The 57,671-nt window shown below is 59.6% G+C and carries 43 protein-coding genes and 2 pseudogenes (1 of these 45 running past the window's edge); 28 read left to right on the forward strand and 17 right to left on the reverse strand.

Annotated elements, in window-relative coordinates:
* Window positions 1–156: the start of an OmpA family protein gene (locus tag ELQ88_RS28255; protein WP_128872625.1), read on the reverse strand. Its footprint begins 753 nt before the window's first position; 156 of the gene's 909 nt are visible here — the first part of the coding sequence; it begins with the start codon at window positions 154–156; its stop codon lies beyond the left edge, outside the window.
* Window positions 157–315: 159 nt separating this feature from the next.
* Between ELQ88_RS28255 and pyrC the strand changes: the two genes are divergently transcribed.
* Both pyrC and rnt read left to right on the forward strand, forming a co-directional pair.
* Window positions 316–1,362, forward strand: a complete 1,047-nt coding sequence (gene pyrC / locus ELQ88_RS28260) for a dihydroorotase (protein ID WP_138968976.1) — start codon at window positions 316–318, stop codon at window positions 1,360–1,362.
* Window positions 1,359–2,036 carry a ribonuclease T gene (rnt, locus tag ELQ88_RS28265; protein WP_064679478.1) on the forward strand — a complete coding sequence of 226 codons (678 nt, stop codon included), beginning with the start codon at window positions 1,359–1,361 and terminating at the stop codon, window positions 2,034–2,036. Before pyrC ends, rnt begins: the two co-directional genes overlap by 4 nt.
* Before the next feature lie 190 nt (window positions 2,037–2,226).
* On the opposite strand, the gene ELQ88_RS28275 is transcribed toward rnt, so the two are convergent.
* Complete coding sequence (locus tag ELQ88_RS28275; RefSeq protein ID WP_064679479.1) at window positions 2,227–2,829, reverse strand: peroxiredoxin; 603 nt, start codon at window positions 2,827–2,829, stop codon at window positions 2,227–2,229.
* Between the two features lie 314 nt (window positions 2,830–3,143).
* Here ELQ88_RS28275 and ELQ88_RS28280 point away from each other — a divergent pair, with 314 nt between their 5' ends.
* Together ELQ88_RS28280 and bfr are read left to right on the forward strand one after the other, a co-directional pair.
* Entirely contained in the window at window positions 3,144–3,362 is a 219-nt protein-coding gene (locus ELQ88_RS28280; RefSeq protein ID WP_064679480.1) for a bacterioferritin-associated ferredoxin, read from the forward strand.
* A 198-nt stretch (window positions 3,363–3,560) separates the two neighbouring features.
* Complete coding sequence (gene bfr, locus ELQ88_RS28285; protein ID WP_064679481.1) at window positions 3,561–4,034, forward strand: bacterioferritin; 474 nt, start codon at window positions 3,561–3,563, stop codon at window positions 4,032–4,034.
* Window positions 4,035–4,228: 194 nt separating this feature from the next.
* Here bfr and grxD read toward each other — a convergent pair whose 3' ends face one another.
* From grxD to ELQ88_RS28300, 3 genes are all read right to left on the reverse strand, one after another.
* On the reverse strand, window positions 4,229–4,570 hold the full coding sequence (grxD, locus tag ELQ88_RS28290; protein ID WP_007943565.1) for a Grx4 family monothiol glutaredoxin: 342 nt from the start codon (window positions 4,568–4,570) through the stop codon (window positions 4,229–4,231).
* Between the two features lie 96 nt (window positions 4,571–4,666).
* Entirely contained in the window at window positions 4,667–6,772 is a 2,106-nt protein-coding gene (locus ELQ88_RS28295; RefSeq protein WP_138968978.1) for a molybdopterin oxidoreductase family protein, read from the reverse strand.
* A 134-nt stretch (window positions 6,773–6,906) separates the two neighbouring features.
* Window positions 6,907–7,197 (reverse strand): hypothetical protein, encoded by a 291-nt coding sequence (locus ELQ88_RS28300; protein WP_138968979.1) that lies wholly within the window; start codon window positions 7,195–7,197, stop codon window positions 6,907–6,909.
* A 394-nt stretch (window positions 7,198–7,591) separates the two neighbouring features.
* Here ELQ88_RS28300 and argF point away from each other — a divergent pair, with 394 nt between their 5' ends.
* Entirely contained in the window at window positions 7,592–8,512 is a 921-nt protein-coding gene (argF, locus tag ELQ88_RS28305) for an ornithine carbamoyltransferase (protein ID WP_128872628.1), read from the forward strand.
* Window positions 8,509–9,618: an ABC transporter ATP-binding protein gene (locus ELQ88_RS28310; RefSeq protein WP_128872629.1), complete on the forward strand. Its 1,110-nt coding sequence runs from the start codon at window positions 8,509–8,511 to the stop codon at window positions 9,616–9,618. The genes argF and ELQ88_RS28310 overlap by 4 nt, the downstream gene beginning before the upstream one ends.
* Before the next feature lie 111 nt (window positions 9,619–9,729).
* On the opposite strand, the pseudogene ELQ88_RS28315 reads toward ELQ88_RS28310, so the two are convergent.
* A pseudogene (locus ELQ88_RS28315) lies at window positions 9,730–9,849 on the reverse strand (isomerase); the annotation flags it as partial.
* Complete coding sequence (ybaK, locus tag ELQ88_RS28320; protein ID WP_138968980.1) at window positions 9,846–10,316, reverse strand: Cys-tRNA(Pro) deacylase; 471 nt, start codon at window positions 10,314–10,316, stop codon at window positions 9,846–9,848. The pseudogene ELQ88_RS28315 and the gene ybaK, both read right to left, overlap by 4 nt.
* 362 nt (window positions 10,317–10,678) lie before the next feature.
* Here ybaK and ELQ88_RS28325 point away from each other — a divergent pair, with 362 nt between their 5' ends.
* The 14 genes from ELQ88_RS28325 to ELQ88_RS28390 all read left to right on the forward strand — a co-directional run bounded on the left by ELQ88_RS28325 (window position 10,679) and on the right by ELQ88_RS28390 (window position 26,527).
* Window positions 10,679–11,530: an MIP/aquaporin family protein gene (locus ELQ88_RS28325; RefSeq protein ID WP_138968981.1), complete on the forward strand. Its 852-nt coding sequence runs from the start codon at window positions 10,679–10,681 to the stop codon at window positions 11,528–11,530.
* Window positions 11,531–11,605: 75 nt separating this feature from the next.
* The gene (gene glpK, locus ELQ88_RS28330) at window positions 11,606–13,111 is read left to right on the forward strand and encodes a glycerol kinase GlpK (protein ID WP_128872632.1); all 1,506 of its coding nucleotides are present in this window, start codon (window positions 11,606–11,608) and stop codon (window positions 13,109–13,111) included.
* 95 nt (window positions 13,112–13,206) lie between these two features.
* Complete coding sequence (locus ELQ88_RS28335) at window positions 13,207–13,962, forward strand: DeoR/GlpR family transcriptional regulator (RefSeq protein ID WP_027922833.1); 756 nt, start codon at window positions 13,207–13,209, stop codon at window positions 13,960–13,962.
* Between the two features lie 275 nt (window positions 13,963–14,237).
* Complete coding sequence (gene glpD, locus ELQ88_RS28340) at window positions 14,238–15,776, forward strand: glycerol-3-phosphate dehydrogenase (protein ID WP_138968982.1); 1,539 nt, start codon at window positions 14,238–14,240, stop codon at window positions 15,774–15,776.
* A 450-nt stretch (window positions 15,777–16,226) separates the two neighbouring features.
* A complete protein-coding gene (locus ELQ88_RS28345; protein ID WP_128872634.1) occupies window positions 16,227–17,141 on the forward strand; it encodes a glutamate/aspartate ABC transporter substrate-binding protein in 915 nt (304 codons plus the stop codon).
* Window positions 17,142–17,329: 188 nt separating this feature from the next.
* The gene (locus ELQ88_RS28350) at window positions 17,330–18,076 is read left to right on the forward strand and encodes an amino acid ABC transporter permease (RefSeq protein WP_128872635.1); all 747 of its coding nucleotides are present in this window, start codon (window positions 17,330–17,332) and stop codon (window positions 18,074–18,076) included.
* The gene (locus ELQ88_RS28355; RefSeq protein WP_064679493.1) at window positions 18,076–18,747 is read left to right on the forward strand and encodes an ABC transporter permease subunit; all 672 of its coding nucleotides are present in this window, start codon (window positions 18,076–18,078) and stop codon (window positions 18,745–18,747) included. The genes ELQ88_RS28350 and ELQ88_RS28355 overlap by 1 nt, the downstream gene beginning before the upstream one ends.
* A complete protein-coding gene (locus ELQ88_RS28360) occupies window positions 18,744–19,478 on the forward strand; it encodes an amino acid ABC transporter ATP-binding protein (protein WP_128872636.1) in 735 nt (244 codons plus the stop codon). Before ELQ88_RS28355 ends, ELQ88_RS28360 begins: the two co-directional genes overlap by 4 nt.
* Window positions 19,479–19,703: 225 nt before the next feature.
* On the forward strand, window positions 19,704–21,605 hold the full coding sequence (locus ELQ88_RS28365) for a sensor histidine kinase (protein ID WP_138968983.1): 1,902 nt from the start codon (window positions 19,704–19,706) through the stop codon (window positions 21,603–21,605).
* Window positions 21,602–22,930, forward strand: a complete 1,329-nt coding sequence (locus ELQ88_RS28370; protein ID WP_128872638.1) for a sigma-54 dependent transcriptional regulator — start codon at window positions 21,602–21,604, stop codon at window positions 22,928–22,930. Before ELQ88_RS28365 ends, ELQ88_RS28370 begins: the two co-directional genes overlap by 4 nt.
* A gap of 662 nt (window positions 22,931–23,592) precedes the next feature.
* Window positions 23,593–23,925: a transposase gene (locus ELQ88_RS28375; RefSeq protein WP_228761573.1), complete on the forward strand. Its 333-nt coding sequence runs from the start codon at window positions 23,593–23,595 to the stop codon at window positions 23,923–23,925.
* Window positions 23,922–24,257 carry an IS66 family insertion sequence element accessory protein TnpB gene (tnpB, locus tag ELQ88_RS28380; RefSeq protein ID WP_138968985.1) on the forward strand — a complete coding sequence of 112 codons (336 nt, stop codon included), beginning with the start codon at window positions 23,922–23,924 and terminating at the stop codon, window positions 24,255–24,257. The genes ELQ88_RS28375 and tnpB overlap by 4 nt, the downstream gene beginning before the upstream one ends.
* Window positions 24,258–24,318: 61 nt before the next feature.
* Window positions 24,319–25,854: an IS66 family transposase gene (locus tag ELQ88_RS28385; protein ID WP_138968986.1), complete on the forward strand. Its 1,536-nt coding sequence runs from the start codon at window positions 24,319–24,321 to the stop codon at window positions 25,852–25,854.
* 55 nt (window positions 25,855–25,909) lie between these two features.
* The gene (locus ELQ88_RS28390; RefSeq protein WP_138968987.1) at window positions 25,910–26,527 is read left to right on the forward strand and encodes a hypothetical protein; all 618 of its coding nucleotides are present in this window, start codon (window positions 25,910–25,912) and stop codon (window positions 26,525–26,527) included.
* 202 nt (window positions 26,528–26,729) lie between these two features.
* Here ELQ88_RS28390 and ELQ88_RS28395 read toward each other — a convergent pair whose 3' ends face one another.
* Window positions 26,730–27,761 carry an alpha/beta hydrolase gene (locus tag ELQ88_RS28395; RefSeq protein ID WP_138968988.1) on the reverse strand — a complete coding sequence of 344 codons (1,032 nt, stop codon included), beginning with the start codon at window positions 27,759–27,761 and terminating at the stop codon, window positions 26,730–26,732.
* Between the two features lie 206 nt (window positions 27,762–27,967).
* Between ELQ88_RS28395 and ELQ88_RS28400 the strand changes: the two genes are divergently transcribed.
* The gene (locus ELQ88_RS28400; RefSeq protein ID WP_138968989.1) at window positions 27,968–33,652 is read left to right on the forward strand and encodes a DUF6543 domain-containing protein; all 5,685 of its coding nucleotides are present in this window, start codon (window positions 27,968–27,970) and stop codon (window positions 33,650–33,652) included.
* A gap of 116 nt (window positions 33,653–33,768) precedes the next feature.
* Here the strand turns inward: ELQ88_RS28400 and metE are convergent, their stop codons facing one another.
* The gene (metE, locus tag ELQ88_RS28405; RefSeq protein WP_128872640.1) at window positions 33,769–36,081 is read right to left on the reverse strand and encodes a 5-methyltetrahydropteroyltriglutamate--homocysteine S-methyltransferase; all 2,313 of its coding nucleotides are present in this window, start codon (window positions 36,079–36,081) and stop codon (window positions 33,769–33,771) included.
* A gap of 120 nt (window positions 36,082–36,201) precedes the next feature.
* Here metE and metR point away from each other — a divergent pair, with 120 nt between their 5' ends.
* A complete protein-coding gene (gene metR, locus ELQ88_RS28410; protein WP_138968990.1) occupies window positions 36,202–37,119 on the forward strand; it encodes a transcriptional regulator MetR in 918 nt (305 codons plus the stop codon).
* A 210-nt stretch (window positions 37,120–37,329) separates the two neighbouring features.
* On the opposite strand, the gene ELQ88_RS28415 is transcribed toward metR, so the two are convergent.
* The 3 genes from ELQ88_RS28415 to ELQ88_RS28425 all read right to left on the reverse strand — a co-directional run bounded on the left by ELQ88_RS28415 (window position 37,330) and on the right by ELQ88_RS28425 (window position 40,009).
* Window positions 37,330–37,968 carry a LysE family translocator gene (locus ELQ88_RS28415; RefSeq protein WP_138968991.1) on the reverse strand — a complete coding sequence of 213 codons (639 nt, stop codon included), beginning with the start codon at window positions 37,966–37,968 and terminating at the stop codon, window positions 37,330–37,332.
* A gap of 22 nt (window positions 37,969–37,990) precedes the next feature.
* Window positions 37,991–38,422, reverse strand: coding sequence for an NUDIX domain-containing protein (locus tag ELQ88_RS28420; protein WP_128872643.1), 432 nt, complete (start codon window positions 38,420–38,422; stop codon window positions 37,991–37,993).
* A gap of 207 nt (window positions 38,423–38,629) precedes the next feature.
* A complete protein-coding gene (locus ELQ88_RS28425; protein ID WP_128872644.1) occupies window positions 38,630–40,009 on the reverse strand; it encodes an HD domain-containing phosphohydrolase in 1,380 nt (459 codons plus the stop codon).
* A gap of 256 nt (window positions 40,010–40,265) precedes the next feature.
* Between ELQ88_RS28425 and ELQ88_RS28430 the strand changes: the two genes are divergently transcribed.
* From ELQ88_RS28430 to ELQ88_RS28450, 5 genes are read left to right on the forward strand one after another with little or no spacing between them, the layout of a single operon-like run.
* Window positions 40,266–42,572 (forward strand): EAL domain-containing protein, encoded by a 2,307-nt coding sequence (locus tag ELQ88_RS28430; protein ID WP_138968992.1) that lies wholly within the window; start codon window positions 40,266–40,268, stop codon window positions 42,570–42,572.
* The gene (locus ELQ88_RS28435; RefSeq protein WP_138968993.1) at window positions 42,569–44,443 is read left to right on the forward strand and encodes an EAL domain-containing protein; all 1,875 of its coding nucleotides are present in this window, start codon (window positions 42,569–42,571) and stop codon (window positions 44,441–44,443) included. Before ELQ88_RS28430 ends, ELQ88_RS28435 begins: the two co-directional genes overlap by 4 nt.
* A 44-nt stretch (window positions 44,444–44,487) precedes the next feature.
* Window positions 44,488–45,447: a cytochrome c peroxidase gene (locus tag ELQ88_RS28440; RefSeq protein ID WP_128872647.1), complete on the forward strand. Its 960-nt coding sequence runs from the start codon at window positions 44,488–44,490 to the stop codon at window positions 45,445–45,447.
* Complete coding sequence (locus tag ELQ88_RS28445; protein ID WP_138968994.1) at window positions 45,444–47,255, forward strand: DAHL domain-containing protein; 1,812 nt, start codon at window positions 45,444–45,446, stop codon at window positions 47,253–47,255. The genes ELQ88_RS28440 and ELQ88_RS28445 overlap by 4 nt, the downstream gene beginning before the upstream one ends.
* A complete protein-coding gene (locus ELQ88_RS28450; RefSeq protein WP_138968995.1) occupies window positions 47,252–48,658 on the forward strand; it encodes an ATP-binding protein in 1,407 nt (468 codons plus the stop codon). Before ELQ88_RS28445 ends, ELQ88_RS28450 begins: the two co-directional genes overlap by 4 nt.
* A gap of 204 nt (window positions 48,659–48,862) precedes the next feature.
* Here ELQ88_RS28450 and ELQ88_RS28455 read toward each other — a convergent pair.
* The 5 genes and pseudogenes from ELQ88_RS28455 to ELQ88_RS28475 all read right to left on the reverse strand — a co-directional run.
* Window positions 48,863–49,048 (reverse strand): annotated as a pseudogene (locus tag ELQ88_RS28455) (glycosyltransferase); the annotation flags it as partial.
* A 288-nt stretch (window positions 49,049–49,336) separates the two neighbouring features.
* Window positions 49,337–50,845 carry a glucosyltransferase domain-containing protein gene (locus ELQ88_RS28460; RefSeq protein WP_138968996.1) on the reverse strand — a complete coding sequence of 503 codons (1,509 nt, stop codon included), beginning with the start codon at window positions 50,843–50,845 and terminating at the stop codon, window positions 49,337–49,339.
* A gap of 1 nt (window position 50,846) precedes the next feature.
* Complete coding sequence (locus tag ELQ88_RS28465) at window positions 50,847–51,788, reverse strand: glycosyltransferase family 2 protein (protein ID WP_128872651.1); 942 nt, start codon at window positions 51,786–51,788, stop codon at window positions 50,847–50,849.
* A complete protein-coding gene (locus ELQ88_RS28470) occupies window positions 51,785–52,159 on the reverse strand; it encodes a GtrA family protein (RefSeq protein ID WP_128872652.1) in 375 nt (124 codons plus the stop codon). Before ELQ88_RS28470 ends, ELQ88_RS28465 begins: the two co-directional genes overlap by 4 nt.
* A 210-nt stretch (window positions 52,160–52,369) precedes the next feature.
* Complete coding sequence (locus tag ELQ88_RS28475) at window positions 52,370–53,791, reverse strand: amino acid permease (RefSeq protein WP_138968997.1); 1,422 nt, start codon at window positions 53,789–53,791, stop codon at window positions 52,370–52,372.
* Window positions 53,792–54,417: 626 nt separating this feature from the next.
* Here ELQ88_RS28475 and ELQ88_RS28480 point away from each other — a divergent pair.
* On the forward strand, window positions 54,418–57,555 hold the full coding sequence (locus ELQ88_RS28480; RefSeq protein WP_138968998.1) for a transglycosylase domain-containing protein: 3,138 nt from the start codon (window positions 54,418–54,420) through the stop codon (window positions 57,553–57,555).
* The last annotated feature ends 116 nt before the right edge of the window (window positions 57,556–57,671 follow it).

The raw sequence follows: 57,671 nt of genomic DNA on the forward strand, positions 1-57,671 counted from the left end.
ACCCGAGCCAAAATCGGTGATCGGCTGAGTCAGGCGGCATTCGAACTTGTCACCTTCGACCGTCCACTCGCTGCTCTCCAGGCGAGTCTGGAATGTGAGCGCCATCGCAGGAAGGCTGGCGAACACACTGAGCAAGACTAAATAACGCTGGCGCACGGGAGGCTCCACTGGCTTCTACAACAAAAAGACCGACACACAAATGTTCACGGCAGACCTGTTGGATATCGGAAGCTTCCCGCAAAACTTGATAGCGAGTGCCTGGAAGAGTCTTTTCCGGTAGCATTCCCCAGAGTTTGACCCGCCTGGAATCCCCTCATGTCCGACCGCCTGACCCTGCTGCGTCCCGACGACTGGCACATTCATCTTCGCGATGGTGCCGTGTTGACCAATACCGTTGCGGATGTCGCGCGCACCTTTGGTCGCGCCATCATCATGCCCAACCTGGTACCTCCGGTGCGCAACGCCGCTGAAGCCGACGGCTATCGCCAGCGGATTCTCGCTGCACGCCCGGCCGGCAGTCGTTTCGAACCGTTGATGGTGCTGTACCTGACCGACCGTACCCAGCCCGAAGAAATTCGCGAGGCCAAGGCCAGCGGTTTCATTCACGCCGCCAAACTGTATCCGGCCGGCGCGACCACCAATTCGGACTCTGGCGTCACCAGCATCGACAAGATTTTCCCTGCACTCGAGGCCATGGCCGAAGTCGGGATGCCCTTGCTGGTACACGGTGAAGTCACCCGTGGCGACGTCGACGTGTTCGATCGCGAAAAAATCTTCATCGACGAGCACATGCGTCGTGTGGTCGAGCGTTTCCCGACGCTCAAGGTGGTGTTCGAACACATCACCACCGCTGACGCCGTGCAGTTCGTCAATGAGGCCTCGGCCAACGTCGGCGCGACCATCACCGCCCATCACCTGCTGTACAACCGCAACCATATGTTGGTGGGCGGGATTCGGCCGCACTTCTACTGCCTGCCGATCCTCAAGCGCAACACGCACCAGGAAGCGCTGCTCGACGCCGCCACCAGCGGCAGCGACAAGTTCTTCCTCGGCACCGACTCGGCGCCCCATGCCCAGCACGCCAAGGAAGCCGCATGCGGCTGTGCCGGTTGCTACACCGCTTATGCCGCGATCGAGATGTACGCCGAAGCCTTCGAACAGCGTAACGCGCTGGACAAGCTCGAAGCGTTCGCCAGCCTCAACGGCCCGCGCTTCTACGGCCTGCCGGTGAACACCGATCGCATCACCCTGGTCCGCGAAGAGTGGACCGCCCCGACCAGCCTGCCATTTGGCGAGCTGACCGTTATCCCGCTGCGCGCCGGTGAAAAACTGCGCTGGCGCCTGCTGGAGGAACACGCGTGAGTGAAGACCATTTCGACGACGAACAGGACGGTCAAGGCGGCGGAGGTGGCTCGCGCCACCCGATGGCTGAGCGCTTCCGTGGATACCTGCCCGTTGTTGTCGACGTTGAAACCGGGGGTTTCAACTCTGCCACTGACGCCTTGCTGGAAATTGCCGCCACCACCATCGCCATGGATGAAAAAGGGTTTGTTTACCCCGATCACACCTACTTCTTTCGCGTCGAGCCGTTTGAAGGCGCGAACATCGAAGCCGCTGCGCTGGAATTCACCGGGATCAAACTCGATCACCCGCTGCGCATGGCCGTGAGTGAAGAAGCGGCGCTGACCGATATCTTCCGCGGTATCCGCAAGGCCCTGAAGGCCAACGGTTGCAAGCGGGCGATTCTGGTCGGGCACAACAGCAGCTTCGACCTGGGCTTCCTTAACGCAGCGGTTGCGCGCCTGGACATGAAGCGCAACCCGTTTCACCCGTTCTCCAGTTTCGATACCGCCACCCTCGCAGGCCTGGCTTACGGCCAAACCGTTCTGGCCAAGGCCTGCCAGGCCGCCGATATCGACTTCGACGGTCGCGAGGCTCATTCGGCTCGTTATGACACCGAGAAGACGGCCGAGCTGTTCTGCGGCATCGTCAATCGCTGGAAACAGATGGGCGGCTGGGAAGATTTCAACGACTGACCGCAACGCCTCCCCTGTAGGAGCTGGCTTGCCAGCGAAGGGTCCCTCCCATACACCGCAATTCATGGGTGAGGCGACAGACGCCTTCGCTGGCAAGCCAGCTCCTACAGGGGGTTGCGTTGGGCGGCAAATATCCCGCCCATAAAAAAACCGGCCTCCAGGGCCGGTTTTTTTATGCCTCGAACCTGCCTTACAGCGCAGCAGCGTTCTCGGTCAGGTAAGCCGCGACGCCTTCGGTCGAAGCGGTCATGCCTTTGTCGCCTTTTTTCCAGTTGGCAGGGCAGACTTCGCCGTGCTCTTCGTGGAATTGCAGAGCGTCGACCAGACGGATCAGCTCTTCAATGTTACGGCCCAGCGGCAGGTCGTTGATGATCTGCGAGCGGACAACGCCTTTGTCGTCGATCAGGAACGCGCCACGGAACGCCACGCCGCCTTCGGACTCAACGTCGTAGGCCTTGGCGATTTCGTGCTTCAGGTCGGCCGCCATGGTGTAACGGACTTCGCCGATGCCACCATTGTTGACCGGGGTGTTGCGCCAGGCGTTGTGGGTGAAGTGCGAGTCGATCGACACCGCGATCACTTCAACGTTGCGCGCCTTGAAATCGGACATGCGATTGTCCAGAGCGATCAGCTCTGACGGGCATACGAAGGTGAAGTCCAGTGGGTAGAAGAACACCAGGCCGTATTTGCCTTTGATGGCCGACGACAGGGTGAAGCTGTCTACGATTTCACCATTGCCGAGTACGGCCGGTACGGTGAAGTCAGGGGCTTGCTTGCCTACGAGTACGCTCATTGGATATCTCCTGGTGTAAAAACGTGAAGTTCCGGGTTTGTGCCAGCCTGCCACCTTCAGGCGACAGCCCTGTGACACGCACCCGCTTCATAAGGACCGGCCATCATACACTGCGTGTTTGAGCTGTCCTCAACGGTTTTTCGCAGACAGGTTAAAAAGGCTGGGTGGCGCTTGCTGGCACATTGCTTTGGAAAAAACCGTTCGTCGGCCGTGCCCGTTTATAACGCGAAGCTGTCAGAAACAACTTTGACAATCATTCTCGTTAACATTAAGATCCATCGCAATTGAGTCACAACCAGCGACGGTTTTCACTTATGTATGTCTGCCTCTGCACTGGCGTCACCGACGGCCAAATTCGCGATGCCATCTATGAAGGATGCTGCAGCTACAAGGAAGTCCGCCAGGCTACCGGCGTTGCCAGTCAATGCGGTAAATGCGCCTGCCTTGCCAAGGAAGTGGTCCGCGAAACCCTGACCAAAATACAATCGGCCCAGGCTGCGATACCCTATCCTGTAGAATTTACCGCTGCATAAATACCGTATTTCAAAGAACCGGACTGAAGTCCGGTTTTTTTATGCCTGAAAATCAATCGGTTACGCTCTAGACGCGGAACACAAACATTCTTATTCCTATTAATTTTCACTTAACTTTCAATAACTTAGGTTTGACACTCTTACTTGTGCGGCTCAAACTCTACCTTATAGACAGCTAATACAGGGCAGGACCCCATCATGAAAGGCGACATTACAGTCATCCAGCATCTCAACAAGATCCTTGCCAATGAGCTGGTCGCGATCAATCAATACTTTCTGCATGCGCGCATGTACGAAGATTGGGGTCTGAACAAGCTCGGCAAGCACGAATACCACGAATCCATCGACGAAATGAAACACGCGGACAAGCTGATCAAGCGCATCCTGTTCCTCGAAGGCCTGCCTAACGTCCAGGACCTGGGCAAGCTGCAGATCGGCGAACACACCCAGGAAATGCTCGAGTGCGACCTGCGTATCGAAAAAACCGGGCATGCCGATCTCAAGGTGGCGATCGCGCATTGCGAAACCGTTGGCGACTTCGGTAGCCGTGAATTGCTCGAAGACATCCTCGAATCCGAAGAAGAACATATCGACTGGCTGGAAACCCAACTGGGCCTGATCGATAAAGTCGGTCTTGAGAACTATCTGCAATCGCAGATGGGCGAAGAGTAAATCAGCGCCTGCTGAACTCGAGACAATAAAAAGCCCCGCGCTCTCTTACAGAGGCGGGGCTTTTTTTGTGCCCGGATTTCAGGCGCACCTGAAACCTTGTAGGAGCAAGCTTGCTCGCGATGCGGGCGACGCGGTCCTACAGGAAGACCGCATTATCGTTCATCGCGAGCAAGCTTGCTCCTGCAGGGATCGGATCAGGCTTCGGTCTTGTTCGCAGCAGCAGCTTCGACAGCAGCCTTGATGGTCGTTTGCAACGAACCGTCTGCAGCCATCTCGGTCATGATGTCGCTACCGCCGACCAGCTCACCACCGACCCACAGTTGCGGGAAAGTTGGCCAGTTGGCGTACTTTGGCAGGTTGGCGCGGATTTCCGGGTTCTGCAGGATGTCCACATAAGCAAATTTTTCACCACATGCCATCACGGCCTGCGCGGCTTTTGCGGAGAAGCCACACTGCGGGGCATTCGGCGAACCTTTCATGTAAAGCAGAATGGTGTTGTTGGCAATCTGCTCTTTAATCGTTTCGATGATATCCATGGAGCACCTCGGCTGAACTTTCCGACTCAAGGGTCGGCACGGTAGCGCATTGTAACGGAAACCCGAGCGCCATGCTCGGCCTCCCCACAGACTTGATCAAGCCGCCGCGACAGTGACCGGCACTCCGTTCAACGCCGCATTGCCCGACAACTCATCGAGCTGACATTCATCCGTCAGGTCGTTGGCACTGGCGCCCGGCTGGCCACTGGCAATCGTCATCTGCACACCCGGCCGCGCATGACCCCAACCGTGAGGCAGGCTGACCACGCCTTTCATCATGTCCAGGCTGCTCAGCACTTCAACTTCAATCACGCCGACCCGCGAACTGACGCGCACTCGCTGTCCATCGTGGAGCCCACGACTGGCCAGATCGTCCGGGTGCATCAGCAACTGATGGCGCGGCTTGCCCTTCACCAGGCGGTGATAGTTATGCATCCACGAGTTGTTGCTGCGGACATGACGGCGGCCGATCATCAGCAACTCATCCAGGGCCGGGGCTCGCAGGGCGGCGAAACGCGCCAGGTCGGCAAGGAGCGCCGCCGGTGCGGCCTGGACTCGCTGATTGGCGGTTTTCAAACGTGGCGCCAGGTTGGCTTTCAACGCCCCGAGATCGACACCATGCGAGTGATCGAACAACGTCGCCAGCGACAGCTTGTGTTGCGAAGCATCGCCATACAACCCCGCCCGCAAGCCGCGATCGATCATCTGCGCCGGCGGGACCGTCGGCTTCAGTTCCTTGCCGGTCTTCGCGGCAAAGGCCTTGGCCAGCCCCACAAAAATTTCCCAGTCATGCAACGCGCCTTCCGGTTTGGCCAGAATCGCGCGGTTGAAGCGCGTCACGTTACGTACCGCGAACATATTGAAAGTGGTGTCGTAGTGATCGTTTTCCAGCGCCGAGGTCGACGGCAGGATCAGGTCGGCATAACGCGTGGTTTCATTGATGTACAGGTCGACGCTGACCATGAACTCCAACCCGTCCAGCGCCTGTTCCAGCTGGCGGCCATTGGGGGTGGAGAGCACCGGATTGCCCGCCACGGTAATCAGCGCCCGGACCTGCCCTTCCCCTTCGGTGAGCATCTCTTCGGCCAGCGCCGACACCGGCAGTTCGCCCGCGTATTCGGGACGCCCGGACACCCGGCTCTGCCACAGATTGAAGTGCCCGCCCGACGTCGAGGCCACCAGGTCCACGGCAGGTTCGGTGCACAACGCCCCGCCCACGCGATCGAGGTTGCCGGTGACCAGATTGATCAGTTGCACCAGCCAATGGCACAAGGTGCCGAACGCCTGGGTCGAAACGCCCATGCGCCCGTAGCACACCGCGGCCTGCGCAGCCGCGAAGTCCCGCGCCAGTTGGCGGATCTGTTCGGCCGGCACGGCGCACAGCGGGCTCATGGCCTCGGCCGTGAAACTCGCGACGGCGGCACGCGCTTCATCCAGACCGTCCACCGGCAAATGACTGCCTGTGGTCAGCCCTTCAGCGAACAGGGTATTGAGCAGCCCGAACAACAAGGCCGCATCGCCACCCGGACGCACGAACAGATGCTGATCGGCCATCGCCGCCGTTTCGCTGCGGCGCGGATCGACCACCACCACTTTGCCGCCCCGGGCCTGAATGGCCTTCAACCGTTTTTCCACGTCCGGCACGGTCATGATGCTGCCATTGGAGGCCAGCGGATTGCCGCCCAGGATCAGCATGAAATCGGTGTGATCGATGTCCGGGATCGGCAATAGCAAACCGTGGCCGTACATCAGATGGCTGGTCAGGTGATGGGGCAACTGGTCGACCGACGTCGCGGAAAACCGGTTGCGGGTTTTCAGCAGGCCGAGAAAGTAATTGCTGTGGGTCATCAGCCCGTAGTTGTGCACGCTGGGATTGCCTTGATAGACCGCCACCGCGTTCTGGCCGTGACGTTCCTGAATCGCTGCCAGGCGTTCGGCGACCAGGCTGAAGGCCTCTTCCCACTCGATAGGCAGCCATTCGCTGCCGACCCGCCGCATCGGCTGGCGCAGGCGATCCGGATCATTCTGAATATCCTGCAGCGCAACGGCCTTGGGACAGATATGCCCGCGGCTGAAACTATCCTGGGCATCCCCCTTGATCGAGGTGATCTGCACGCGACCTTCGGCCTCGGTGGTTTCGATGGTCAAGCCGCAGATGGCTTCACACAGGTGGCACGCGCGGTGATGGAGAGTCTTGGTCATGGCCAGTCTCTGTCTTGTTCTGGGCGGGCAATGTCGGCCGCGGGAACAAAACTATGGCGCCTGACCCGGCGTCGCGCCAGCGAGGTTCGTCTTGTGAATCGGTGACCATCAGGCCAGCCGATGACCTTTGCGGTTCAGTTCGGCGGCAGGTTCACCGGCGCCTGCAACTGGATCTCCTGAATGGTTTCGATCTGTTCCTGGGCGAGATGCACGCCGGTGAGTTCGCCGATCAGTCGCCAGTGCTCGTCGAGACCGGTGCTGATGGTCGCCATGCGGTCGATCATCCGCCGGCCGGCCGCCTTGGTGACCTCGTCGTTACTGCGCATCAGCTCGAAAGACATCGAGGTCATGGACGCGGTGAGATGGGTCAGAGAGCGGGCCGTGAGGCTGAGTAATTCCATTAGCTGCTGTTCTTTCGATTCCATTCCAAAGGCTCCCTGCGTCGCTTGAATCTTAGTTATAACCCAGCCCCCTGCTTTATCAAATGTTTCAGTCCGCAAAAGCGGCCAATGGCCAGCAGAAAACCGACCATCGCCATGTCAACCCCACGCCGTTTTATTGCAAAGCCCTGCAAGCCCAGTGTACAAATGACCGGCTGCTGTCAGGAAACAGGCTTCAAATGCGCTACTGCGGTCACCCCGTAGCCCCTCTGGAACCCCCTAAAACCGTAGCCCCTATTGGTAAGACGCGACATTTAATTATAAGATCGCGCCTTCCCCTATTTCGTCGCCCCGTGCGGCTTACGCCGCAGGTCTCGCCCGTTTTTCAGTTAAACAAGGCTTTGAGTATCTGCGGTCTGTTGCAAAAAGGTAGTCAATGATGAGCGCAAGGCACTTCCTCTCCCTGATGGATTGCACGCCCGAAGAGCTGGTCAGCGTGATCCGTCGAGGCGTTGAGCTCAAAGACCTGCGTAACCGCGGCGTACTGTTCGAGCCCCTGAAAAACCGCGTGCTCGGGATGATTTTCGAGAAGTCCTCGACCCGCACCCGAATTTCCTTCGAAGCCGGCATGATCCAGCTCGGTGGCCAGGCGATCTTCCTGTCGCCGCGCGATACCCAGCTGGGCCGTGGCGAGCCGATCGGCGACTGCGCCATCGTGATGTCGAGCATGCTCGATGCAGTGATGATCCGTACCTTCGCCCACAGCACCCTGACCGAATTCGCCGCCAACTCCCGCGTGCCGGTGATCAACGGCCTGTCCGATGACCTGCACCCGTGCCAGTTGCTGGCCGACATGCAGACATTCCTCGAACACCGCGGCTCGATCCAGGGCAAGACCGTGGCCTGGATCGGCGACGGCAACAACATGTGCAACAGCTATATAGAAGCGGCGATCCAGTTCGACTTCCAGTTGCGTGTCGCGTGCCCGGAGGGCTTTGAGCCCAACCCGCAATTCGTGGCCAAGGCCGGCGATCGGGTGACCATCGTCCGCGATCCGAAGGAAGCCGTGCGCGGCGCCCACCTGGTGAGCACCGACGTCTGGACCTCCATGGGCCAGGAAGAAGAAACCGCCAAGCGCCTGAAGCTGTTCGCGCCGTTCCAGGTCAATCGAGCCCTGCTCGATCTGGCCGCGGACGATGTGCTGTTCATGCATTGCCTGCCCGCCCACCGTGGCGAGGAAATCAGCCTCGACCTGCTGGACGACAAGCGCTCCGTCGCCTGGGATCAAGCGGAGAACCGGCTGCACGCACAAAAGGCCCTGCTCGAATTTCTGGTCGAGCCGGCGTATCACCACGCATGAGCCATCCCTTACTGCTTAACCTGCGCAACCTCGCCTGCGGCTACCAAGACCAGCGGGTGGTACAGAACCTCAACCTGCATTTGAACGCCGGCGATATCGGTTGCCTGCTGGGCTCTTCGGGCTGCGGCAAGACCACCACCCTGCGGGCGATTGCCGGTTTCGAACCGGTGCACGAAGGTGAAATCCAGCTGGCCGGGGAAACCATCTCCCGCGCCGGCTTCACCCTCGCTCCGGAGAAGCGTCGGATCGGTATGGTGTTCCAGGACTATGCGTTGTTCCCGCATTTGAGCGTGGCCGAAAACATTGCCTTCGGGATCCGCAAACATCCGCAGAAGGATCGCGTGATCGAAGAACTGCTGGAACTGGTCAACCTGAAAAACCTCGGCAAGCGCTTCCCCCATGAGCTGTCCGGTGGCCAGCAGCAGCGTGTCGCCCTGGCCCGGGCCCTGGCGCCGGAGCCGCAACTGCTGCTGCTCGACGAGCCCTTCTCCAACCTTGATGGCGAACTGCGACGCAAGCTCAGCCACGAAGTGCGCGACATCCTCAAGGCTCGCGGCACCAGCGCGATCCTGGTGACCCATGACCAGGAAGAAGCGTTCGCGGTGAGCGACCATGTGGGGGTTTTCAGGGAGGGTCGCCTGGAACAGTGGGACACGCCCTACAACCTGTATCACGAACCGCTGACACCCTTTGTGGCCAGTTTCATCGGCCAGGGCTATTTCATTCGCGGCCAGCTGAATAGCCCGGAGTCGGTGCAGACCGAACTGGGCGAGTTGCGCGGCAACCGGGCCTACACCTGGCCGATCGGTGGCGCAGTGGACGTGCTGCTGCGTCCGGATGACATCGTTTATGCGCCGGACAACAGTTTGAAGGCGAAGATTGTCGGCAAGTCCTTCCAGGGGGCGTCGACCTTGTATCGCCTGCAGTTGCCGACCGGCGCGCAGCTGGAGTCGATTTTCCCCAGTCATGCCGACCATCAGGTGGGGGCAGAGGTCGGCATTCGGGTTGCCGCGGAACATCTGGTGCTGTTCCAGGCATCGGGCAGCGTCGCGGCGCAGATTCCGGTGGTCGACTCCGGTGTCCGCCGCTACAGCACTGCCAGCTGACATCTGAAAACTGTAGGAGCCGGCTTGCCGGCGAAGACGGCGGTACATTCAGTAGAGGTATTAACTGATAGACCGTCTTCGCCGGCAAGCCGGCTCCTACAGGGATTGAAGTCAACCCAGCAACAACGTGCCGCTCACAACAAGTGTCGCATTCCCGCCAATCTTCACCCGATCCCTTTCCAGACGGCAGAACACCCCCCCGCACCGCACCGAACACTGATAAGCCGTCAGGAACGGCCGATATCGGCGAACTTCGCCTGGGTGTGCTCGGCCAGCACCGCAGGCGCCAATTCGACTTCCAGGCCGCGACGACCGGCACTGACAAAAATGCTGGCAAAAGGCTGAGCGGAATTATCAATAAAGGTGCGCAAGCGTTTTTTCTGTCCCAGCGGGCTGATGCCGCCCAACAGGTAACCGGTGGAGCGCTGCGCAGCCGCCGGGTCGGCCATCTCGACTTTTTTCACGCCTGCCGCGTGAGCCAGGCCCTTCAGGTCGAGACTTCCGACGACCGGCACCACCGCCACCAGCAATTCGCCCTTCTCACTGGCCGCCAGCAAGGTCTTGAACACCTGCGCCGGGTCCAGTCCCAGTTTCTCTGCAGCCTCCAGCCCATAGGACGCGGCCTTGGGATCATGTTCGTAACTGTGCACTCGATGTTCGGCACGAACTTTTTTCAACAAATCCAATGCGGGGGTCATGGCAGCTCCAGACTGGGCGACAGAAGAAAAATCCTGCGCTGGATTCTAAGACATTGATCGACAAATGGCGCTATTGCCGTGCTGTTTCAATGGCTTGGCGGGGCCTTGCGCCGTTCGTCCATGTTCAGCCCGCAGCGTGAACGAAGTGGTCATTGACGTGACTAATAGTTCGATTGTGACTGACGGTTCACTTTCGACCTTTGACAGCAGCGTTTCTTGTCTATATTTTTTCGAATACGAATACAGTACAACTGTCTCACCGCAGCACCCGGCAGCAAACCGAGGATCAGGATGGGGATTCTGCCTCGGTGAAAATCGCGCTTTGAAAAAGCGCCATACAACAACAATAAACGAGGTTTTCAATGACAACTGCTTTACAACAACCGTCGCTCTCGAGCCAATGCATGGCCGAATTCCTGGGTACTGCGCTGCTGATATTTTTTGGTACCGGCTGCGTTGCCGCGCTCAAGGTTGCGGGTGCCAGCTTTGGCCTGTGGGAAATCAGCATCATCTGGGGCGTCGGCGTGAGCATGGCCATCTATCTCACCGCAGGCGTTTCCGGGGCGCATCTCAACCCCGCCGTGAGCATCGCCCTGAGCATTTTTGCCGATTTCGAAAAGCGCAAACTGCCCTTTTATATTCTCGCCCAGGTGGCCGGTGCGTTCTGTGGCGCGTTGCTGGTGTACACGCTGTACAGCAATTTATTCTTCGATTACGAACAAACTCACCATATGGTTCGTGGAACTCAGGCCAGCCTCGAATTGGCGTCGGTGTTCTCCACCTTTCCCCACCCGGTCTTGTCCACCGCCCAGGCCTTCCTGGTTGAAGTCATCATCACTGCGATTCTGATGGGTGTGATCATGTCCCTGACCGACGACAACAATGGCCTGCCGAAAGGCCCGCTGGCGCCATTGCTGATCGGCTTGCTGATTGCGGTGATCGGCAGCTCGATGGGCCCCTTGACCGGTTTCGCGATGAACCCGGCACGTGACTTCGGCCCCAAACTGATGACTTTCTTTGCCGGCTGGGGTGAAATTTCCCTCACCGGCGGGCGCGATATCCCGTATTTCCTGATTCCGATTTTTGCACCGATAGTCGGTGCCTGCCTCGGTGCTGCCGCCTATCGCGGGCTGATTGCCCGTCATCTGCCCAGCCTCCTACCTGCTACGACGGATGCCGCACCGGCCATTGACGGCAAACCAAGAACTTCTTGATAGCGTAGGCGTGCGATCCTGCCCATTCGATCCCGCGCCTGATCCCACTCCCTTATTTCGTCCAAGGCAATCGACATGACCGACATTCAGAATAAGAACTACATCATTGCCCTCGATCAGGGTACGACCAGCTCCCGCGCGATCATTTTCGACCGTGACGCGAATGTGGTCTGCACCGCACAGCGCGAATTCGTCCAGCATTACCCGCAGCCCGGTTGGGTCGAACACGATCCGATGGAAATCTTCGCCACCCAAAGCGCGGTGATGGTCGAGGCCCTGGCTCAAGCCGGCCTGCATCACGACCAGGTGGCGGCCATCGGCATCACCAACCAGCGCGAAACCACCGTAGTCTGGGACAAGATCACCGGCCGCCCGATCTACAACGCGATCGTCTGGCAGTGCCGGCGCAGCACCGAAATCTGCCAGCAGCTCAAACGCGATGGCCATGAACAATACATCAGCGACACCACCGGCCTGGTCACTGACCCGTACTTCTCCGGCACCAAGCTCAAGTGGATCCTCGATCACGTCGAAGGCAGCCGTGAGCGCGCACGCAAGGGCGAACTGCTGTTCGGTACCGTCGACAGCTGGCTGATCTGGAAATTCACCGGCGGCAAGGTGCACGTCACCGACTACACCAACGCCTCGCGCACCCTGCTCTTCAACATCCACACCCTGGAGTGGGACGCGAAGATGCTGGAGGTGCTGGATATCCCGCGGGAAATGCTGCCGGAAGTTAAGTCGTCATCAGAAATTTATGGCCACACTAAAAGCGGCATCGCCATCGGCGGCATCGCCGGCGACCAGCAGGCGGCGTTGTTCGGCCAGATGTGCGTCGAGCCGGGCCAGGCGAAAAACACCTACGGCACCGGCTGCTTCCTGCTGATGAACACCGGCGATAAAGCCGTGAAGTCCAAACACGGCATGTTGACCACCATCGCGTGCGGCCCCCGCGGCGAAGTGGCTTATGCGCTGGAAGGGGCCGTGTTCAACGGCGGCTCAACCGTTCAATGGCTGCGTGACGAACTGAAGGTCATCAACGACGCCCACGACACCGAATACTTCGCCAACAAGGTCAAGGACAGCAACGGCGTGTACCTGGTACCGGCCTTCACTGGCCTGGGCGCGCCGTACTGGGACCCGTATGCCCGTGGCGCCTTGTTCGGCCTGACCCGCGGCGTGCGCGTGGATCACATCATTCGTGCCGCACTGGAGTCGATTGCCTACCAGACCCGCGACGTACTCGACGCCATGCAACAGGACTCCGGCGAACGCCTCAAGTCCCTGCGTGTGGACGGCGGCGCAGTGGCGAACAACTTCCTGATGCAGTTCCAGGCCGACATCCTTGGCACTCAGGTCGAGCGTCCGCAAATGCGCGAAACCACGGCCTTGGGCGCCGCGTACCTCGCCGGCCTGGCCTGTGGCTTCTGGGGCAGCCTGGACGAGTTGCGCGGCAAGGCGGTAATCGAGCGCAAGTTCGAACCGACCCTGGAAGAAAGCGCCAAGGAAAAACTCTACGCCGGCTGGAAAAAAGCCGTCAGCCGCACACGCGACTGGGAACCGCACGAAGGCGCTGAATAAGCCAAGCCCGGTACTCGTATCGGTATGTAACTGGTAGGGAGCAGATTCCTCCGGCATCATGGGCAAATTTTGCACGGCAGCCCAAAGGACGCCCCATGAATCTGCCTCCCCGTCAGCAGCAAATCCTCGAACTGGTCCGCGAACGCGGCTATGTCAGCATCGAGGAAATGGCTACGCTGTTCGTCGTTACACCGCAAACCATCCGCCGCGATATCAATCAGCTCGCGGAAGCCAATCTGCTGCGTCGCTACCATGGCGGCGCAGCCTACGATTCCAGCGTCGAAAACACCGCCTACGCCATGCGCGCCGACCAGATGCGCGATGAAAAACAGCGGATCGGCGAAGCCATTGCCGCGCAGATTCCCGATCACGCCTCGTTGTTCATCAATATAGGCACCACGACCGAATCGATCGCCCGCGCGCTGCTCAACCACAATCACCTGAAGATCATCACCAACAACCTGCACGTGGCTTCCATGCTCAGCGCCAAGGACGACTTCGACGTACTGCTGACCGGCGGCAACGTGCGGCGCGACGGCGGTGTGGTGGGCCAGGCCAGTGTCGACTTCATCAACCAGTTCAAGGTCGACTTTGCCCTCGTGGGCATCAGTGGTATCGACGAAGACGGCAGCCTGCTGGATTTCGATTATCAGGAAGTGCGGGTGTCCCAGGCGATCATCGCCAACGCTCGGAAGGTGATCCTCGCCGCCGACTCCAGCAAGTTCGGGCGCAACGCGATGATTCGCCTGGGGCCGATCAGCCTGATCGATTGCCTGGTGACGGATCAGCAGCCAGTGCCGGCGTTGGCGCAGTTGCTGAGTCAGCACAAGATTCGGCTGGAGGTCGTTTAACCCCGAAGGGCGTTAAACGACCTCCAGGAGCCGGCTTGCTGGCGAAGGCGCCCTTGAGTACGCCTTCGCCTGCAAGCCGGGTCCTACAATATGCCTCCCCGCAATACCCCTCCGCTCGTTTTTAATGTTCGAAAATTTTCCTTTCCTAGCCCTTCGATCAGTATTTTCAATCGAAGTTAGCTGGCTGTGGGCGCGTTTATGGGCTACCATTTTCGCAAATGAACATTAATGTTCGAAATCCAATACAGAACATCAAAAAAGCCCGAGGCCAGCCGATGCCCACTTCTACCTTGCCTACGCCCCCTCTCGCCGAGGTCTACGATATCGCCGTCATCGGTGGTGGGATCAATGGCGTGGGGATCGCAGCGGATGCCGCCGGTCGCGGTCTTTCGGTGTTCCTTTGCGAAAAGGATGACCTGGCCAGCCACACCTCGTCGGCCAGCAGCAAGCTGATCCACGGTGGCCTGCGTTACCTCGAACATTACGAATTCCGTCTGGTGCGCGAAGCCCTGGCCGAGCGCGAAGTGCTGCTGGCCAAAGCGCCGCACATCGTCAAGCAGATGCGCTTCGTGCTGCCCCACCGTCCGCACCTGCGTCCAGCCTGGATGATCCGTGCCGGCCTGTTCCTGTATGACCATCTGGGCAAAAGGGAAAAACTCGCAGGCTCGAAGAGTCTCAAGTTCGGCCCGGACAGCCCGCTGAAAAGCGAAATCAGCAAAGGCTTCGAATACTCCGATTGCTGGGTCGATGACGCGCGCCTTGTCGTGCTCAACGCCATGGCCGCCCGCGAGAACGGCGCCCACGTTCACACCCAGACCCGCTGTGTCAGCGCTCGTCGCACCAAGGGTCTGTGGCACCTGCATCTGGAACGCGCCGATGGCAGCCTGTTTTCGATCCGCGCCAGGGCGCTGGTCAATGCCGCAGGTCCCTGGGTCGCCAAATTCATCCGTGACGACCTGAAAATGGAATCGCCGTACGGTATCCGCCTGATCCAGGGCAGCCACCTGATCGTGCCGAAAATGTATGAAGGCGAACATGCGCACATTTTGCAAAACGAAGATCAGCGTATCGTGTTCACCATTCCGTACCTGAACCACTTCACCCTGATCGGCACCACCGACCGCGAGTACACCGGCGACCCGGCCAAGGTGGCGATTACCGAAGGCGAAACCGATTACCTGCTCAAAGTGGTCAACGCCCACTTCAAGAAGCGCATCAGCCGCGACGACATCCTGCACAGTTATTCCGGCGTTCGTCCGCTGTGCAACGACGAATCCGACAACCCGTCGGCCGTCACCCGCGACTACACCCTGGCCTTGTCGGGCACTGGCGAAGAAGCGCCGCTGCTGTCGGTGTTCGGCGGCAAGCTGACCACCTACCGCAAACTGGCCGAGTCGGCGCTGGCGCAACTGGCGCCGTACTTCAAGGACATCAAGCCACGCTGGACGGCCACGGCTACCCTGCCGGGCGGCGAGGACATGACCACTCCGCAGGCGCTCGGCTCGCGGATCCGCGACACGTTCGACTGGGTGCCGAGCGAGATCGCCCGCCGCTGGTCCACCACTTACGGCAGCCGCGTGTGGCGCATGCTTGAAGGTGTGCAGAACCTCGGCGACCTGGGTGAACACATCGGCGGCGGCCTCTATACCCGCGAAGTCGATTACCTGTGCAGCGAGGAGTGGGCGACCACGGCGCACGATATTCTGTGGCGTCGCAGCAAGCTGGGGTTGTTCACCACTGCGGACGAGCAGCAAAAGCTGGTGGATTATCTGGGCAAAGTCGAACAGAACCGCAGCAAGATTGAAGCGGCCTGATCGGTAAACCGGTTAAACGAAAGCCCCTGAATCGCCAGATTCAGGGGCTTTTTGCGTTCTGATTAACACTGTCTACCCCCCTGTAGGAGCTGGCTTGCCAGGGAAGGCGTCATAACAGGCAATGAAGATGTTGACTGATCCACCGCCTTCGCTGGCAAGCCAGCTCCTACAGGGGATATGTGTAGGGGACCGGATTGTATTCGGTTTTCCGAACGCGACCTGTCGGTCAATTCGGTTTACCGGATATCTCGTTATTAAAAACCAAGCCATAAATATTTAATATCCTTATAAATCAATAACTTGATCTATATGACCTGGCCTGGCACGAGTCATGCTCTACACTCTTGGACGAATACCTGTTGGCGGACACTTCAGTAGCCGGCAGCCGTTCGAAGCACAAAAGGGCCGATGAACTGGCTCCATAAAAAAAACAATGTCGAGGAAAATTTGATGCGCATCGTTCCCCATATCCTGGGCGCAGCCATTGCTGCCGCTCTGATTAGCACTCCAGTTTTTGCTGCCGAACTCACCGGCACACTGAAGAAGATCAAGGAGTCCGGCACCATCACCCTCGGGCATCGTGACGCTTCCATTCCGTTTTCCTATATCGCGGACGCTTCCGGCAAGCCAGTTGGCTACTCCCACGATATCCAGTTGAAAATCGTTGAAGCCATCAAGAAAGACCTGGACATGCCCAACCTCCAGGTCAAATACAACCTCGTGACGTCGCAGACCCGTATTCCGCTGGTGCAAAACGGCACCGTGGACGTCGAGTGCGGTTCCACCACCAACAACGTCGAGCGTCAGCAACAAGTCGCCTTCTCCGTCGGCATCTTCGAAATCGGTACCCGCCTGCTGTCCAAGAAAGGCTCCGCGTACAAGGATTTCGACGACCTTAAAGGCAAGAACGTCGTGACCACCGCGGGCACCACGTCCGAGCGCATCATTAAATCGATGAACGCCGACAAGCAAATGGGCATGAATGTCATCTCCGCCAAAGACCACGGCGAGTCGTTCCAGATGCTGGAATCGGGCCGCGCCGTTGCCTTCATGATGGACGACGCCTTGCTGGCCGGTGAAGCAGCCAAGGCCAAAAAGGCCGATGACTGGGCTGTCACCGGTACTCCCCAATCCTACGAAATCTACGGCTGCATGGTCCGCAAGGGCGACGAGCCGTTCAAGAAGGCGGTCGACGACGCTATCGTCGCGACCTACAAGTCGGGCGAGATCAACAAGATCTACGAAAAATGGTTCATGCAACCTATCCCGCCTAAAGGCCTGAACCTGAACTTCCCGATGAGCGACGAGCTCAAGGCCCTGATCGCCAATCCGACCGATAAAGCGGCTGACGACAAGAAGTCCTGATTTCTGACTAACCTTATCTCCTGAGAGGGCTTCTGCCCTTTCAGGGATGGTCACTCCCTGCTGGCATTTTTGGAAACACTCGAACCGGTGGCTGTCGAGCCGCTCGTGTGTGCCTGACCGTCAAGGTCACGGGAACGGAGTTTCCCATGCGGGCACTTGTACATCGAACGATCTGAGGGGAGACCCTAATGAATTACAACTGGGACTGGGGCGTGTTCTTCAAGTCCACCGGCGTGGGCAGCGAGATTTATTTCGACTGGTACCTCTCCGGTTTGGGCTGGACCATCGCCATCGCCGTCGCTGCCTGGATCATCGCGCTGGTGCTGGGCTCGATTCTGGGTGTCATGCGTACGGTGCCGAATCGCATCGTGTCGGGCATCGCGACCTGCTACGTCGAGCTCTTCCGTAACGTGCCGCTGCTGGTACAACTGTTCATCTGGTACTTCCTGGTACCCGACCTGCTGCCGCAAAACCTGCAGGACTGGTACAAACAGGACCTGAACCCGACCACCTCGGCCTTCCTCAGCGTCGTCGTGTGCCTTGGCCTGTTCACCACCGCACGGGTTTGCGAACAAGTGCGTACCGGTATCCAGGCGCTGCCCCGCGGCCAGGAATCCGCCGCTCGGGCCATGGGCTTCAAGCTGCCGCAGATTTACTGGAACGTGCTGTTGCCCCAGGCTTACCGGATCATCATTCCGCCGCTGACCTCGGAATTCCTGAACGTGTTCAAGAACTCCTCCGTGGCCTCGCTGATCGGCCTGATGGAGCTGCTGGCCCAGACCAAGCAGACCGCCGAGTTCTCCGCCAACCTGTTCGAAGCCTTCACCCTGGCGACGCTGATCTACTTCACCCTGAACATGGGCCTGATGCTGCTGATGCGCGGCGTCGAGAAGAAAGTTGCCGTGCCTGGCCTGATCTCCGTAGGGGGTAAATGATGGAATTCGACTTCTCGGGCATCATCCCGTCCCTGCCGGGCCTGTGGAACGGCATGGTCATGACCCTGCAACTGATGGCGCTGGGCGTCGTCGGCGGGATCATCCTCGGCACGATCCTGGCCCTGATGCGCCTGTCCCACAGCAAGTTGCTGTCGAACATTGCCGGCGCCTACGTCAACTACTTCCGCTCGATCCCGCTGCTGCTGGTCATCACCTGGTTCTACCTGGCGGTGCCGTTCGTGCTGCGCTGGATCACCGGCGAAGACACGCCGATCGGTGCGTTCGCCTCGTGCATCGTGGCGTTCATGATGTTTGAAGCGGCGTACTTCTGCGAAATCGTCCGGGCCGGCGTCCAGTCGATTCCCAAGGGCCAGATGGGTGCAGCTCAAGCCCTGGGCATGAACTACAGCCAGATGATGCGCTTGATCATCCTGCCGCAAGCGTTCCGCAAGATGACCCCGCTGTTGCTGCAACAGAGCATCATCCTGTTTCAGGACACCTCCCTGGTCTACGCGGTCGGCCTGGTGGACTTCCTTAATGCCTCGCGGGCCAGTGGCGATATTATCGGTCGCTCCAACGAGTTCCTGATCTTCGCCGGTTTCACCTACTTCATCATCAGCTTTGCCGCCTCGCAGCTGGTCAAGCGTCTGCAAAAAAGGTTCGCCGTATGATCTCTATCAAGAACGTCAACAAGTGGTATGGGGACTTCCAGGTACTGACTGATTGCAGCACCGAGGTCAAAAAAGGCGAGGTGATCGTGGTGTGCGGGCCGTCCGGTTCCGGCAAATCCACCTTGATCAAATGCGTCAACGCCCTGGAACCGTTCCAGAAAGGCGATGTGGTGGTCGATGGCACTTCCATCGCCGACCCGAAGACCGACCTGCCGAAACTGCGCTCGCGCGTGGGCATGGTGTTCCAGCATTTCGAACTGTTCCCGCACCTGAGCATCATGGACAACCTGACCATCGCGCAGGTCAAGGTGTTGGGGCGCAGCAAGGAAGAGGCCTCCAAGAAAGCCCTGCAACTGCTCGAGCGCGTCGGCCTTTCGGCCCACGCCAAAAAGCACCCCGGGCAACTTTCCGGCGGCCAGCAACAGCGCGTGGCGATTGCCCGTGCGCTGGCGATGGACCCGATCGTCATGCTGTTCGACGAACCGACCTCGGCGCTCGACCCTGAAATGGTCAACGAAGTGCTGGACGTGATGGTGCAACTGGCCCACGAAGGCATGACCATGATGTGCGTGACCCACGAAATGGGCTTCGCCCGCAAAGTGGCGGACCGGGTGATCTTCATGGATCAGGGCAAGATCATCGAAGACTGCAAGAAAGAGGAGTTCTTCGGCGATATCAGCGCCCGCGCCGAACGGACACAGCACTTCCTCGCCAAGATTCTGCAGCACTAAGAAGAGCACCGCTCCCCCCTGCAGGAGCTGGCTTGCCAGCGAAGAGGCCCTTCCATTCGACATCATTGTTGTCTGAAAGGACGCCTTCGCCAGCAAGCCGGCTCCTACAAAAGCGAAAGCGGTCTGTCTGACACTCCGCGTCGTCTGCCTCGCCAGCAAGCCGGTTCCTACAGGGGCCGGTGGTGGCTAACGATCAAGTGTTGTGGTTGACCCAAGGCATCTGTGATGAAATGCGACCCCACTCTTTACCGCGCCGCGCCGCCATCACTCGTCGTGAAACCTCGTCTGATTCGCCACCTGTTCCTGCCGCCGCTGGTCATCGCCTTGATGATCGGATTGGGTTACCTCGGCTTCTGGATCAGCGAGCACTATGGGATACGCAGCCTCAGCGAGAATGGCCAGCGTCAGCTGGAACTGCACGCCCGCGCCGTCGAGAGCGAGATCAGCAAGTACACCTACCTGCCCAGCCTGCTGGAACTCGAATCCAGTGTTTCCAGGCTGCTGGACGACCCGTCACCGGAACACCGGCAGACGGTCAATGAATACCTCGAAGGCCTGAACCGGCGCAGCCGCAGTCGGGCCATCTACGTGATGGACACCACCGGCCGCGTCATGGCCACCAGCAACTGGCGCGACGTCGACAGTTACCTGGGCGAAGACCTGTCCTTTCGCGCCTACTTCCAGAACGCCGTTCGTGGCGAGTCGGGACGCTTCTATGGCATCGGCAGCACCAACGGCGAGCCCGGTTATTACCTGGCCCATGGCCTGGAAGAACGCGGCAAGATCATCGGCGTGGCGGTGGTCAAGGTCCGCCTCGAAGCCATGGAAGAACGTTGGCAGCGGGCACGCCTGGAGGCCTTCGTCAGCGACGAGAATGGCATCATCATTCTGTCCAGCGATCCGGCGCGGCGCCTGAAATCGGTGATACCGCTCAGCGAAGAGACCAAGGAAAAACTGGCCCGCAGCCTGCAGTACTACTGGTTCCCGCTGAACGAACTGCAACCGCTGGCCCGGGAAAAACTGGCTGAAGGCGAGGAAAAACTGACCTTCCCGGCCAACAGCGAGCTGGAGTCCGAAGAAGAAAACATCAGCTACCTGTCGCAAACCCGACCGCTGAGCGACACCCCATGGCATTTCACCCTGCTCACCCCCCTCCAGGATTTGCGGCGTGAAGCGATCAATCAGGGGATTCTGGTGGCAGTGGCGTTTGCCCTGGTGGCGTTCCTGCTGATCGCCTGGAACGAGCGGCGCAAAGTGATCGCCACCCGCCTCGCCGCCCGGGAAGCCTTGCAGGAAGCCAACAATCAACTGGAGCGTCGGATTACCGAACGCACCACCGACCTGCGCGCCAGCAACGAACGGCTCAAGGGCCAGATTCGCGAACGCCGGATGGCCGAAGAGACCTTGCGCCGCGCCCAGGATGAACTGGTGCAGGCCGGCAAACTCGCCGCCATTGGCCAGATGTCCACCAGCATCGCCCATGAACTGAACCAGCCGCTCGCCGCCCTGCGGACCTTGTCCGGCAACACCGTACGGTTTCTCGAGCGCGGTCAGCTGGACGTCGCCAGCACCAACCTCAAGACCATCAACGAACTGATCGACCGCATGGGCCGGATTACCGCCAGCCTGCGCTCCTTCGCCCGACGTGGCGACGACAAAGGCCAGGCCAGCCTCGGCAAGGCTGTCGACGCGGCGTTGCAACTGCTTGGCAGTCGCGTGGAAAGCGCGCACCTGCAATTGCATCGCGATATCGCCGATGTGCAGGTGCAGATCGACCAGACCCGACTGGAACAGATCCTGGTCAACCTGATAGGCAATGCCCTCGATGCGATGCAGGCCCAACCGTTGCCGCAATTGTGGCTCGAAGGCGAGGTGTTCGACGGCAAGTATCGCCTGCGTGTGCGCGATAATGGCCATGGCATCGACGTCGAGACGCGCAAGCATCTGTTCGAACCGTTCTTCACCACCAAACCCGGCGAACAGGGCCTGGGCCTCGGCCTGACGCTGTCGGCGAGCCTGGCCGCGGCCACCGGCGGCCACCTGGGCGTCGAACACCCGGCCAGCGGTGGTACCTCCTTCGTCCTCAGTTTACCGTTGGTAAGCCCCCTTCACGCCGAGCCAATATGAACAACGACCTTAGTGTGCTGATCGTCGAAGACGACCCCCATGTGCTGCTCGGCTGCCAACAGGCGCTGACCCTGGAAGACATTCCCTGCGTGGGCGTGGGCAGCGCCGAAGAAGCACTGGAGCGTGTCGGCAATAACTTTGCCGGGATCGTCATCAGCGACATCCGCCTGCCGGGCATTGACGGCATGGAACTGCTGACCCGGCTCAAGGCCCGTGATCGCAGCCTGCCCGTGGTGCTGATCACCGGTCACGGCGACATCTCCATGGCCGTCGGCGCCATGCAAAAAGGCGCCTACGACTTCATGGAGAAACCCTTCTCTCCCGAACGCCTGGTGGAGGTCGCCCGTCGTGCGCTGGAACAACGCAGCCTGGCGCGGGAAGTCTCGTCGCTTCGCCGGCAACTGGCCGAACGGGACTCCCTGGAAGGCCGCATCATCGGCCGCTCGCCGGCCATGCAGAACCTGCGGGAACTGATCGCCAACGTCGCCGATACCTCGGCCAACGTGTTGATCGAAGGCGAAACCGGTACCGGCAAGGAATTGGTTGCGCGCTGCCTGCATGATTTCAGTCGTCGCCATACCCGACAATTCGTCGCATTGAACTGCGGCGGCCTGCCGGAAAACCTGTTCGAAAGCGAAATATTCGGCCATGAAGCCAACGCGTTTACCGGTGCCGGCAAACGGCGGATCGGCAAGATCGAACACGCCGACGGTGGCACGCTGTTCCTCGACGAAGTGGAAAGCATGCCCCTGCCCTTGCAGATCAAACTGCTGCGGGTGCTGCAGGAACGCACCCTCGAACGTCTCGGTTCGAACCAGAGCGTGGCGGTGGATTGCCGGGTGATCGCGGCGACCAAGTCCGACCTGGACGAATCGAGCAAGGCCGGGGAATTTCGCAGCGACCTGTATTACCGCCTGAACGTGGTGACCCTGGAATTGCCACCGCTGCGCGAGCGCCGTGAAGACATCCTGCAACTGTTCGAACACTTCCTGCAGCAGTCGTCCCTGCGCTTCGACCGCGCGGTGCCGGAGCTGGACAACCAGACCCTGTCGAACCTGATGAGTCACGACTGGCCAGGCAACGTGCGTGAACTGCGCAACGTCGCCGAACGTTTCGCCCTCGGTCTGCCGGCCTTCAAGAAATCCGGCACCAACGGCAACAATCAGGGCCTGGCCTTCGCCGAAGCGGTGGAAGCCTTCGAGCGCAACCTGCTCGGCGACGCCTTGCAACGCAGCGGCGGCAACCTGACCCAGGCCAGCCACGAACTGGGAATGGCCAAGACCACGCTGTTCGACAAGGTCAAGAAGTATGGGTTGAGTCACTGAGGGATCGGGGTGTACACCAATCCTGTGCCCAGCGAAATCCAAATGTAGGAGCTGGCTTGCCAGCGAAGGGGCCGGCACATCCAGCATCAATGTCGCCTGACACGCCGCCTTCGCTGGCAAGCCAGCTCCTACAGGTAATCGGGGTGTACACCAATCCTGTACTCGGCGAAGTCCAAATGTAGGAGCTGGCTTGCCAGCGAAGGGGCCGGCACATCCAGCATCAATGTCGCCTGACACGCCGCCTTCGCTGGCAAGCCAGCTCCTACAGGTAATCGGGGTGTACACCAATCCTGTGCCCGGCGAAATCCAACTGTAGGAGCTGGCTTGCCAGCGAAGGGGCCGGCACATCCAGCATCAATGTCGCCTGACACGCCGCCTTCGCTGGCAAGCCAGCTCCTACAGGTAATCGGGGTGTACACCAATCCTGTGCCCGGCGAAATCCAACTGTAGGAGCTGGCTTGCCAGCGAAGGGGCCGGCACATCCAGCATCGATGTCGCCTGACACGCCGCCTTCGCTGGCAAGCCAGCTCCTACAGGTAATCAGGGTGTACACCAATCGTATGCGTCCGGCCAAGTCATCTACCCAGCCTCGCAAGGCCAAGACATGGTGCCCACTTAAAATTTAAGTGGGCACCAGTTCTAGCCTTTTAAGCGGGTATTTCATGCAGCCAACACGCCGTTCCTATTCAAAATCCTTCAAGGCCCAGGTCATTCAAGAGTGTGCCCAGCCCGGCGCTTCTATTGCCAGCATCGCACTCGGCCATAGCCTCAACGCAAACCTCGTCCACAAATGGATTCGGATGCACGCGCAGAAAAGCATCGCGCTGCAACCTCCATTTATTCCGTTACCCATGCAGTTGGGCGGAGCAAGTTCGCAAGCTACATCGTCGAATATCTGCGTTGAGATCCAGCACCCGCGCGGCACCGTCAAAGTGAACTGGCCTACCGAAAATGCTGCTGCCTGCGCGACCTTTCTTCGAGACCTGCTGCGATGATCCGCATCGACTTCATCTGGCTCGCTACCGAGCCGATGGACATGCGAGCGGGCACAGAAACCGCGTTGGCCAGGGTGATCGCGGTGTTCGGTGCGGCGAAGCCGCACTGTGCTTATGTATTTGCCAACCGCCGCGCTACTCGCATAAAAGTTCTGGTACATGACGGCTTCGGTATCTGGCTGGCTGCTCGTCGGTTGAACCAGGGAAAATTCCACTGGCCAAGCATTCGTCATGGAGCTGAAATGCAGTTGGACACCGAGCAACTCCAAGCTCTGGTAGTGGGCCTGCCATGGCAACGTGCGGGTTGCGGCGGCGCGATCACACTGCTTTAACGGCTGCCATTAGCCTATCGGTCTATCGCCGCGAACTGCCTGCTCTGGCAAAATCCGCAGCATGACTTCTTCGCCCAATCTCGACCAAATGTCCTCCGACCAACTGCGTGCCTTGGCAGCGCAGTTGCTGTCGCAAGTCGACACCATGGGCAAGAAGATCAACCGCGACCAAACGGTGATCGAGAAACTGACTCACGAGATCGCGCAGCTCAAGCGATTGAAGTTTGCCAAGCGCAGCGAGCAGATGAATCCCGAGCAGGCCAGCCTGCTCGATGACCTGATCGATACCGATATCGCGGCGATTGAAGCAGAGCTTCAGGCGTTGCAAACATTGCCAGCGGCGACGGAGAAAAAGCAAAAGCCCAAGCGCACTGCATTGCCGGCAGAGTTTCCACGCACGTTGATCCATCACGAACCGGACAATACTCACTGCCAATGCGGCTGCGCACTCAAGCGCATCGGTGAAGATGTCAGCGAAAAGTTGGACTACACGCCCGGCGTATTTACCGTCGAACGCCATATCCGTGGCAAGTGGGTCTGTGATGACTGTGAAACACTGATCCAGGCGCCGGTTCCGGTGCAGGTCATTGATAAGGGCATCCCGACCGCTGGGCTGCTTGCTCACGTCATGATCGCCAAGTTTGCCGACCATCTTCCGCTTTACCGCCAGGAGTCGATTTTCGGACGAGCTGGCTTGGCCATTCCACGTTCAACCTTGGCCCAATGGGTTGGCATGACAGGCGTACAGTTGCAGCCTCTGGTCGATGCGTTGCGTGATGTGGTGCTTGGACAGCAGGTCATCCATGCCGATGAAACACCTGTGCAGATGCTCACGCCGGGTGCGAAGAAAACCCACCGTTCCTATGTTTGGGCCTACGCCACCAGCCAGTTCTCGGACTTGGCGGCGGTCGTTTACGACTTCAGCCCCAGCCGTGCCGGAGAGCATGCCCGCAACTTCCTGCAAGACTGGAAGGGCAAGCTGGTCTGTGATGATTTTGGCGGTTACAAGGCAAGTTTCGAACTTGGCGTTACCGAAATCGGCTGCATGGCCCATGCGCGGCGCAAGTTCTTTGAATTACATGCCACCAACAAGAGCCAGCTCGCCGAGCAGGCGCTGCGCTATATCCAACTGCTGTACGAAATCGAAAGTGAAATCCGCGACCTGGAGCCGGATTTACGACGCCGAGTACGGCAGGAAAAAGCCGTGCCGGTGATGTCTGCGCTGCATGCCTGGATGATCGCCCAGCGTGACCTTGTGCCCGAAGGTTCGGCTATCAGCAGAGCGCTGGATTACAGCCTGAAACGCTGGGCAGCGCTGTCGCGCTACCTCGACGACGGAGCCGTACCCATTGACAACAATTGGGCCGAGAATCAAATCCGGCCATGGGCTCTTGGACGTAAGAACTGGCTCTTTGCAGGGTCGCTACGTAGCGGAAAACGGGCGGCGGCGATCATGAGTAAGATCCAATCTGCGCGGCTCAACGGGCATGATCCGTATGCTTATTTGAAGGACGTTCTTACACGCCTGCCGACGCAGCGGGCGAGCGAGATCGAGCAACTGCTGCCGCATCAGTGGGTGGCGGCAGAAACCACGTAAGCCCTGATGATTTGGGACTTGCAAGGATGGCGCAATTAACGGAGTAGTCAAAACGATGATTTTGGTTGTTGAAGGAATCAGCGCCAGCGGGAAAACGACTTGGTGCGCTAAGCATGGAGGGCAACATGTCATTCCTGAAAACGGCCGTTTTGAAAACGAGCCGGATCGGATAAAAGATCCAGTCGGAGCAGCAACTTTTTGGGCAGAGAGGAACGTGGATCGCTGGCAAAAAGCGTTGGCTATGGAAGACATTTCTTCGTGGGCTTTGTGTGACAGTGACCCTCTCAAGCTCCACTACATTTGGAGCCTTTGGCAGATCGGCGAGACGAGCGAACACAACTGGCGAATAGAGTTGGACGCCACAAGAGAAACAATCGCACAAGGACGTATTGGCTTTGCTGACTGTTACATTGTTGGCCGCATAGATCCTCAGCTCGCGCGAGAGCGAGCCAAAGCAGACACCACCCGCCGACGGAGTGGATTCGAGCTACACGTGCGCCTCCAACAAGCTCTGCTGACCTGGTACTCAGCTATGGATGAAGTGCTTCCCGGCAGAGTGCGATTCGGGTTTCCTTCAGAAATGCCAACCTTGAAAAGCCTTGATGGAAGATATGCGGTGGTGGCCTTTGATCAAATGATCGCATCGCTCCCACGACCTACTCACACCTCTTAGCGAGACGGAGCCTTATATAGCAGTTGGAAGCGGATCGATGTGAGGGCGAAGTAAAGATGTGTTCGCCATCCGCTTACCACCAATCCTGTGCCCGGCGAAATCCAACTGTAGGAGCTGGCTTGCCAGCGAAGGGGCCGGCACATCCAGCATCAATGTCGCCTGACACGCCGCCTTCGCTGGCAAGCCAGCTCCGACAGGGGGGTTACAGGAGGTTCGGCGCTGGCACCGGATCAATCTGCGCCCAATGCGAAGTATCTTCGCGATGGGCCTGCAAGTACGGCAACACCGCCGCCAGCAACGGCGTCTTGAACGCTTCCTGGAAGCGATGGGCCAGCCCCGGAATCAGCTTCAGCTGACTGCCGCGGATATGCGCCGCCAGGTGCACGCCGTGCATGACCGGCAACAGCGGATCGGCCGTGCCATGCACCACCAGCGTCGGCAGTCGCAATTGGTTGAGCAGCGCCACCCGGCTCGGTTCGGCGAGGATCGCCATGATCTGGCGCTTCACGCCTTCGGGGTTGAACGCCCGGTCGTAGGACTGTGCCGCCTGCTGCAACAGCGCCTGTCGATCGTCACTCACTGTCGGGCTGCCCAGCGCTGCCAGCAAATCGGCCTGCTGCTCGAGCGCCACTTCGCGATTCGGCGCCCCCCGGCGCGACAGGAGCTGCACCAACGCCGCACTCGGCGCCGGCAAGCCTTCGGCACCGGAGCTGGTCATGATCAGGGTCAGGCTCTCGACCCGTTGCGGCGCCATGGCCGCCATATGCTGGGCGATCATCCCGCCCATGCTCGCACCCAGCACGTGGAACTGCTCGACGTGCAAGGCATCCATCAGCCCAAAGGCATCGTCAGCCATGTCGGTCAGGGTGTATGGCGCGGCCACCGGCAGACCGAGTTTGTAGCGCAGCACTTCGAACGTCAGGTTGGCATCGACGGGCGTTTGCCGCCAGGTGGACAGACCGACATCGCGATTGTCATACCGGATCACCCGGAAACCCTGTTGACACAGCGCGACCACCACCTCGTCCGGCCAATGAATCAACTGTCCGCCCAGGCCCATGACCAGGAGCAATGCCGGATCCGACGCACGACCGATGCTCTGGTACGCCAGGCTCACCTGCGCCAGATCGGCCCGTTCGGTTGGAACATTCACATCACAACGAGATGCCGCCAGGGATGGCAGGCTAAACAGCGCGGCCAGAAAAATGGCCGCCGATAAGAACAAAGCACGCATGAAAAAACACCAAAACGCAGAACCCCAGTAGAGCGCGAGTCTGATGATATTTGTTCAAGCGCGCTGCCACAGTTGCGTGACAGTTTGATGAATGCCGCTGAATGGTCCGTGCGGTAACTATGTAGTGCCAATGCCCCGCAGGACTCTCCTTAAATGGCTCGCTCAAGGAGCGCAACCGCCGCTCCGCCACTGTGAGCCATATTGCCATGACCGATAGACTGCTCTTGGACCTCGCGCTGCCGAAACCGGCTGACCTGCCCCCCTTCTCTCCTTTGCCGCCATCGCCTGACGAAAACCTTTTTCTGACTGCCTCGGCCCGCTGGCGCGAAAGCAGCCAGGCCTTGCGCGAACTGGCGGCTGCCAGTCCGACAATCCGCGACACCCTCGACCAACTGCTGAAACAATCACTGGACCTGAACGGGCAACACGCCGGCTTGCTCTTCGCCGGCACGGATGAACAGCCGGAAAGTTTTGTCAGCTTTACCCAGGCGTGCGCCTTCGTCCTGCAACACCCGACGCTGGAAACAACGCTTGATCAGCAATGGCGAGTGACCGGCCTGGGGCAAACCCACCCCTTGTTGTCCCTGACACCGCTACAAATGCTCGAACGACTCAAGGCACTCGATCCGGTATTAATCCACGGCGACCGCTGGCGAACCTTTTGGGCCCAGCGCGCTCCCGGTACTGCAATATCGCGACAGGAACGAGTCATTCAGCTTTACCGTAACCACTTCGAGGCAGCCGCCCAACTGGCAGTCGCCCGCAACACCCTCACGCAGGAACAGCTCACATTCCTGCAGTTGCTGATTGACCCACCCATCGGGCCGTTGGCGCTGAACGCGAAGCCCATTCATACCGAGCAAGTGGCGCTGGTGTTAAGCAACAGTGCCAGAATCAAACTCACAGGCGCGTGGGTCATCACTGCCGCAGAGGCAACCAGCGGCTGGCAATTGCTGTACCTGCCCAGCAAGCCCGTCGCCATCCAGGTATTCAATCAACGCAGCGATATGGAAGACTGGCTGTCCAGCCAGGCACTCGTCCCGACCGGTTTACCCAGCGATGACACGCGCTTTGAGTACACCGCAAACACCAGCAACCCGTTGGTCGTGGGCTCGAGCGATCTGTTTGCGGCTCACCTGCAGGCTCAGGTCACTGCCTTACGCCATGGAACCCGCGGCAAGCCCGGACTGGCGGCGCATGGTGCGCAATCCCTGGTCCAGGCCGACCAGGTTGATCGACAACGCAATCACGTCACTTTTTTTGCCTCGCCACCCAGGCTGGAAGCTGCCGGTGACATTGCCGAGACCGATGAAACGTCACTGTTCGGCAACCTGTACGCCGATATCCCCTGGTCCTTGCGCCAGGGGACGGTGAAAAAACAGCGCGATGCGCTCGAAGCACTGGTGGAAGACGTTGGCGAGGGTGAGGGCCTGCAACCGTTCAAAGACTCGCTCAAGGCCCTGGCAAACGCCGAACAAGCCGCCGACACGGCGGCCTCTGACTTGTTGAACCGGTCACGCACACTGGACCTGGACAGGTTCCAGCAGGCATTCACCGCCCTGCACAGCGCGCACAAGACAGGCCTGCATGCCGAAGCCGCACTGCAATTGACCCTCGAGCAACTGGACGACGATGACTGCAGCCTGCTCAAAGCCCTGCTGGATACGCCCGACGATCCCGGCCCGGACAGGGTGGCGGCCAGCCTGACACTATCGCTGACCAGCCAGGAAGGTGAGACCTCCACGGTCACCTCCGAGGCACTCAAAGGCGCGTTTATCATGACCCGGGCGCAGGTGCTCGCCGACCCCGACTCGCCACACAGCGTGCTGCTCTATTGGCCCGGCACGGGGGGTGGCCTGCAACGGTTCGCCAATCGTCGCGAGCTGGAACGCCAGGTGTTCAAGATTCACGATCGCAGCGACGGGCTGTCGGTGCAGCTGAAAAAAATCACCGGCGACGCGCTCCTGTATGGCTTGGAGCAACTGACCGGCGACTTCGAAGTACAGGCCGCCGCAATACGCCAGCGTCACGTCGAATCGGCCGACGCCGTGCAACGTGCCGAACAGCTGGACATCTTGCGTCAAAAATCCCTCGCCACCTTACAGGTCCCGGTACACGCCGCCCGAAGCCTGGCCATCGCCCATCTGCTGGAGCAGGACCAAAGCGCAACCCTCGCCTCCAACCTGCCGGACTGGCTCAGCAAACTGACCGAGGCTGACCGTGCCGGGCTCAAGGACCTGTTCGAGGCGTACATCACGGCGATGCAACGCAGTCACCAACTCATGACAATCGCCCTGGAACCCCGTGACGACTTCACCCGCAAACACCTGCACGCCCGACTAAGCAAAGACTTCTCGACCGAGGGACAATTTGCCGTGCAAGTCGACTTCCCCGACTCGACCACGATTGAAACAGCGTCTGAATCAGGGCCAGGCGGAGTCAGGAAGAATACGGTCATCGTGCCCGGCTCCGCGCGCAGCAAAATGTCGCTCGAAGACCTGGCGCAGCTCAATATCGATAATGTTCATTCGGTGCTGCAGGACTCACTGTCGCAGCGTTTAGTCTTCATGCGGCTGGAGGTCAGCGCGGCGCAGAATAAAGATCGCCTTCGCTTGCTGAACGGAATCGATCTGACTTATCTGCGCAAAGTCTTGCCGGAACTGGATCTGCCCAAGGCTTACGAACAGCTGATCCTCGAAGCGTTCAAGGGGTCAGCCACCGAATCCGTCTTCGTCAAGGAGCATCGCCGGGAAAGTCTTGTCGAACCCTGGCGCCTGATGCTCAAGATTCAGGGTGAATGCGCGCGACTGCAAAAGCACATCAACAGCGACGAATTACAGGTGTTGAACATCGCCATCGATGCCAACACCCCAGAGGCCTGGACCACCGCAGGCAAGCGCGTCGCCATACTGCCGGTTTCCCTGAAAGTGGGTGGCCAGGATACCCCCCGGGAAGGTCCCGTCACCCTGTCGGGCGTGACCTTTATCGAAGAGCAGATCAGCGGAGTCACCCTGCTGTACCTGCCCGACAGCCACGATGGCCAATTCCTGCGCCGCTACGACAGTCTCGAAGCGGCGCGCAAAGGTCTGTACAACTTGTGCGGGAATGACAAGTGGATCGACTACCTGGCCCACAAAACATTGCAAGGTAACGTCAGGGCGCATGTCAGTCGCATCAACCAGGCCGTGGAGAAAAACTTCGATGGCATGATCGAGGTCGGGACACGCTGGCCGACGACCACCTCGCTGGCCGACCACCTGCTCGATGCTCATATGGGTCGCCTGCTCGAAGCCCATCGCGGCACTTCGCGCTCCAACGACGACCTGTACTTGGAACGGTACACATTGAAAGGCCCGCGCGCCTTCAACTACATAAAAATGGCGGTGGGCATGCTGCCCTTCATTGGCAGCGCCATTGCCCTCTACGATGCCTGGACCAGCGCGAATCAGGCGGTGGCCGCCTTTTTGCGCGGCGAGGTTGGGGATGGCGTGGCGGAACTGGGATCGGTGCTGTTGTCGCTGATCGACGCCGCCATGGATCTGCTGCCTGGTGAAGTAGCCTTCTCGGTCGGCACCAGGGCGGCGCGCTCACTGGCGCGCGCTCGCCAGCTTCACAGGCTGGTCAGACATACGGCGGCGCTGCATGGCGTCTCGCAGCGCCAGGCCCGACACGTGCTGGCACGCTTCGCCGGTTACGAATTTGAACAACCGCTCTCGCTTGCCGGTTTGCAACCCGCCACTCACGGCCTCTACCGTGGCATTTTCCGACATGCCGAGGGTGACTTCATCGAACGCCAGGGACGCCTCTTCCAGGTCGAACTTAGCCAGGATTCACGCAACTGGCGATTGTCCGGTAACGCCCAAAAAACCTACAAACAGCCGATTGCCCTGGACGAAACGGGTCATTGGGACACCTGGTACGGTGTTTATGGGACGACTTTCGAAGGCGGCGGGCTCGGTGGCGGCCAAAGGCTTGGGCATTTAGCCGATGCGCTCGATCCGATCTGGCCATTGGCTATTCGTCAGCGGTTGCCACGCTTTTGGCGTGATCGGGCTTATCGTCGAGAGGGTCAGTTGGAAGACATAACTAATGAAATTGCCGATCGATACAACATACAGCGATTGCAAACAACAGCGGCGCTCGATAAATACGAAAAAATTCGGAAACTCTATAAGCTTGATCCTCAAGAGAACGCCGATACACCACAACCTGATACCGAACTCAGTTCACTGAGCAAAGCTGAGCAAGCACATTTTTCCCAACTTGTGGAGACTGCCGATACTGCGTGCGCCAACGATATCGATTTGGTCATTCCGCGATACGAGGCATTGGAGGAATTGAAGAGCCTGGCCAGACGCGATAACGCAGCCGACGTGCGTGTGCGAAGCGAGTGCGCCTGGGTGCTGGCTGACCGCTGCACTCTGCGCTACCACTTTGTCGGTCAACGAATTGATCTATTGGTGGAGCAGGCTGATGACCTCTTGCGGGAGTTGGACACGGTGCCGTCAGGGAGCCTTGATCAATTTCTGAGCATTCTGGAGAAAGTGCGCACATTACGTGTAAAAATCGTGAGCGAACTGGATAAGTCAGAGGAACTGATAAACCAGTCGGATCGATGGTTCCGTAAAATCACCCCCCCCAAAAAACACGGGACAAACAAGACACCTGACGAAATAAGATACGCAGAACTGAAAGAAAAAGTTGAATCATTGAATCAAACCAACACTGTCACCGTGCTGACTGTGAAAATTGGCCATCTATTGGAAATGGTCAAGCGTGTTGACGCTACCACCGATACGTCCTGGCTCGAGTTGCAACGACAAACAAGGAATTTGCGCGTCCAAATGGATCAGGCCGTGTTAATGCATCATGACCTGTCGAAAACCGTCGTTACCCGAGACGAGCGTAATAAGATACTCCAGGAATGTTTTGACGTTTACACGCAATTCCGTCGCGGCTTGCGAGCCTGGACCGCCAGTTATCCTCAGCATTTCCATGTGGAATGGGTTGAACCGCTGCTGATGAGTATCAATAAGTTGACCGAGCGAGCCCGCAAAGGCGTCGGCGGGACTCCAGTCGTGAAACCGGTAGGGAAAATCAACAAAAAAGTCTTCATCACCGAAGACGATCAATTGCTTATCGGGACTGAGAGGCTGGAGAAAACGACCCAAGCACGACAATACGTCCTGACCGGACCGCGTGGAACCGAGGTCGTCTGGGAGCAAGGCAGCAACGGCAAGTTCCGCCTGTTGAACCCGCCAACTCAGGCACCGGCACCGATTCAAACGGATCTCGCAACGTTGGTTTCCGATGCCCGGAAACGCCTGGACAACCTACCGGCACATCAAACCCAAGTCCAGGCCTATGCCAGGCAGAACACGCTCCCTGTCGACCTGGAGCACATGATGGTATTCGAAGCGGACACATTGACCGGTAGCGCCCGGCGCATCGAAACGACGGACGCTACAAATCCGATCATTCAAGAACTGCTCGACAAGGCTACGGAACTCAGGACTATTGGACGACAAATGCGCACCTCCCAGGCGCTGGCCAGTAAAAAACCTACCGATGGCATGTTGGACGATCTCATTGGCCAGAACGCCGCGGAAATCCGCAAAACCAGACCGCTGAAAAACCTCGGAAAGCGCAAGAACGGGCGAAGCGATCATATGCAGGAATACGAAGTATGGAACACCACAATCATGCCAAACGAACTGCTTTGGTATGCCCACTTCCACTACTCCAGCGCAAAACCAGTGATGCGAAATTTCGAAAAAGCCCACTTGAAATTGCCTGAACATCGGTTTCTGACCCATGCTGACGACGCCGACCTGCCCTATGCCGATATTGGTCAACGATCACCCGTCGTTGTGCACTTCGAAGAGATTTGAGCCCGAGGGGGGCGGGCTGCCCGCCTCCCGGTTCTACCGCGTGTTCGCTGAAACAAAGAAGCCGTTGAGCCAACAGGTTCAACGGCTTTTCGTGTGACCGGATCAGCTTCAGCTATTTACGCCAACTGACTGCGCAACTGCCGAGCCGCCGCCACCATGTTCACCAGCGCCGCCTCGGTCTCCGGCCACGCCCGGGTTTTCAACCCGCAGTCCGGGTTGACCCACAGCCGCTCGGCCGGAACCCGCTGCACCGCCTTGCTCATCAACTTGACCATTTCGGCCGTGTCCGGCACCCGTGGCGAGTGGATGTCGTAGACGCCCGGGCCGATGTCGTTCGGGTAGTCGAAAGCTTTGAAGGCCTCGAGCAACTCCATGTCCGAACGCGAGGTTTCGATGGTGATCACGTCGGCGTCCATGGCCGCGATGGACTCGATCACGTCGTTGAATTCGCTGTAGCACATGTGGGTGTGGATCTGGGTTTCGTCCCGTACGCCGGACGCGGTCAGGCGAAAGGCTTCCACTGCCCAGTCCAGATATTCCTGCCATTGCGCCCGACGCAGCGGCAGGCCTTCGCGGAACGCGGCTTCGTCGATCTGCACGATCTTGATGCCGGCGGCTTCCAGGTCCAGCACTTCATCGCGCAGGGCCAGCGCCAGTTGTTGCGCCTGGATTTTGCGCGAGACGTCTTCGCGGGGGAACGACCACATCAGCATGGTCACGGGACCGGTGAGCATGCCTTTCATGACCTTGTCGGTCAGGCTCTGGGCATAGGTGATCCAGTCAACGGTCATGGCGGTCGGGCGGCTCAGGTCGCCATAGATGATCGCCGGTTTGACGCAGCGCGAACCGTAGCTCTGGACCCAGCCGAAACGGGTGAAGGCATAACCATCCAGCTGTTCGGCGAAGTACTCGACCATGTCGTTGCGCTCGGCTTCACCGTGTACCAGCACGTCCAGGCCCAGGCGCTCCTGGACTTGCACGGCATGGCGGATTTCGCTGTGCATGGCATCGGTGTAATCGTTGGCCGACAGCTTGCCTTGCTTGAAGGCCTGGCGTGCCAGGCGGATCGAAGCGGTCTGCGGGAACGAGCCAATGGTGGTCGTCGGGAACGCCGGCAGTTTCAGCCGGGCACGCTGTTGCTCAATGCGCTTGGCGAACGGCGAATGGCGTTGACTGTCCGCGGTGCCGATGGCATTGATGCGGGCCTGCACTTCGGCTTTGTGAATACGTGGCGACTCGGCACGACTGGCCTGGATCGCACGACTTTCGGCCAAGGCGGCTTGTACCTTGGGCGCTTGCGGATCGTTGAGGGCGTCGCGCAGTACGGCGATTTCCCCGCATTTCTGCACCGCGAACGCCAGCCAGCTTTTCAACTCCGGATCAAGTTTGTCTTCACGCTCCAGATCCACGGGACTGTGCAGCAGCGAGCAGGAACTGCTGACCCACAGGTTGTCGCCAAAACGTTCCTGGGCAAATTGCAGTTGCGCCAGTACGGGCTCCAGCTCACAACGCCAGACGTTGCGTCCATTGACCAGGCCCACCGAGAGAACCTTGTAGGTCGGCAGGCGATCGAGCACGTGCAGCAGTTGGTCGGGGGCACGCACCGCATCGATGTGCAGGCCTTGCACCGGCAGGCCAACTGCCAGGCCGAGGTTGTCTTGCAGACCGCTGAAGTAGGTCGCCAGCAGTTTTTTCAGCGGAGAGTACTGAAGGATGTGATAGGCGCGCTCGAAGGCGTTTTTCCAGTCCTGCGGCAGATCGAGGGTCAGGATCGGTTCATCGATCTGCACCCATTCCACCCCTTGTTCAGCGAGACGACCGAGGATTTCGTTGTAGACCGGCAGCAGGCGTTCCAGCAGGTCGAGTTTGTCGAAATCGTCGCCTTTAGCCTTGCCCAGCCACAGGTAAGTCAGCGGGCCGATGATCACCGGCTTGACGTTGTGGCCCAGGGCCTTGGCTTCATCGACTTCATCGAACAGCTGTTCCCAGCTCAGTTTGAACGACTGATCAGCGCTGAACTCCGGGACCAGATAGTGGTAGTTGGTGTCGAACCACTTGGTCAGTTCCTGGGCGTATTGCGCTGTGACATGTTCGCCACCGCAGCAGCTCGCGGTAGCGCCACGGGCCATGGCGAACAGGGTGTCGAGCGTCGGCAGGCCGTCTTGATCCTTGACGCTGTCGAAACGCTCGGGAATCACCCCGAAGGTCAGGGAGTGTGTGAGGACCTGGTCGTACCAGGCAAAGTCGCCCACCGGCAGCAGGTCGATGCCGGCGTCTTTCTGCACTTGCCAGTGGTTGGCGCGCAGCTGGCGACCGACGCTTTTCAACGCGTCCTGGTCAAGATCGCCCTTCCAGTAGGCTTCGAGGGCTTTTTTCAGTTCGCGGTCTGCGCCAATGCGGGGGAAACCCAGTGTGTGTGCCAAGGCCATGTTGAAAATTCTCTCGGTAAAAGATGCGGTAAAACATGGAGCTATTGTCGACAGCTAACCCAACATGAGACAAACTCAACCTTTTCGTGTTGATCACAAGTTTTCCTCATGGAGCCCCCGGTGCTTGAAATCCGCCACCTGAAGACCCTGCACGCCTTGCGCGAAGCTGACAGCCTGGTCGATGCCGCCGATCGGCTGCACCTGACCCAGTCGGCCCTGTCCCACCAGTTCAAGGAGCTGGAGGAGCGCATGGGTATGCCGCTGTTCGTGCGCAAGACCAAGCCGGTGCGCTTCACCAGCGCCGGATTGCGCCTGCTGCAACTGGCCGATGCCACCCTGCCGCTGCTGCGTGGCGCCGAGCGCGACATCGCGCGGCTGGCCGGCGGCACTGCGGGCCGCTTGCACATGGCGATCGAGTGTCACAGTTGTTTCCAATGGCTGATGCCGACCATCGACCAGTTCCGCGACGCCTGGCCGGAGGTCGAACTGGACCTGGCCTCGGGCTTCTCCTTCGCCCCGCTGCCAGCCCTGGCCCGTGGCGACCTGGACCTGGTGGTGACCTCCGATCCGCTGGAACTGGCCGGGATCACCTATGTGCCGCTGTTCACCTATGAAGCGATGCTCGCGGTCGCCAACCAGCACCGTCTGGCGGGCAAGGCCTACATCGTCCCGGAAGATCTGCTGACGGAAACGCTGATCACCTACCCGGTGGAGCGTGACCGGCTGGACATCTTCACCCGCTTCCTGGAACCGGCCGACATCGAACCGGCTCAGGTCCGCACCTCGGAACTGACGGTAATGATGATGCAACTGGTGGCCAGCGGACGCGGGGTGTGCGGCATGCCGCATTGGGCGCTGCATGAATACAGCTCACGGGGTTATGTGAAGGCCAAGCGCCTCGGTGAGAAGGGCTTGTTTGCGACCTTGTATGCAGGGATTCGTGCCGACATGCTGGACGCGCCGTACATGCGCGATTTCTTGCTGACGGCCAAGGACACCTCGTTCTCGACCCTGGATGGCGTCAGCGCCGTTCGCTGACCCCCCTGTAGGAGCGAGCTTGCTCGCGATGGACGTTAACGATGACGTGGGCTGCCTGGTTTAACGCGGCGCCCTCACGTCCATCGCGAGCAAGCTCGCTCCTACAAGGGTCTGTGGTGTTCAGATTTCTCCTTCTCGCCCGCCCCCGAACCGCCAGCGGTGCCCGATAGTCCAGGGCATGACTGGCATCCAGCCTTTCAATCCGCAGGTTCAGGCGGTGCGTCGCTGCTCAAGCATCAGCCGCACGGCCAGCGCCGATAGCACGAAGCCCATGAAATAACGCTGTAGCGCCAGCCAGGTCGGGTTGTTGACGAACCAGGAGGCAATACCCGCCGCGAACAGTGCGATAAGCAGATTGACGCAGAAACTGACGCTGATCTGGGTCAGGCCGAGGAGGATGCTCTGGGTAAACACCGAGCCATGTTCAGGCGTGATGAACTGTGGAAACACCGACAGGTAAAACACCGCGATCTTCGGATTCAGAGCGCTGGTCAAAAAGCCCATGGCGATAAGTCTGCGCGACGAGTCCGGCGGCAATTGCTGCGCCTCGAAAGGTGAACGCGCCCCCGGCTTGACCGCCTGCCAGGCCAGCCACATCAGGTACAGCGCGCCGGCCCACTTCAGCACTTCATAAGCCAACGGCACCGCGAGGAACACGGCGGTCAAACCGGCAGCCGCCGCGAACAGGTGCACGAAGAATCCCGCGACCACGCCGAGCAACGAAGTCACTCCGGCCTTGCGCCCCTGGCAGATCGAACGGGAGATCAGGTAGATCATGTTCGGCCCCGGTGTCAGCACCATCAGCAACGCGGCGCCGGCGAAAATCAGCAGGTCTTGAAGCGGGATCATGGCAGTTCCCCGGCGTGAATGATCAGGCGATCGCGGTCAGCGAGGCTCGATAAAACGGCAGGATCAGGTCCCGTGTCAATGGCGCCAGGATGAGATCGCCGTCGGTGGCCGGGTCGATCCAGCACACCTCTTCGATCTCTGCCGCCGGGGATACGGCTGAATCGATAGTCAGCTGAAAGAGTTCGGCCTGGACGACAAAACCCGGCTCGTTGGCGGCCGGTGCCGAAAATTGCCCAAGGTAGGTGGCCTGCGCCGGATCGATGACCAGGCCCAGCTCTTCATCCAGTTCTCGGGCCAGGGCGTGCACCGGTCGCTCATGGGCTTCGATCTTGCCGCCCGGTTGCATGAAGGCTTCGGTACCGCGCTTGCGGACCAGCAGGGTGCGCCCGTCGGGGCCGATCAACAGGGCGGCGGCGATGCGGATGAGGCGGGGCGAGACGCTGGATAGGGTCATGGGGCAGATCTGGCCTTGGTAAAAGGCGCAAGGATCACATGAGGGTGAGTGCCGGGCAACCCATGAACAACACGCCCCCTGTAGGAGCTGGCTTGCCAGCGAAGAGGCCCTTGAGGATTGCAATAGGCTTGAGGCTTGTGCTGGCCTTGAGGTTTACGTTGGCTTTGAGGCCGCCTTCGCTGGCAAGCCAGCTCCTACAGGGGGGGGTCAATGCAGGGCTGGGGCCGCCTTGTCTGCCTCGAGAGTCGCGCCGTTCAGATCCTCAGGTAACTTCACAAAAATGGCGTACTTCGCCCCTTCCATGGCTTCGAAAGCGATCAGCTTTTCCACCAGCGCCCCGTTCAACACCTTGCCGGCGTTGAGCAGCAACATGCCGTTGTCGGCATTGAGGTTGCGCGCCAGGATCATGCCCGCCGCCACGTCCCGGGTGGTCAGCACCTTGACCGAAGGATCGGCCAACGAGACATCGCTCAGGTACGCCGCACAGACCTGGATGAAATCCTCCACCATCCCGGGATCGTAGAGCCGCCCGGCATAGTTACGGATATAGACCAATGCTTCATCGCTGTTCATCTGCCGCTCGAGAATCAGCCCACGCTGCAACTCGATGAAATCCACCGCCAGTTTCAGCAGCCGTGAACCGAACGGAATCGCCTCGCCCTTGAGCCGGTCGGGAAAGCCATTGCCATCCCAACGCTCCTGATGGTGAAGAATCAGCCGCGCCGCATCCTTCATCGGCTCGAGCGTCATCAACAGCGACTCGCTCTGTTTTGGATAGCCGCGGTAGCGTTCCCGATCGTTGTGGTGCAGCAGGTCCGCCGGCGCGGTCATCATGCTGTCGGTCCAGCTCAGCTTGCCGATGTTGTAGAGCGCCGCAGCCATGGTCAGGTCGCGACGGGTGCCTTCGTCCAGGTCATGCCGTTGGCAGTAGACCCGCACCAGCTCGATGATCTGGCGGTTGGTCTGTTTGGCCGGCGCCAACCGCAGGTTGGCCAGCAGCGAGAACACCTCGGTGCTGGTGACGTAGCTGTGCTTGAGTTCTTCGTAGGCCAGGTCGAGCATGTCGGCGGTCTGCTGCAGCTCGGCGGTACGGGCGGCGACGTGTTTCTCGAGGGTGGCATTGAGCAGCTTCAATTGCTGGTTCTGATCCCGCGTCTCCTGCACCAGACGCAAGCGTTCACGCTCGGAGTGCTGGTAGGCCAGGGATTGTCGCAACGTCAGCAGCATCTCCTCATCGTGCCAGGGTTTGCTGATGTAACGATGAATCTGCCCTTCATTGATGGCTTTGATAATGACCGTCGGATCGGCGTAACCGGTCAGCATGATCCGGGTGGTGTCGGGGTAGCGCTGATGGATATGGGCCAGCAGCGTGGCGCCGTCCATATTGGGCATGCGCGCATCGCTCATCACCAGGTCGATGGACTGTTGCGCCATGATCTCCAGGGCCTGGGCACCGCTGGTGGCCAGCAGCACGTCATAGGGTTGGCCGCGCAACAGACGACGCAGGCTGTTGAGGATCGACGCCTCATCATCGACCAGCAACACTTTGGGTTTATCGGTCAATGTCGTGGGGAGTTGCTCTTCCATGGCGTCACCTCGAGTGAAACGGCTGTATCGCAGTCAGGATCCGAACAACCATTCCCTATTGTCGGAGCCCGAGCTTCAGGCTAGATGATTTTGCACGTGATCCGGAAATGATTCGGTTGATTCAGTAGCGCGAAGTGCCGGACAGAGGTCTATGCTCAGCTGACTCGGATCCATAATCTGTACGTTCGGCCAGGTGATCAGGGAAAGGATGCCCCGCTATGGACACACCCCACCGTAAAGCTGCCAGTCCCGGCGCATGTCGATGAATTCATTGCTGGCGCGGACCAACCGGCGAATTCTGATCGTCGACGATACTGCTTCGATTCATGCCGACTTCGCGAAGATTCTCAGTCCGGCCTCGTTCGACGACGACAGTCTGGTCAGCGCCGAAAATGCCCTGTTCGGCACCTCCGCGGCGATTTCACTGCAAAGTTTCCTGCTCGATTCGGCGTTTCAGGGCCTCCAGGCACTGGACAAGGTCGAGACCGCGCTGGCCAACGACCTGCCCTACGCCATGGCCTTCATCGACATGCGCATGCCACCGGGCTGGGACGGGCTGGAGACCATCGAACGGCTGTGGCAGGTCGATCCCAAGCTGCAGGTGGCGCTTTGCACCGCCTATTCCGACTATTCCTGGGAAGACATCGACGAGCGCCTGGAGTTGGGCGATCGCTTGCTGATTCTGAAAAAACCCTTCGATGCCATCGAAATCCGCCAGATGGCGAGCGCATTGACCGCCAAATGGCAGATGACCGAAGACGCGGCATTGAAAATGTCCCTGCTGGAGCAGGCCGTCGAGGAACGCACCCGGGAGCTGTCCGATGCCAATATCATCGTGCAGAACAGCCCGACCATCCTGTATCGGTTGCGGGGCGAGCCGTCGTTTCCGTTGATGTACATCTCCCACAACATCACCAAATACGGGCACATTGCCGCGGCGCTCGTGGCGTCGGCCAACTGGGCCCAGGAGCTGATCCATCCCGACGATCAATCGAAAGTCGACACTGCCATGGCCCGGGTGCTCGACCGCCATGCGGCGGGCGCCTCCATCGAGTTCAGGATGCGCACCGGCAATGGCGCCTGGCGCTGGGTGGAAAACCGCTACATCCCGGTACGCGACAATGAGGGCCGCTTGCTGGAAGTCGAAGGCATCATCATCGACATCACCGAGCGCAAAATGGCCGAGGAGAAAATCGCCCTGCTGGCCCGCACCGACGGGCTGACCGGGCTGGCCAACCGCGCGACGCTGATCGAACGGCTGCACCAGGCGTTCGCTGCCGCGCGACGGGGCGCCGCCACCTTCGCCATGTTTTACCTGGACCTGGATCACTTCAAACGCATCAACGACTCCCTGGGTCACCCGGTGGGCGACCTGTTACTGCAGGAGGTTGCACGCCGAATCAAGGCCTGTGTGCGGGAAAACGATGTGGTCGCACGCCTGGGTGGTGACGAGTTCGCAATCTTGCAACTGGATGTCAGTGACCCGACCCAATCCGCAGGGCTGGCCGCCAAGGTCCGGGATGCGCTGGTGTCGCCCTACTCCCTGGCCGGCAACGATGTGCGGGTCTCGGTCAGCATCGGCATCAGCAGCTACAGCCCGGCCTGCACCAGCGCCGACGGGCTGCTGACCCAGGCCGACATGGCGCTGTATCGCTCCAAGGAAAAGGGGCGCAACCAGTACCACTTCCACTCCGAGGAGATCAATCAGGAGGTGGTCGAGCGCATGGCCATCGCCAGCGACTTGAGAGAAGCCATCGAACGCGAGGAACTGGAACTGCATTACTGGCCGGAAGTGGACCTGAGCAGCGGCAGGATCCTCGGCATGGAAGCACAGGTCCGCTGGAACCACCCGGAACGCGGGCTGCTGGAAGCTTCGGCATTTCTGCCCGCAGCGGAAAAGACCGGCGCCATCGTCGCCCTCGGTCACTGGGTGCTGGATCGTGCGTGCAGGCAAATGCGCCAGTGGCGCGACGCCGGCATGGCACCTCCGGTGATCGCGATCAAACTGTCCCTGGCCCAGCTCAAGAGTGGTCCCGAACTGATCTACGACGTGCTGCGCACCACCGCGCGCTTGGAACTGAGCCCCTGGGACCTGCGCTTCGATGTCACAGAAGCGACGCTGGCCCAGACCAAATGGACCCACAACGATGTGTTGCCACGCCTGCGTGAGCTGGGGGTGAAGATCGCCATCGACGACTTCGGCACCGAGTATTCCTCCTTCGACTACCTCAAGACCTATCAGGTCAATCACCTGAAACTCGCCCAGGCCTTCATCGACACCGCGGCCCGCGACCCGGCATGCGCGAACACCTTGCGCGCCATCATCAACTTCGCCCGGGAGGTAGGGATCGGCATCATTGCCGAGGGCGTCGAAACGCAGGAGCAGCGCAACTCGCTGATGGCCACCGGCTCGCCGATGAACGCCCAGGGCGATTACTTCAGCGAAGCCGTCAGCAGCCAGCAGGCTGCCGAGCTGCTGAAGGCCGGCAGTATCGCGCCCGCGAGCCACGACCTGGGGCCGATGCACGACAACCCGCAACGCGCCACCGGGGACAAAGGATGAAAACCCCTTTCGTGCGAACCAACCGGCGCATTCTGATCATCGACGATACGCCCTCGATCCATGAGGATTTTCGCAAGATCCTTGGCACGCAAAACGAAAATGAACAAAGCCTGGCCGGCACCGAAGAAGCCCTGTTCGGCACCGTGCAGCAAGATCGACTGTCGTTTCAGCTCGACTCGGCCTACCAGGGTTCGGAAGCCCTCGAACAGGTCCAGTGCGCACTGGCCGAAGGTCGACCTTATGCCATGGCCTTCATCGACATGCGCATGCCACCGGGCTGGGATGGCCTGGAGACCATCGAACAGCTGTGGAAGGCCGACCCACACCTGCAAATTGCCTTGTGCACCGCCTATTCCGATTACAGCTGGGAAGACATGGCGGAGCGGCTGGAATTCGGCGACCAGCTGCTGGTGCTGAAAAAACCTTTCGACAGCCTGGAAATCCGGCAGATGGCCAGTGCCCTGACCTGGAAGTGGCAGATGACGCAGGACGCGGCCATTAAAGTCCTGAGCCTGGAGCAAACCATCGAGGCCCGGGTCCTCGAACTGCTCAAGGTTTCGCATCTGTTGCAGTACGACGTCCTGACCGAGCTGCCCAACAGCACGTTGCTCGGTGACCGCTTGAACCAGTCGCTGGCGCTGTCCCGGCGCCATGACAAGCAACTGGCGGTGATGTTTCTGGGGCTCGACCGCTTCAAACGCATCAACAACGCACTGGGCCATCCGGCCGGTGACCAGATGCTCAAGCAGGTCGGGCGCAATCTGGTGGCCTCGGTGCGTGAGTCCGACTCGGTGTTCCGCTACGGTTCGGACGAATTCGTGGTAATCCTCGCCGACATCCGCCACCCCCAGCAGACCACGGTCATCGCCGAAAAACTCCTCAAGGCTATCCGTGCACCCCAGCACATCGCAGGCCACGACCTGAGCGTCACCGCCAGCCTGGGCATCAGCGTCTATCCCGACGACGGCTTCGATGCGATCTCGCTGATCAAGAAAGCCGAAACCGCGATGCGCAACGTCAAGGAAAGCGGCCCGAACGATTTCAGTTTTTTCATCGACGAAATGAACCAGCGCGCCCGGGATCAGCAAAGCATCGAGACGGGCATTCGCCTGGCGCTGGAGCGCAACGAATTTGTCCTGCATTACCAACCCAGACTGGACCTGGGCAGCGGTCAGGTAGTCGGTGCCGAGGCCTTGATCCGCTGGCATAAACCGGGGCATGGCTGCGTCTACCCGTCAGATTTTATCGGCGTGGCCGAAGACAGCGGCCTGATCGTCCCGTTAAGCAAATGGGTGTTGGCCCAGGCCTGTCGACAAGCCTGCTTGTGGCAGGCGGCCGGGCTGCCGAAAATCTGCATGTCGGTCAATGTATCGGCCATCGATTTTCGCCAACGGGACTTTGTCGACGGCATCGAACAGGTACTCAAGGACACCGGTCTGGAGCCGGCCTTGCTCGAACTGGAAATCACCGAAGGCGTGTTGATGCAAAACATCGATGCCACCGTGACCGCCCTGAACCGGATCAAGGCATTGGGGGTGCGACTGGCCATCGATGACTTCGGTACCGGTTATTCCAGCCTGAGTTACTTGCGGCGCTTTCCCGTCGACGTGCTGAAAATCGACCAGTCGTTCATTCGCAGCTTGAGCAGCGACAGCAACGACGCCGCGCTGGTCAGCGCCATCATCAGCCTGGGCCGCAGCCTCAAGCTGACCATCATTGCCGAAGGGGTGGAGACCCTCCAACAGCTGGATTTCCTCAAGGCCCATCAATGCGAGGAAGGCCAGGGCTACTACTTCAGCAAAGCCGTGGAGCCGGACGCATTCGTCCGGTACCTGCAATCGGTGCAGCCCTCTTCCTCCGTCTTCATGTGAACGATGCGCAAAGACACTCAGGCCTCAGGCCAAGGAATCATCAGATGTCGCCCTTCTTTCACCACCTGCTTCTGGTGCCGTTGTTCGGGCTCTGTCTGAGCGCCGGCGCCGCTCCTTTGGATGAACCGCTCAAACCATTGCCGGCGGTGCCCAGGCAGGATCCGCTGCGGGTCGAACTCGGGCGCCAGTTGTTCAACGAACCACGCCTGTCGGTCAACGGCTCGTTATCCTGTTCAAGCTGCCACCGGCTGGAAAAAGGCGGTGCCGACAACCAGGCATTTTCCATCGGTTTCGCCGGTCTTCCGGTGGCGATCAACACCCCCAGCGTATTCAACGCCAGCCTGAATATTCGGCAATTCTGGAACGGTCGAGCCGACACCCTCGAAGCCCAGATCCACGAAGTGGTACAGAGCCCCAGCGAAATGGGGAGCAACTGGGAGCACGTAGTGCAGACGCTGTCCGCCGATTCGGCTTATCAGGCCTCATTTGCCAACGCCTACCCGGACGGCGTGACCATGAACAATGTGCAAAACGCCCTGGCCACCTACGAACGCACGCTGCTCAGCAAAAACTCACGCTTCGACCAATACCTGCTGGGTGATACCGATATTCTTACCCGGGAGGAAAAATACGGTTACCAGCGCTTCAAGGAATACGGCTGCATCGCCTGTCACCAGGGGGTGAACATCGGCGGCAACATGTTCCAGAAGTTCGGGGTGATGGGCGATTACTTTCAGGCTCGGGGCAAGCTTGTGGAATCCGACCTGGGCCGTTATCTGGTGACCCGGGACGAAGAGGATCGCAATGTGTTCAAGGTACCCAGCCTGCGCAACGTCGCCGTGACCGCGCCGTACTTTCACGATGGCTCGGCCAGCACCCTCGAAGACGCGGTAGACGTGATGTTCAAGTTCCAGCTCGGGCGCGTTCCTTCCACCGAGGACAAACACCTGATCATCAAATTCCTCAAGACCCTGACCGGTGAATGGGGAGGCAAACCCTTATGAGGATCTCTCGCCGCCGCAACCTGGCGCTGTTGGGCATCGTCGCCGTGATGCTGGCCTCGACGCTGCTGTTCCTGTACTTCAAATCCAACTCGAACCAGACCACGACCTACGCCGAGTCCCGGGACCTGATCGCGCGGATCAAACAGTTGAATGCCCAGTGGGAAACCGAGATTCTCAAGGCCAGGATCGCCATCAGCCACAACTACGACCCCCTGGTCGCACCGCTGACCGAGATGACTGAGCTGTGGCAACGGTTCGATACGATGGCGTCCAGCCACGGCCGCCACGACTCGCCGACCTGGCGCGCCAGCCATGACGCTTACCAGAAAACCCTCCAGAAAAAGACCCGGCTGGTGGAGCAGTTCAAGTCGCACAACGCCGTGCTGCGCAACTCGCTGGCCTTCCTGCCCACTGCCGAGGACGACATTCAGCAACAGCTGGGGCAGTTGGTGGACGGGGACAAACTGCAACTGCAGAACATCGCCACCGACACCTACGATTTGCTGCTCAGCAGCCTCGAGTTCGCCCAGGTCACCTCCGACGACAAGGCGGCTGACATCCTGCTCGGGCTGAGCAAACTGGCGGTCAATAAAGAGCGTCTGCCTGAACAGTTCCACAGTCCGATCGATATTCTGAGCAACCACATTTCACTGATCCTGCGCGAGCAACCGGTGGTCAATCGATTGCTACAAGACATTGAAGCCATCCCCGTGGCCGAACGCCTGGACGACATCACCAGCCTGTTGAACACGGATCAGCAGCGGGCCGATGCGGTCGACCAGCGCTATCACTTCTACATGCTGGTGTTTTCAGTCCTGCTGGTGCTGTTGCTGGTGTACCTGGCGATTCAGCTGATGCGCAGTTTCACGGTGATCCAGCGCGTCAACAAAGCCCTGCAATCGGCCAACGACGATCTTGAACTGCGGGTGGAAGAACGCACCCGCGAGCTCAAGGACACCCAAAGCGAACTGCTCGACACTGCGCGCCAGGCCGGCATGGCCGAAATCGCCACCAACGTGTTGCACAACGTCGGCAACGTACTCAACAGCGTGAACATTTCCGCCGACCTGGTCTCGCGCAAACTGCGCGCCAGCAAGGCCCAGGGCCTGGGCAAGGCCATGCAGCTGATCAACGGGCATCCAGGCGACCTCGGTACTTTTCTCACCCAGGACGAGAAAGGTAAATTGCTGCCCGGCTATCTCAATCAACTGGTGGACGCGATTGCCCTGGAACAACAAGGCATGACCGAGGAACTGGCGCAGCTGAGCAAAAGTGTCGACCACATCAAGGACATCGTCGCCACCCAGCAATCCTATGCCGGCGCCAACAGCCTGATGGAACCGCTGCACATCAGCGAATTGCTCGAAGACGCCCTGCGCATGAATGCAGGCGCCTTGACCCGGCATCACGTCAAGGTGATCAAGGAGTACAACGAGGTGCCGCAGGTCATGGGCGACAAGCACCGGCTGCTGCTGATCCTGATCAACCTGATCAGCAATGCCAAGTACGCCATGTCCGAGTTGGGCAATCGCCCGCGGCAAATGACCCTTGGGGTAAAAATAGTCGAGGATTCGATCCTGCAAGTCAGCGTCAAGGATGACGGCGAAGGCATCGCCGAGGAGAACATGACGCGCATCTTTGCCCACGGTTTCACCACCCGCAAGGAAGGCCATGGTTTCGGCCTGCACAGCTGTGCCCTGGCTGCCATCGAGATGAACGGCCACCTCTCTGCCCATAGTGACGGCCCGGGCAAAGGCGCGCTGTTCACCTTGCAGATCCCGCTTAAAATCGTTCCGGAGCCTGCATGAGCGAGCGTTCGAACCGGCGTATTCTGCTGATCGACGATACACCGTCCATTCATGTGGATTTTCGCAAGATACTCATGCCAACACCGGCGCCGACCGTCGAACTGGACGAGATGGAAGCAGCGCTGTTCGGCAGTGAAGTCAAAACCGTCGGCGCCCTGTTCGAGCTGGACTCGGCGTACGGCGGGCAGGAGGGGCTCGGAAAGCTCAACTGGGCGCTGCAGGAGAACCGTCCTTACGCCCTGGCGTTTGTCGACATGCGCATGCCCGAGGGCTGGGATGGCGCGCAGACCATTGAATACCTGTGGCAGCAGGACCCGCGCCTGCAGGTGGTGGTCTGCACCGCCTATTCCGACTATTCCTGGGATGAGTTGCTCGATCGCTTGCACGCCCACGACCGCTTGCTGATTCTGAAAAAGCCGTTCGACAATATTGAAGTGCAGCAGATGGCCAGCACCCTGCTGACCAAATGGGACATGACCGAACGGGCCAGCATGCAGGTCGACCACCTGGGGCGGATGGTCAAACGCCGAACCCGGCAGCTCACGGAAACCAGCGTTGAGCTGCAGCGGGAAATCGATGAACGCAAACAGCTTGAATCGCAACTGGTGCAATCGGAAAAACTCGCCTCGCTGGGGCAACTCGCGGCGGGCGTCGCCCATGAAATCAACAATCCCATCGGCTTCATTTCTTCCAACCTTGGCACGCTCGATGGCTACTTCAAGCAGTTGCAGGAAATGCTCGACGCCTATCGGGATGCCGAAGAGGCCATCGGCTCCAGCGAGCTGATCGAGCGCTTGCAACGGCTGCGCGAACAGGTCGAACTGGAGTTCCTGCGCGATGACATTCCGCTGTTGATCAAGGAGTCCAAGGACGGGATCGACCGGGTCAGTCAGATCGTCAAGGACCTCAAGGATTTCTCCCGCGTGGACGCCAATCAGGAATGGCAGTGGGTCAACCTGCAACAGGGCATCGAGTCGACGCTGAACATCGTCGCCAATGAACTCAAGTACAAGGCCGATGTGATCAAGGAGTATCAGGAGCTGCCTGACATCGAGTGCCTGCCTTCGCAGATCAACCAGGTGATCATGAACCTGATCGTCAACGCCTCCCAGGCCATCGGCCCGGAACGCGGCACCCTCACCCTGCGCACCGGGCATGAAGCTGAAAAGGTGTGGATCGAGGTGCAAGACACCGGCTCCGGCATCGCGCCGCAGAGCCTGCAGAAAATCTTCGACCCGTTCTTCACCACCAAGCCGGTGGGCCAGGGGACGGGGCTGGGCTTGTCGCTGTCGTATGGCATCGTGAAGAAGCACCGGGGGCAGATTTCGGTGCGCAGCGAGGTTGGCGCAGGGACCACGTTCAGGATCGAGTTACCCATATACCAAACAAAACCGGCGGCCTGAAACACGACCCGCGAAGAAATCCTTAAGGACGGTGCAAGCCTCGAGGGCCTCTTCGCTGCGGTGCGGCGATCCGACAAGCCGGCTCCTACATGATCACCTGCGTGCCGATGCATTGTGATCAACGCCAAACCCTGTAGGAGCCGGCTTGCCGGCGAAGGCGTCTTCAGATGCGCTGCAAGGCTTGAGGTCGCCTTAACCGTTCAACTACGTGTGCTCATTGTTTAAGGCATCACCCTTTACGACACTCCTGACCACATACCTGGGCCGGTGCTTGGTTTCCATGTAAATCCTGCCGATGTATTCCCCCATGACGCCGATCCCGACCAGTTGCACCCCTCCCAGAAACAGAATCGCCGTGATCAGCGAGGGAAAACCGGGCACTTCATTGCCCATTCTGCGATGAGTTTGGGCCTGATAGAACACCTCGATGGCCTTCTCTTCATTGAAGACTGGAACGATCAATGAAATCTTCATGACTCGCGCCCACGAAACACTACAACCGTGTCGCAAAAGAATCCTTTCCCCAAGTCCTTCATGACACTTTCCTGCCTGCGTTTCGACGACCTCAGGGTAGAACCGGCGCGAGTGCCGGTCTACTGTCACAACTGACAGGTAGGCAAGCGTTTCAGGTCAACGCTCGATCGGGCAATTGAGTGGTGAGCCACTGACCATCGCGCTTCACCAGTGCAGCACCTTGATCCGGGCCGGCTCTTTCATGACGATAAAGCCGTAGTCGCCCAGCAGATAAATCCGGTAGTACTGGTTCTCCAGCAACGGTGTGTAACCCTGATACCCCACCCGGGTTGCGTTGCGTCGATCCCGTTCGGACACCACGTTGGTGATGCCCAGTTTCGGCAGGTTTTCGGCCAACACCAAAAAGTCGATGTTCAGCAGGTAGTGCAACACCGGCATCTGCTTGAACGAGCCCGCAGCCCCCACCAGCCAGTGATCGGAATAGGTCACCGACAGGTAGATGCGCTTGGCCTCGCGCAGTTCTCGACGGGATGCAATGTCGTACGCCATGCTGGATGCCGCGCTGGCAGCGAAGACTTTCTGCACCGTCAGCACCCGGCCATAGGCATACGACAACGACAGCATCGCCAACAGGGGAATCACCAGCAGCAGCGGCAGCCGCTCGTGGATGTGTACCAACGCCAGGTGGCTCAAATAGAACAACAACAGCAACAGGACCGCGAACCCCATCAGCGTCCTGGCCCCTTCATTGAAATCGCGAAAAAACAGCGCCATCCCCGACACCAGCAGCGTCACCACCGGCACCGTCAGCACACAGACCAGGCCGACCAGCAGGTTCTTCACCGGGCTGTCCTGACGCGTCGCGACCTTGAACCCCAGCCGAATCGCGCCGGCCACGGCGCACAGCAGCAATCCGGCGAACACCCAGGCCAATCCGCCATGAAACAGCAGCACGATTTTTTCCAGCACCCGACCGATGTTGATGTGCAGTTGCAGCAGCGGCTCCGCCGCCCAGTTCAGCAGCGACGTGCGATTGTGTTGGGTGAACGGATAAGCACTGACGGCGTAAATCAGACAACCAAGGATCGCCTGAGCCATTTTCCAGCCCAGCACACCGCACCACTGCGGCCAGGCCAGCCGGTCATTGGCGCCTTTGAGTGCCTCGAGGCAACACAGCCCGAGAAACACATTGAAGCTCACCTGGTACAGCCCCAGCGCCAGCGCAACCAGGAAGGACGGCACCAGCCACTGCAGAATGCGCGAGGGGTGACGAAAAGTGATCGCGTAGATCACCGCCACCAGGCTCAAGGTCATGGCGGGGCCGTCGTATTGATAGGACAGGTTTTGCAGGAAGAAGGGGTTGTACCAGAGCGGCAACACCACCAGGCAGCAGGCAAGCGTCGGCTGCGGGTAGTAATGAAAGGTCAGGCGGGTCAGCGCCGCGGCCATGGCCAGCGTGGCAATCAACAGCGGCAACGGAAACAGGTTCGGCGCGCTGCTGCTGAATGTCAGCAGGTTGTAAAACACCTCGGTGAACAATCGGCCCTCCTCCGCCCAGGCCATGCCCGCCGAGAGCGAACGCCAGTTGTCGTCGATATACGGATAGTCGGCGAGAATCAGCGGCAGCACGTACACCAGCAGTGCGAGCAGAAAAAACAGCCAGACCTGACGGCGTCCAAGTTCTTCGCTGACCAGTCGCTTGAACCGGCCCATGCTAAAGCCCGAGCCGGTTTTTGCCGCCGACGATGTCCTTGACCACATAGCGCGGCCGATGCTTGGCTTCGATGTAGATGCGGCCCACGTACTCGCCGAGGATGCCGATGCCGATCAGCTGTACGCCGCCGAGAAACAGGATCGCGGTCATCAACGACGGGTAACCGGGGACGCTGTTGCCGAAGAAAATCTTGTCCAGCACCATGTACACCGCATAGAGCACCGCGAAGATCGAAATGCCGCCACCGATGTAGGTCCACAACCGCAAGGGCACCGTGCTGAAGGAGGTCACGCCTTCGAGCGCCAGGTTCCACAGTTTCCAGCCATTGAACTTGCTGCTTCCCGCCACTCGCCCGGCGCGCTCGTACTCCACGACCACCGTGGTGAACCCGGCCCACGACAGCACGCCCTTCATGAACAACTGATGTTCCGGCAGTGTGCGAATCACATCGACCACCTTGCGGTCCATGAGTCGGAAATCCCCGACGTTTTCTTCGATCCGGGTGTAGGCGATACGGTTGAGCACCTGGTAGAACAGCGCTGCGCTGAGGCGTTTCAGGACGCCGTCGGCGGTGCGATCGCGGCGTTTGGCGAGCACCACATCGGCGCCTTTCTGCCATTGTTCAATCAACCGCGGGATGACGCTGATCGGATCCTGCAGGTCGACATCCATCGGGATCACCGCATCGCCGCTGGCATATTCCAGGCCGGCGAACAGTGCCGGCTCTTTGCCGAAATTACGCGAGAAGTTGATCAGCAATACCTGGTCATCGGCTTGCGCCAGCGCCTTGATCTGCTCGGCCGTGCGGTCGGAACTGCCATCGTTGATGAACACGATCTCGAACTCGACCTGTTCCAGTTGCAACTCACGCCGCACCGCTTGATAAAACAGGTCGATCGCCTGTTCCTCATTGAATACCGGGACGATCAACGAGATTTTCATTGCTCACGCTCGCGAAACACCACGTATTTCGAAAACAGAAAACCCAGCACCAGGCTCAAGGCTGAAAACAGGGCCACTGTCAGCAGACCATGAAACCGCCATACGTCACCGGCATGGCCGACGCCCAGGCTCAGGGCCCCCATGGCTCCCAAGAATAGAAGATAACCGCCGACCGAGGCCTTGGCATCGAAGGTGTACAACGCGTTCATGTAGAAGGAAAACGAGGCGGCAACGCAGAAGGCTGCCAGGTTGCTCATGGCCTGACTGAAGTCGGCTGCCTCACTCAGCAGGAAGAAAATTTGCCAGTGGATCAGCGTATTGGCAACCCCGACCACCGTGTAGCTGGAAAATCCTTTCCACAAGAGCCTCATGGTGCCCCTCCGTTTCACGTCATAAAGCTTTGAACCTGTCTACTGTCAGAAATCACAGGCCCGGCGCTCTTTCGGACCAGCGGTTCCTTGGCCAATGCACGCGGTCTGCTTTTGCAGGAGCTGCCGCAGGCTGCGATCTTTTGATCCTACTGAATGCAAAAAGCCCCGATCTCTCGACCGGGGCTTTTGCATTTCAAGCGTATCGACTACTTATGCAGCCGAACTCACCGCGCCTTGCGACACATTGGTCGGTTGCAGCTTGAACACGTAGAACAATACCGTCAGCAGCACCAGGAACGCAGGTCCCACATAGAGTGCCACGCGGGTGTCCGGGAAGTAGGCCATCAGCCCCACCACCAGCACCAGGAACGCCAGCGCCAGGTAGGAACTGATCGGGAACAGCCACATCTTGTATTTCAGGCCGGCACGTTCGCTGGCGCTCAGGCCTTTGCGGAACTTGAGCTGGGCCAGCAGGATCATCACCCAGGTCCAGATCGCGCCAAAGGTGGCAATCGCGGTGACCCAGACGAAGACTTTCTCCGGCACCAGGTAGTTGAGCAGCACGCCCAGCAGCAAGGCGCCGATCGACAGCAGCAGCGCACGGCGCGGCACGCCGTTGCTGGAGGTGGTAGCAAAACCGGCCGGGGCCTGGCCGTTCTGCGCCAGGCTGTAGAGCATGCGCCCGGTGCTGAAGATGCCGCCGTTGCAGGACGACAGCGCGGCAGTGATCACCACGAAGTTGATGATGCCGGCGGCGGTCTTGATGCCCAGACGCTCGAAGGTCATCACGAACGGGCTGCCCTGGGTGCCGATTTCGTTCCACGGGTAGATCGACAGGATCACGAACAACGCACCGACGTAGAACAGCAGAATCCGCCAGAACACCGAGCCGATTGCGCTGGGAATGGTCTTCTGCGGGTTCTTTGCTTCCCCGGCGGTCAGGCCGATCATCTCGACGCCGAGGTAGGCGAACATCACCATTTGCAGGGACATCAACACGCCTTGCACGCCGTTGGGCATGAAGCCGCCATGGGCCCAGAGATTGGAAATCCCCAGTGCCACGCCGTCGTTGCCGAAGCCGAATGCAATCACGCCGATACCGCCCACCACCATCGCAATGATGGTGACGATCTTGATCAGGGCGAACCAGAACTCGAATTCACCGAAGGCCTTCACCGCGATCAGGTTGATCGAGCCCATGCTGATCAACGCCGCGAGCGCCCAGATCCAGCGCGGCACGTCGGGGAACCAGACGCCCATGTACACCGCCACCGCAGTGATTTCCGCGACGCAGGTCACCAGCCACAGGAACCAGTAGTTCCAGCCGGTGAGGAAGCCCGCCAAGGGGCCGAGGTAGTCTTGGGCATAACGGCTGAAGGAGCCGGCGACCGGGTTGTGCACGGCCATCTCGCCGAGGGCGCGCATGATCACCAGGATCGCCAGACCGCCGATGATGTAGGACAGCATGATGGCCGGGCCGGCCATTTCGATGGCCTTGGCCGAACCGAGGAACAGGCCGACGCCGATACAGGCACCGAGCGCCATCAAGCGAATATGCCGTTCGCCGAGTTCGCGTTTAAGCGGGCCGCCCTGAGCGGTCTCGCCGTGGGGCAGGTGATTGCCGACTGGCATGGGGTACAACCTCGTCTTGTTATTGGATATGACCACCGAGTTCCGAAGCGCTGACCGATAAGCCATTGCTTGCTTGAAACCGGACCTGCTTCGTGGGCAGTACCGTCTTGCAGGACAAAACCTGCAAGATCCGCGGGGCGTGCAGTATAAAAAGCTTCGCGCAGGGGGTTTCACTCTATAAACCACAACATTCAGCGAGAACTCTCGGGGAAATGGCGGTTTGCGGAGGAATATTACCTGGCTAGTGTCGGATTATTCGCCGTAAAAACGGCGCGGATTATTGCACAGCATTGGTGCGTCGTCATGCCAAAATCCAGACGGCATTTCCCCTTCAAGACGTCTGGAACAATACTTCCAGGCTGAAAATACCCCTGTGGCGAGGGAGCTTGCTCCCGCTCGACTGCGCAGCAGGCGCAAATCAGAGGTCCGGTTTTTCAGATAAATTGCGAACAGAGTTGGGGCTGCTGCGCAGCCCAGCGGGAGCAAGCTCCCTCGCCACAGGGCTCCCTCGCCACACATCAAAGTGGATCCATGATATTTGGGTGTCCACAATTTTTTCACCAACGCCAACCACCGTCTAAGCTTCAAGCAAGTCCGATCAATCTGCGGGAATGGATCAGTCGACTATGGGCGCGTTATGGCAAACCGATTCGAGTAAAACTGTGGTTCCGACTGAACGAGTGGATGAAGCGCCTTTACCTGAGAAACCTGGTCGTTCCCGGCACGGCTGGGGAGCGTTCCTGTTGTTGCTGTTGATTATCGCGATCGTCGTGGGGCTGGCGGCCGCCAAGGAAATGCGCACCTCGAAGTTTCAATCCCGGGAAGTCAGCAAATTTGCCTCGTCCCTGAAATATGACGTGCAACCCGGCCCCAGCGACGCCATTCACTACCCCGGCGCCGGGCCTTTCGATCTGCGTCTGGGCTACAGCTCCCTGGATGAGTTCCTGCCACGGCTGCTCAAGCGTGACTACGTCATTGCCTCGCAAACCCGCTTTTCCGAGGCGCTGATGAACTACAGCCAAAAGGGCTTTTTCGTGCCCTATCCCGAGAAAATCCAGGCGGGATTGTCGATCACCGATTGCCGGGCGGCACCGCTTTACCAGTACAAATACCCGCAACAACTTTACTCAAGCTTTGAGACGATCCCGCCGGTGGTGGTCAGCAGTCTGCTGTTCATTGAAAACCGCTTCCTGCTCGACCCTCGCCAGCCCCAGGCCAACCCCGCCGTGGATTGGCCCAGGTTCGGCATGGCGGCATGGTCCCAGGTCGCTAAATTGCTGCACCTGCCGGGCCAGTCGGCGGGGGGCAGTACCCTGGCGACCCAGCTTGAAAAATACCGGCACTCGCCCGATGGCTTGACCGTCTCGGGCGCGGAAAAAATTCGCCAGATGATTTCCGCCAGCGTGCGCGCCTATCAGGCCGGACCGGATACGCTCGTGGCCCGCCAGAATGTGATTCGCGATTACCTCAACAGCGTGCCCCTGTCGGCCGTACCGGGTCACGGTGAAGTGCATGGCATGGCCGAAGGTTTACGCGTCTGGTACGGCGCCGACTTCAATGAGGCTAACGAACGGCTGTCCAGCGCCGCGACAGACCCGAAAAGCATGGCGGAAAAAGGCCTGGCCCTGCGTGAAATGCTGTCGCTGATGATTGCCCAGCGCCGCCCTTCCTATTATTTGACCAAGGGCCATGAAGAACTGGCCGACCTGACCGACAGCCACATTCGCCTGCTGGCCCAGAATGGCGTGATCGATGCGCCCCTCTCGGCAGCGGCATTGGCCAGCAAGGTGACCTACCGCGACTGGCAGACCCAGCCCACGATCCAGCCGATCGAAACCAACAAGGGCATCAGCGTGGCACGCAGTCGCCTGGCCGGCTTGCTCAATCGTCCGCTGTACGACCTCGACCGCCTCGATCTCTCGGCGACCAGCACTTTGCAAGGCGAGCTGCAAACCAGGGCCACCGAGTATCTCAAGCACCTGGCCGACCCGGTCTTCGCGGCACAGATCGGCCTGATCGGCGAACGCCTGCTGACCCCCACCAGTACCACGCAGGTGCGCTATAGCTTCACCCTGTTCGAACTGACCCCGGACGGCTCGCGGGTACGGGTGCAGACCGACAGCACCGACCAGCCGTTCGATATCAATGAAGGCAGTAAGCTGGAACTGGGCTCCACGGCAAAAATGCGCGTGCTCACCACCTATTTGCAGATCATCGCCGAGCTGCACGATAAATACGCAACGATGAGCGTCCCGGAACTGAAGAAAGTCGATGTCCCCGACCAGGACCGTTTAAGCCGCTGGGCCATCGACTATCTAGTGCAGAACAAAGACCGCAACCTGCAAGCCATGCTGGGCGCCGCGCTGGACCGTAAATACTCCGCCAGTCCCGGGGAAGCTTTTTTCACCGGTGGCGGGCTACATACCTTCAATAACTTTCGCAAGGAAGACAACGGTCGCCTCCCGACGCTGCGCGATGCCATACGTGAGTCGATCAACCTGCCGTTCATTCGGCTGATGCGCGATCTGGTGCGCTACACCACTTATTCAGGTCCCAGCAACAGTGCCGAACTGCTCAAGGACGATAGCGACCCGCGGCGTCAGGAATACCTGGCCTCGTTCGCCGACCGTGAGGGCACCTCGTTCCTGCTGAAGTTCTGGAAGAAATACAAGAACAAGGACACCCGGGCGCGACTCGAGACTTTTCTCGACGGCATGCGCCCAACGCCGATTCGCATGGCCGCCGTGCATCGTTATCTATTCCCCCAGGCCAACCAGGAAAGCTTCAACAGCTTCGTGCGCTCGCACCTCACAGGCGCCAAACTCACCGAAAAACTCACCGACGAACGTCTTGAGCGGCTGTACCTGAGTTACGGACCCGGCTCTTATGACCTGCCCGACCAGGGCTTCATTGCCAAGGTGCACCCGCTGGACTTGTGGCTGATCGGCTATCTGTTGAACAACCCCGATGCCAAGTTCAGCCAGGTCGTCAAAGCCAGCCAGTTCGAACGCCAGGAGGTCTACAGCTGGCTGTTCAAAAGCCGGCACAAAGGCGCCCGCGACAGTCGCATCCGCACCATGCTGGAGATCGAGGCGTTCCTCGACATTCACCAGCGCTGGCAGAAAGTCGGCTATCCCTTCGATCACCTGGTGCCGTCACTGGCCACCGCCATCGGCAGCTCGGGCGATCGCCCGGCGGCGTTGGCCGAACTGATCGGCACCATTCTCAACGACGGGGTGCGGATGCCGACACTGCGCATCGACAGCCTGCATTTCGCGGCGGACACCCCGTATGAAACCCGACTGATCAATAATCCGGATGCCGGCAAACGGGTGATGCCGTCCGAAGTGGCCACGGCCATGCGCGAAGCCTTGTCGCAGGTGGTGGATGCCGGCACGGCCAAACGGGTTTCCGGCAGTTTCATCACGCCCGATGGCAAACCATTGGCCATGGGCGGCAAGACCGGTACCGGCGACAACCGTATCCAGGCCATCGGTTCCGGCGGGCGGATTCTCAGCTCGAAATCGATCAACCGCACCGCGACCTTCGTGTTCTACATCGGCGACACCCACTTTGGCACCATGACCGCATTTGTGCCCGGGCGCACGGCAGAAGCCTTCAAGTTCACTTCGGCGTTGCCGGTGCAGGTGCTCAAGGGCATGGCGCCGATCCTCACGCCGTATCTGCAACCGGGGAGCGCTTCACAATGCCACCCAGTGGAGGGCTCGTCCGTGGCGGCAGCCAATCCGGTTACACAACGCTGAATTTACCCGGTAGCAGGTGGTATCCGGTTATTTTTCAGATCCGAATATTCAACGGATTACAGGCTGAAAGCGCCGGTTGAGCGCTGAAATCCAGGCTTTTGTTTTGAGCCCCCACA

Origin of the sequence: Pseudomonas sp. MPC6 (assembly GCF_006094435.1) — a bacterium.
Taxonomy (GTDB): Bacteria; Pseudomonadota; Gammaproteobacteria; order Pseudomonadales; family Pseudomonadaceae; genus Aquipseudomonas.

What these genes read in the sequence shown, in the direction of transcription:
- ELQ88_RS28275 (WP_064679479.1), bottom strand. Translation starts at nt 2,829, where the DNA reads ATGAGCGTACTCGTAGGCAAGCAAGCCCCTGACTTCACCGTACCGGCC.
- ELQ88_RS28430 (WP_138968992.1), top strand. Translation starts at nt 40,266, where the DNA reads ATGTCGATGAATTCATTGCTGGCGCGGACCAACCGGCGAATTCTGATC.
- ELQ88_RS28480 (WP_138968998.1), top strand. Translation starts at nt 54,418, where the DNA reads ATGGGCGCGTTATGGCAAACCGATTCGAGTAAAACTGTGGTTCCGACT.
- ELQ88_RS28420 (WP_128872643.1), bottom strand. Translation starts at nt 38,422, where the DNA reads ATGACCCTATCCAGCGTCTCGCCCCGCCTCATCCGCATCGCCGCCGCC.
- ELQ88_RS28400 (WP_138968989.1), top strand. Translation starts at nt 27,968, where the DNA reads ATGACCGATAGACTGCTCTTGGACCTCGCGCTGCCGAAACCGGCTGAC.
- ELQ88_RS28295 (WP_138968978.1), bottom strand. Translation starts at nt 6,772, where the DNA reads ATGACCAAGACTCTCCATCACCGCGCGTGCCACCTGTGTGAAGCCATC.
- glpK (WP_128872632.1), top strand. Translation starts at nt 11,606, where the DNA reads ATGACCGACATTCAGAATAAGAACTACATCATTGCCCTCGATCAGGGT.
- ELQ88_RS28395 (WP_138968988.1), bottom strand. Translation starts at nt 27,761, where the DNA reads ATGCGTGCTTTGTTCTTATCGGCGGCCATTTTTCTGGCCGCGCTGTTT.
- ybaK (WP_138968980.1), bottom strand. Translation starts at nt 10,316, where the DNA reads ATGACCCCCGCATTGGATTTGTTGAAAAAAGTTCGTGCCGAACATCGA.
- ELQ88_RS28325 (WP_138968981.1), top strand. Translation starts at nt 10,679, where the DNA reads ATGACAACTGCTTTACAACAACCGTCGCTCTCGAGCCAATGCATGGCC.
- pyrC (WP_138968976.1), top strand. Translation starts at nt 316, where the DNA reads ATGTCCGACCGCCTGACCCTGCTGCGTCCCGACGACTGGCACATTCAT.
- ELQ88_RS28440 (WP_128872647.1), top strand. Translation starts at nt 44,488, where the DNA reads ATGTCGCCCTTCTTTCACCACCTGCTTCTGGTGCCGTTGTTCGGGCTC.
- ELQ88_RS28460 (WP_138968996.1), bottom strand. Translation starts at nt 50,845, where the DNA reads ATGGGCCGGTTCAAGCGACTGGTCAGCGAAGAACTTGGACGCCGTCAG.
- ELQ88_RS28310 (WP_128872629.1), top strand. Translation starts at nt 8,509, where the DNA reads ATGAGCCATCCCTTACTGCTTAACCTGCGCAACCTCGCCTGCGGCTAC.
- bfr (WP_064679481.1), top strand. Translation starts at nt 3,561, where the DNA reads ATGAAAGGCGACATTACAGTCATCCAGCATCTCAACAAGATCCTTGCC.
- glpD (WP_138968982.1), top strand. Translation starts at nt 14,238, where the DNA reads ATGCCCACTTCTACCTTGCCTACGCCCCCTCTCGCCGAGGTCTACGAT.
- ELQ88_RS28375 (WP_228761573.1), top strand. Translation starts at nt 23,593, where the DNA reads ATGCAGCCAACACGCCGTTCCTATTCAAAATCCTTCAAGGCCCAGGTC.
- ELQ88_RS28365 (WP_138968983.1), top strand. Translation starts at nt 19,704, where the DNA reads ATGAAATGCGACCCCACTCTTTACCGCGCCGCGCCGCCATCACTCGTC.
- argF (WP_128872628.1), top strand. Translation starts at nt 7,592, where the DNA reads ATGAGCGCAAGGCACTTCCTCTCCCTGATGGATTGCACGCCCGAAGAG.
- ELQ88_RS28385 (WP_138968986.1), top strand. Translation starts at nt 24,319, where the DNA reads ATGACTTCTTCGCCCAATCTCGACCAAATGTCCTCCGACCAACTGCGT.
- ELQ88_RS28390 (WP_138968987.1), top strand. Translation starts at nt 25,910, where the DNA reads ATGATTTTGGTTGTTGAAGGAATCAGCGCCAGCGGGAAAACGACTTGG.
- ELQ88_RS28445 (WP_138968994.1), top strand. Translation starts at nt 45,444, where the DNA reads ATGAGGATCTCTCGCCGCCGCAACCTGGCGCTGTTGGGCATCGTCGCC.
- ELQ88_RS28355 (WP_064679493.1), top strand. Translation starts at nt 18,076, where the DNA reads ATGGAATTCGACTTCTCGGGCATCATCCCGTCCCTGCCGGGCCTGTGG.
- ELQ88_RS28350 (WP_128872635.1), top strand. Translation starts at nt 17,330, where the DNA reads ATGAATTACAACTGGGACTGGGGCGTGTTCTTCAAGTCCACCGGCGTG.
- metE (WP_128872640.1), bottom strand. Translation starts at nt 36,081, where the DNA reads ATGGCCTTGGCACACACACTGGGTTTCCCCCGCATTGGCGCAGACCGC.
- ELQ88_RS28465 (WP_128872651.1), bottom strand. Translation starts at nt 51,788, where the DNA reads ATGAAAATCTCGTTGATCGTCCCGGTATTCAATGAGGAACAGGCGATC.
- ELQ88_RS28345 (WP_128872634.1), top strand. Translation starts at nt 16,227, where the DNA reads ATGCGCATCGTTCCCCATATCCTGGGCGCAGCCATTGCTGCCGCTCTG.
- ELQ88_RS28300 (WP_138968979.1), bottom strand. Translation starts at nt 7,197, where the DNA reads ATGGAATCGAAAGAACAGCAGCTAATGGAATTACTCAGCCTCACGGCC.
- ELQ88_RS28425 (WP_128872644.1), bottom strand. Translation starts at nt 40,009, where the DNA reads ATGGAAGAGCAACTCCCCACGACATTGACCGATAAACCCAAAGTGTTG.
- tnpB (WP_138968985.1), top strand. Translation starts at nt 23,922, where the DNA reads ATGATCCGCATCGACTTCATCTGGCTCGCTACCGAGCCGATGGACATG.
- ELQ88_RS28360 (WP_128872636.1), top strand. Translation starts at nt 18,744, where the DNA reads ATGATCTCTATCAAGAACGTCAACAAGTGGTATGGGGACTTCCAGGTA.
- grxD (WP_007943565.1), bottom strand. Translation starts at nt 4,570, where the DNA reads ATGGATATCATCGAAACGATTAAAGAGCAGATTGCCAACAACACCATT.
- ELQ88_RS28370 (WP_128872638.1), top strand. Translation starts at nt 21,602, where the DNA reads ATGAACAACGACCTTAGTGTGCTGATCGTCGAAGACGACCCCCATGTG.
- ELQ88_RS28415 (WP_138968991.1), bottom strand. Translation starts at nt 37,968, where the DNA reads ATGATCCCGCTTCAAGACCTGCTGATTTTCGCCGGCGCCGCGTTGCTG.
- ELQ88_RS28475 (WP_138968997.1), bottom strand. Translation starts at nt 53,791, where the DNA reads ATGCCAGTCGGCAATCACCTGCCCCACGGCGAGACCGCTCAGGGCGGC.
- ELQ88_RS28450 (WP_138968995.1), top strand. Translation starts at nt 47,252, where the DNA reads ATGAGCGAGCGTTCGAACCGGCGTATTCTGCTGATCGACGATACACCG.
- ELQ88_RS28335 (WP_027922833.1), top strand. Translation starts at nt 13,207, where the DNA reads ATGAATCTGCCTCCCCGTCAGCAGCAAATCCTCGAACTGGTCCGCGAA.
- ELQ88_RS28470 (WP_128872652.1), bottom strand. Translation starts at nt 52,159, where the DNA reads ATGAGGCTCTTGTGGAAAGGATTTTCCAGCTACACGGTGGTCGGGGTT.
- ELQ88_RS28435 (WP_138968993.1), top strand. Translation starts at nt 42,569, where the DNA reads ATGAAAACCCCTTTCGTGCGAACCAACCGGCGCATTCTGATCATCGAC.
- ELQ88_RS28280 (WP_064679480.1), top strand. Translation starts at nt 3,144, where the DNA reads ATGTATGTCTGCCTCTGCACTGGCGTCACCGACGGCCAAATTCGCGAT.